This window comes from Intrasporangium oryzae NRRL B-24470, from assembly GCF_000576595.1.
Taxonomy (GTDB): Bacteria; Actinomycetota; Actinomycetes; order Actinomycetales; family Dermatophilaceae; genus Intrasporangium_C; species Intrasporangium_C oryzae.
Genome location: NZ_AWSA01000032.1, coordinates 1 through 54,573 on the forward strand (window position 1 = coordinate 1; position 54,573 = coordinate 54,573).

The window sequence follows — 54,573 nt, forward strand, 5'->3', positions numbered from 1 at the left end:
CCCGGCGCTCGGCGCCGCCGGCTGCCGCGACTGCGGCCCGCCGGGACCGGCCGCGCGGTGGGCGCCACCACGGTCGTCGAACACGGCTGACGCGGCATCGCCCCGGGAGCTGCGCTCCGTCCGTCCGCGCACGATCCCGACGAACACCTCGATCCGGGGGTCGTCGTCGTCGCGGCGCCACGCCAGGCCGATCTGGGACTCCGACACGCCGCGAACCGGACGGTGTACCACGTCCTTGCGGTGGTAGAGGCGGGCGACCGACAGGGGCACGATGACGATGCCGGGCCCGGCGGCGACCACCGCGATGGCCTCCTGGGTGGTCATGTCGGGGAGGGGTGGCAGGCTCACGTCGCGTGGGGGAGCGACGTCGCGCCACTCCGGCACCGTGTCGGGGTCCTGGAGGAGGGCCTCGTCGGCGAGCTCGGTGACGTCGACCTCGTCGAAGGCCGCGACGGGATGCTCCTTGGAAACGACGACGACGGGAACCTCGTGGTAGAGCGGGATGACGTGGAGACCCTCCCGGTCAACGGGGAGCCGGACGAAGCACATCGAGGCCGAGCCGTCGCGCAGCACCTCGAGCTGGGCCGGCTCCGCGACCTGGTGCGCGACGATCGGCTCGTCGGGCCGGCGCGCGGCCCAGGTCCGCAGCCACTTGTCGGGGGTCACGCCCGGGACGAACGCGATCCGGAACGGCTCCGTCGTCTCGGTCCCTCCGGTGCTCGTCGCCACAGGACGAGGCTAGTGCAGGTGTCCGGAGGGCACTCGCGGACGGCCTAGGCTGGTCGGCATGAGCTCGCCCAAGCCGCAGACGATGAAACCGCAGACCGCCGCGAAGAAGCTCGGCGTGCTGCTGGCTGCGACACCGGCCGAGTTCCGCGACCACCCCGTCAGCCGGACCGAGCTCAACGACCTCCAGGCCGACCCGCCGGAGTGGCTCACCGAGCTGCGACGCAACGGTCCGCACCCGCGCCAGGAGGTCGCCCGCCGCCTGGGCGTCTCCAACTCGGGTCTCGTGCGGGGCGGCGTCGAGGGCCCGCTCACCACGGCCCAGATCAAGGCCCTCCTCGACGAGATGCCGTCGTGGCTCGTCGCCGAGCGGGCCAGCCTGGAGCAGGTCCGCGCGGAGAACGCCCGGCTCAGGGCCGCGCGGGCAGCGGACGGCCCCGAGGGCCTCTGATCCATCCTTCACACCCCGGTCGTATGCCGCTCAGCGGTGCTGGGCGGTCCAGGATCCCGTTCGTGCGGCCTCCGCGATCCGGTCGGCGATCTCGACGTGGTCGGTGCGGATGAGCCCGGTCGTCACCCGGATGTGCCCCTCGGGGCTGGGCACCCCGCCGACGGCGAAGGGGGCGCCGGGCGTGACGGCGATGCCCTGGCTCGCGAGGCGGAGCACGGCGGCGGCCTCGTCCCGGACCGGGACCCAGATGTTGAGCCCGTCGGTGCCGGGCACGGCGATGCCCTGCTCGGTCAGGCGTGCGACCACGAGCCCGCGCCGTCGGGCGTACTCCGCGCGGGCCCGCTCCACCTGAGCGCGAGCGCGCGGATCGGTGAGCAGCCCGGCCAGCGCCCGTTGGAGCAGTCGGCTCGACCAGCCCTGCCCGAGTGCCCGCGCGTGCCGGACCGGGGAGAGCAGCTCGGAGGGACCGCTGACCGCGGCGAGACGCAGGTCGGGGCCGTGGGACTTGCTGAAGCTGCGCACGTGGATGACCTGGTCGGGTATCCAGGCGCCGAGGCTGATCGGCGCAGAGGCGGCGATGTCGCCACCCGAGTCGTCCTCGACGACGAAGCACGGTTGGCCGCGCACCAGGCCGGCGAGCCGGCGGGCCCGGGTCGGGGACATGGAGATGCCGGTCGGGTTGTGACCGCGCGGCTGGATGAAGATGGCCGCAGGGCGACGCTCGAGGACGTCCTGCACGTGCTCGAGGCTGACCCCGGTCTCGTCGAGGGGGACGCCGACGACCTCCACGCCGCGGTCCTCGAGAAGGTCGAGCATCGGCGGGAAGCCGGGGGTCTCGACGACGACGAGGTCTCCCGGCCGCAAGTGGTTCCGGGTGATGAGGTCGAGCGCGTCCATGGCGCCGTCGACCACGAGGACGTCGTCGACGGCATACGGCCACTGCTCGAGCATGAGGGTCCGCAGCTCGTCGAGGACGGGGTCGTCGAGGTAGCTGCCGGGCGTGGGGCTGCCCGTGAAGCCCGCGAGCACGGGGCCGAGATCGGGCAGCAGGGTCGCGTCGGGGATGCCGGTCGAGAGGTCGAGGGTCACCTCGGACTGGTGGCGCAACGCCCGGTTGTAGCGCTCGCCGCCCGCGCGCCCGATGGGGGCGATCGTCGTGCCGCGGCGCCCGTCGGAGCGGATCGTCCCGGACCGTGAGAGCAGCTGCCAGGCGGCGCTCACGGTCGTGGGCGAGACCATGAGCTCCTCGGCGACCCGTCGGATCGGGGGCAGCCGGTCGCCGGGAGCGAGGCTGCCGTCGCGGATGGCACGCGACACGGCCTGGGCCAGCCCCTTGGCGGTGGGGGAGTCGAGACGCTCCTCGAGGGCGGAGATGATGGCGCGCACGTTTGTAATGTAGCGAAGAATCCTTTGTATGGTATATACCTGTCACGTAATCTGGGATGCATGACGACGCCTTCTGTGACCGTGCTCGACCACTGGATCTCCGGGACCCGTGTCCCGGGCACCTCCGGTCGCACCGCCCCTGTCCACGACCCGGCCACCGGCCGCCAGACCGCCGAGGTGCCCCTCGCCTCCGCAGGCGAGATCGACGCCGCGGTCAAGACCGCGGTCTCCGCGGCGAAGGAGTGGCGCACGAGCTCCCTCTCGAAGCGTGCAGCGGTGCTCTTCGCCTTCCGCGAGCTGCTCAACAGCCGCTCCGACGAGCTGGCCGCGATCGTCACCGCCGAGCACGGCAAGGTCCTGTCCGACGCCGCGGGCGAGATCGCCCGCGGCCTCGAGAACGTCGAGTTCGCGACCGGCGTCCCCCAGCTGCTCAAGGGCGGCTTCTCCGAGCAGGCAGCGACGGGGGTCGACGTCTACAGCATCCGCCAGCCCCTCGGCGTCGTCGCCGGCATCACCCCGTTCAACTTCCCGGTCATGGTGCCACTGTGGATGTGCGCCAACGCCATCGCCTGCGGCAACGCCTTCGTCCTCAAGCCGAGCGAGAAGGACCCCTCCGCCTCCCTCTTCCTCGCGGAGCTGTGGAAGGAGGCCGGTCTGCCCGACGGCGTCTTCACCGTCATCCACGGTGACAAGGAGGCGGTCGACGCCCTCCTCGACCACGACGACATCGCCGCGGTCAGCTTCGTCGGCTCGACGCCGATCGCCCGGTACATCTACGAGCGAGGCACCGCCAACGGCAAGCGCGTCCAGGCCCTCGGCGGCGCCAAGAACCACGCCCTCGTCCTGCCCGACGCCGACATCGACATGGCCGCCGACGCGATCGTCTCCGCCGCCTACGGAGCCGCAGGGGAGCGCTGCATGGCGCTCTCGGTCGCGGTCGCCGTCGGGGGAGTCGGCGACGACCTCGTCGAGGCGATCTCGGCGCGCCTGCCCGCCCTCACGGTGGGACCCGGCAGCGAGCCCGGCACCGACATGGGCCCGCTCATCACCCGTGAGCACCGTGACCGCGTGGCGGGCTACGTGTCGGCCGGGGCGGAGGCGGGCGCGACCGTCGTCGTCGACGGACGCGAGCAGGACGTCCCCGCCGACGGCTTCTTCCTCGGCATGACGCTCCTCGACGACGTCACGCCCGACATGACGGTCTACCGCGACGAGATCTTCGGTCCTGTCCTGTCGGTCGTCCGCGTCGACACGTTCGAGGAGGGCCTCGCGCTCATCAACGCCAACCAGTACGCCAACGGCACGGCGATCTTCACGCGCGACGGCGGGGCCGCGCGCCGCTTCCAGAACGAGGTCGAGGTCGGCATGGTCGGCATCAACGTCCCGATCCCGGTCCCCGTCGCCTACTACTCGTTCGGTGGCTGGAAGGACTCGCTCTTCGGCGACACGCACATGTACGGCCCGGAGGGGATCAACTTCTTCACCCGTGGCAAGGTCGTGACGCAGCGGTGGCCCGACCCGGCCACGTCGCGGGTCGACCTCGGCTTCCCGCGCACCCGCTGACCAAGACCACCCCAGCCGGCCCCGCAGCGTCCCCGCGGGGCCGGCCCCCGAACCGAGAGGACACCCTCCGATGACCACCACCCACGGGCTCGACAGCGGCAGCGCCGTCGGCGCCCGCCTCGACGCCCTCAGCGAGCAGGAGGTGCGCGCGCTCGACCGCAGCCACGTCTTCCACTCCTGGTCCGCGCAGGGCGCGATCGACCCGCTGCCCATCGCACGCGCCCAGGGGTCGCACTTCTGGGACTACAGCGGCAAGCGCTACCTCGACTTCAGCTCGCAGCTCGTCAACATCAACATCGGCTACCAGCACCCGAAGATCATCGCCGCGATCCAGGAGCAGGCGGCCCGCCTGGCGACGATCCAGCCGGCGTTCGCCAACGACGCGCGAGGCGAGGCGGCCCGGCTCATCACCGCGGTCGCGCCCGACGGCCTCAACTACGTCTTCTTCACCAACGGCGGCGCCGAGGCCAACGAGAACGCGATCCGGATGGCGCGCCTGCACACCGGGCGCCACAAGGTCCTCGCGACGTACCGGAGCTACCACGGCGCCACGGCGGGGGCGATCACGCTCACGGGCGACCCGCGCCGCTGGCCGTCCGAGCCGGGGCAGCCGGGGATCGTGCACTTCTGGGGTCCCTACACCTACCGCTCGGCCTTCCACTCCGAGACCGACGAGCAGGAGCGCGACCGGGCCCTGGCGCACCTGCGCGACACGCTCATGGTCGAGGGCGCCCACACGGTCGCCGCGATCATCCTCGAGACGGTCGTCGGCACGAACGGCATCCTCGTGCCGCCGGACGGCTACCTCGAGGGCGTGCGCCGGCTCTGCGACGAGCACGGGATCATGCTCATCGCCGACGAGGTCATGGCCGGCTTCGGCCGGTGCGGCGAATGGTTCGCCGTCGACCACTGGGGCGTGACCCCCGACCTCATCACCTTCGCCAAGGGCGTCAACTCGGGGTACGTCCCGCTCGGCGGCGTCATCCTCTCCGACACGATCCGCGCCACCTTCGACCAGCGGCCCTTCCCCGGCGGCCTCACCTACTCCGGCCACCCGCTCGCCTGCGCGTCGGCCGTGGCGTCCATCACGGCCTTCCACGAGGAGGGGATCGTCGACAACGCCCGACGCCTCGGTGAGGACGTCATCGGGCCACGCCTGCGCGAGCTCCAGGAGAAGCACCCCAGCATCGGCGACGTCCGCGGCCTCGGCGTCTTCTGGGCGGTCGAGCTCGTCCGCAACCGCGAGACCCGTGAGCCGCTCGTTCCGTACAACGCCGCCGGGGAGGCGGTGAAGCCGATGCTGGCCTTCGCGGCCGCGTGCAAGGAGCGCGGGCTGTGGCCGTTCGTCCACTTCAACCGCACGCACGTCGTGCCACCGTGCACGACGACCCCGGACGAGGCGGAGGAGGGGCTGGCCATCCTCGACGAGGCCCTCACGGTGGCCGACCAGTTCGTCGACTGACGTCAGCGTCACCGCACGGTATGCCGCTGGGCCGGCCCAGCGGCATACCGTCGTCTCGTCGGCGTCAGTCGTCGGCGACCTCGACCATCCCCGTCACCGCGGGGTCGACGGCCCGCTGCGCCGCGTCGGCGGGCAGCTCCGGCGGCGTGCCGCCCCAGGCGGGGCAGAGCGAGCGGTGCTCGCACCAGTCGCACAGCCGGCTCGGGCTCGGCCGCCAGTCGCCGGTCTCGGCGGCCCGCTCGATGGCGGCCCAGAGGGCCTTGACCTTGCGCTCGACCCCGAGGAGGTCCTGCTCGTCGGGGGCGTAGCGGACGATCTCGCCGTTGCCCAGGTAGACGAGCTGGAGCAGCCGCGGGATCTCGCCGCGCAGCCGCCAGAGGACGAGGGCGTAGAACTTCATCTGGAACAGGGCCTTGCCCTCGAACCGCTCCGAGGGGGACCGACCGGTCTTGTAGTCGACGACGCGCATGGCCCCGTCGGGTGCAACGTCGAGCCGGTCGACATAGCCGCGCAGGACGAGCCCGTCGACCTCCGTCTCGACGTAGAGCTCCCGCTCGGCGGGCTGGAGGCGGGTGGGGTCCTCCAGCCCGAACCACGTCTCGATCAGGGCACCTGCGCCGGCGAACCACTCGTCGGTGCGGCCATCGTGCTCGGCCAGGAGCTCGAGCATCGCCGGCTCCTCCGCCGCGATGCGCTCCCACTCGGCCGGCACGAGCGCGACCGCGGCCTCGAGCGTGCGCTCGTGTCCGGGCAGGTCGAAGAGCCGCTCGAGGACGGCGTGGACGAGGGTGCCGCGCGCAGTGGCCGGCGTCGGAGGCGACACGAGCTTGTCGACGACCCGGAAGCGGTAGAGCAGCGGGCACGTCATGAAGTCGGAGGCCCGACTCGGGGACAGCGCTGAGACCATGCGCAGACTGTATGCCGCCACGCCGACACTGCAGCCCAGACGCCGGTGAGGCCGCCGGTGCCGGACCGGCCGCCTCGTCGGGCACAGGCGCAGGGCATAGGGTCGCGTCATGAGCTCTTCCGCGCGCGCCGAGCCCAGCCCCGGATGGCGCATCGGCAGTCTCGGAGGCACTCCGGTCTACCTCGGGCGGTCCTGGCCCGTCATCGCCGTCTTCATCGTCGTCGCCTTCGGGCCGGCCCTGGGCCGCGCCGACCGTGGGCCGGCGTACGGCTTCCTGCTCGCCGGCGCATACGCGCTGCTCCTGCTCGTCTCGGTCCTCGTCCACGAGGCGGCGCACGCCCTCGCCGCCCGGCGGCAGGGTCACCGCGTCGACCGCATCGTCGCCGACGTCTGGGGCGGGCACACCGTCTACGACTCGACCGGAGCCACGCCGGGCGCCACGGCGCTCATCGCCTTCGTCGGGCCGCTCTCCAACCTGCTGCTGGCTGGGCTCGGCTGGGTCGTCTACGCGTTCGTGACCAACGAGACGGCCAGCACGCTGCTCGGCGTCGTCACGACGGCCAACCTGCTCGTCGGCCTGTTCAACCTGCTCCCCGGTCTGCCCATGGACGGCGGCCAGATCGTGAGCTCCCTGGTCTGGAAGGCGACCGGGCGCCGGGGCACCGGGCTGGTCGTCGCCGGGTGGCTCGGCCGCGTCGTCGCCATCGGGACCGTGGCCTGGTTCGTCGCCCGACCGCTGGTCGAGGGGCGCACCGACGACCTGTTCGGCTATGCCTTTCCCTTCATCATCGGCTTCTTCCTCTGGCGCGGTGCCTCCGGCGCCATCCGGGCGGGCCAGATCACCGAGGCGACGGCGAGCCCGGCCGTCGACGTGCTCGAACCTCTCCTGCTCGTCCGGGCCTCCGAACCCGTCTCACAGGTCGACCGGGCGCTCGCCGACCATCTCGCCGGCGCCGCTGCCGGCGGTGGCGCGGGCGGTGGCGCGACCTGGGTCGCCGGGACCGACGCCGCGGGCTGGCCGTATGCCGTCCTCGACGCCGACGCAGCCGCGGCGGTCCCGCGCGAGACGCGAGCGTCCACACCGGTCTCCGCCGTCGTCGTCTCCCAGCCGCAGAGCTGGGTCGTCCCGCTCACGAAGAGCGCCGTGCTCACCGACCTCGTCCGCGTCATGAGCGAGCGTTCCCTGTCCCTCGCCGTCGTCGTCGACGAGTCCACGCGAGAGGTGCTCGGGATGGCGACGGCCGAGCGCATCAACGCCGTCGTCGGCGCGGAGCTCGCCCGGCGCGGGCGCCGCTGAGGACGCCGCCCCCTGTCTGGCCCGCTTCGTCCACATCCCCGAGGCGACGGACGGCCGTCCACAGTGCCCGCGCACGGGACCGGCTCGGCGCCCGGGATCGGACCAGGGTGGGACCCGACGGCGCGTGACGGACGCCCCGGGACGGAAAGGCCAACGATGAGCGAGACGACGGACACTGCCGCGCGGACGGCGAGAGAGACCGGGCGGCCAGCCCGGGGGCCCGGTCCGACGGCGGACCCTGCAACGGCGCGCAACGAGGTGCTCATCGCGGGGCGACTCGGAGCGGCCGCCGAGGAGCGGCTGCTGCCGAGCGGCGACCCGATCGTCACCCTGCGCGTCATCGTGCCGCGGTCTCCACGCGCGCGGCACGCGCGCGACGCGCCGAGCCGGGTCACGGTCGACACCATCGACGTCGTCTGCTGGACGACGTCGACCCGACGTGCGGCCCTGCGCCTCCCGGCGGGCGGGCTCGTCGAGGTGAGCGGGGCCCTGCGCAGACGCTTCTTCGGCGGCCCGGGCGGGCGGCAGAGCCGCTACGAGGTCGAGGCCTCGGCGATCCGCCGCGTGCGCGGGGGCCCCGTGCCGGGCACCTAGACTGTGCTCCCATGACCGACGCCTCGACGACCGCCCCCGTGACTGCCGCCCACGCCCGTCGTGGGGTCTTCGAGGTCGGCGAGCGGGTGCAGCTCACCGACCCGAAGGGCCGGCTCCACACGATCACGCTCGAGCCGGGGCGGGAGTTCCACACCCACCGCGGGTTCCTGCGTCACGACGACCTCATCGGGGCACCCGACGGCTCCGTCGTCACCAACACCGCCGACGTCGAGTACCTCGCCCTGCGTCCCCTCCTCAGCGACTACGTCATGTCGATGCCGCGCGGGGCCGCCGTCGTCTACCCCAAGGACGCCGGGCAGATCGTCCAGATGGCCGACATCTTCCCGGGCGCGACGGTCGTCGAGGCCGGTGTCGGCTCGGGCGCGCTGTCGATGTCCCTGCTGCGGGCCATCGGAGAGGGCGGGCGGCTGCTCTCCTTCGAGCGACGCGACGACTTCGCAGAGATCGCCAAGGCGAACGGCAGGGCCTTCTTCGGTGGTGACCACCCGGCGTGGACGGTCCACGTCGGCGACCTCGTCGAGACCCTGCCGACGGTCGTCGAGCCCGGCAGCGTCGACCGCGTCGTCCTCGACATGCTCGCTCCGTGGGAGTGTCTCGATGCCATCGGCGAGGCGCTCATCCCCGGCGGGGTGCTGATCTGCTACGTCGCGACCACGACGCAGCTGAGCCGGGTCGCCGAGGGCATCCGCGCGCACGGCGGCTTCACCGAGCCCTCGGCGTGGGAGTCGCTCGTTCGTGGGTGGCACCTCGAGGGCCTCGCGGTCCGCCCGGAGCACCGCATGCACGGTCACACCGGCTTCCTCATCACGACGCGCAGGCTCGCGCCGGGCGTCGTCGCCCCGGAGCGCAAGCGCCGCCCGGCCAAGGGGGCCTACTCGGACGTCGACCCGGCCACGGCCGGTGCGGACGTCCCGGCCGACGCCAGCGCCTCGGTGCGCGGCTCGACGGCCGCCACCGAGATCCCGGCGGAGGCCTGGACGTCGGAGGCGCTGGGCGAGCGCGTGAAGAGCGACAAGACGATCCGACGGGTCCGACGATCACTGACTGGAACGTCCGACACCAACTGAGGCCGCCGGGTTAGGGTCGAATCGTCACGTGGTTCGAGTGACGGATGAGGAGGCCGAGATGTCCGACGAGGTCCGCAACCCCGAAGACCGTACGCCCGCCGAGCCGGGTCCCAACCCCGATGCCGGCCGGACACCGGAGGGCATCCCCGCCTGGGGCGTTCACGATCCGGCGACATCCGGCGAGCGCGACCTCAACGCCCTGCGCGAGGAGGTCAACGCCCTGCGCGAGACCGCTCGGACCTCGCCGCAGCGCACGAGGGAGCTCGAGGCGCGACTCGTGCACCTCCAGACCTCCCTGTCGACCCTGTCGACGCAGAACGAGCGCCTCGTCCGGACGCTCAAGGACGCCCGCGAGCAGATCATCAACCTCAAGAAGGAGGTCGACCGGCTCGCGCAGCCGCCGAGCACCTACGGTCTCGTCGTCGACGCACCCGAGGACGGCGCAGTCGACATCATCACGGGCGGCCGCAAGATGCGGGTCGCCGTGAGCCCGTCGGTCGAGGTCGGCGACCTCGGGCTGGGGCGCGAGGTCATGCTCAACGAGGCGCTCAACGTGGTCTCCGCCCACGGCTACGAGCGCGTGGGCGAGGTGGTCACGGTCAAGGAGAGGCTCGGCACCGACCGGGTCGTGGTCGTGACCCATGGCGACGAGGAACGGGTCTGCCGGATCGCGTCGCCCCTCACGGAGGCCACCATCCGCGTCGGCGACTCGCTCACGCTCGACCCCCGGTCCAACTTCGTCCACGAGGTGATCCCCAAGCTCGAGGTCGAGGAGCTCGTCCTCGAAGAGGTGCCCGACGTCGCCTACGAGGACATCGGCGGCCTCTCCGGCCAGATCGAGCAGATCCGCGACGCCGTCGAGCTGCCCTTCTTGCACCCGGATCTCTTCAAGGAACACGCCCTCAAGCCGCCGAAGGGCGTCCTGCTCTACGGCCCGCCCGGGTGCGGCAAGACGCTCATCGCCAAGGCGGTCGCGGCCTCGCTCGCCCGCCAGGTCGCGGAGCGGTCCGGTGAGACGAGCGAGAAGAAGAGCTACTTCCTCAACATCAAGGGGCCGGAGCTGCTCAACAAGTACGTCGGGGAGACGGAGCGTCACATCCGGCTCATCTTCCAAAGGGCCCGCGAGAAAGCCTCCGACGGCACCCCGGTCGTGGTGTTCTTCGACGAGATGGACTCGCTCTTCCGGACCCGTGGCTCGGGTGTGTCGAGCGACGTCGAGACGACGATCGTGCCGCAGCTGCTCGCCGAGATCGACGGGGTCGAGCGGCTCGAGAACGTCATCGTCATCGGTGCGTCCAACCGCGAGGACATGATCGACCCCGCGATCCTGCGCCCCGGTCGTCTCGACGCGAAGATCAAGATCGAGCGTCCCGATGCCGAGAGCGCCCGAGACATCTTCAGCAAGTACCTCGTGCCGACGCTTCCGCTCCACGAGCACGACCTCGCGGTGCACGGCGGTGACCGCGACTCGACCGTCGAGGCGATGATCACCGCGGCCGTCGAGCGGATGTACTCCGAGGTCGAGGAGAACCGCTTCCTCGAGGTGACATACCAGGGTGGCGACAAGGAGATCCTCTACTTCAAGGACTTCAACTCCGGGGCCATGATCCAGAACATCGTCGACCGGGCCAAGAAGCTCGCGATCAAGGACTTCCTCACGACCGGCCAGAAGGGCATCCGGGTCGAGCACGTCCTCGCCAGCTGCGTCGACGAGTTCAAGGAGAACGAGGACCTGCCCAACACGACGAACCCGGACGACTGGGCGCGGATCTCGGGCAAGAAGGGCGAGCGGATCGTCTACATCCGCACCCTCATCAAGGGCAAGGACGGCACCGTCCCCGGCCGCTCGATCGCGACGGCCAACACCGGGCAGTACCTCTGAACGGTCGCTGAGCCCCCCGGAACAGCGCGAGAGCCCGCCACGCCGTATGCCGCGTGGCGGGCTCTCTCGCGCCCGTGCGGCGCCCGCTCTGGCGCCGCACGGGGCTCCGGGAGGACGCTGGAGCCACCGCCGCGCGAGAGGACCTGCCATGACCGACCCCGCCACGACCGCCTCGACCACCACGCCGGCCCTCAGCATCGTCCCGGTCGAGGTGCCGGAGGGGGCCAACGTCATCCTCGGCCAGTCGCACTTCATCAAGACCGTCGAGGACCTGCACGAGTCCCTGGTCGGCACCTCACCTCACCTGCGCTTCGGGATCGCGTTCTGCGAGGCCTCCGGCCCCAGGCTCGTCCGGAAGTCGGGGAACGACGACGAGCTGGTCGAGCTCGCCGTCCGGGCCGCTCAGGCCATCGGGGCCGGCCACACCTTCGCGATCTACCTGCGCGAGGGCTTCCCGGTCAACGTCCTGAACCAGGTCAAGGCCGTCCCCGAGGTGTGCCACGTCTTCTGCGCCACGGCGAACCCGGTGCAGGTCATCGTCGCCGAGACCGCTCAGGGTCGGGGAGTTCTGGGGGTCGTCGACGGCGGGTCACCGCTCGGCGTCGAGACCGAGGCGGACGTGCGCGACCGGAAGCAGCTCCTGCGCGACATCGGCTACAAGCTCTGACACGGTCCGCACCGGGCGGCAGGTTCAGCGCTCGCGCACTCAGGGAGTCCGGACTGGCTCAGGCGTCCCGCCGAGCGGCATACGCGACGAGGGCCCGCCAGCCGAGGAGGAACACCGCGAGGACCACGGACGCGACGAGGACGAAGGTCCAGGCCGTCCCCTCGCCGACGGCGCGGCGCAGCACCATCCCGATGAGGACGGTCGAGAACCACACGGTGATGCCGGGGCCGAAGTCCGTCGGCCACCCCTTGCGGAGACTCCGGACGACCAGCCAGCCGGCGACGAGGCCCACGAGGAACGGCCACGCGGTCGACAGGACGCCGAGGACGGGGTTGGCCTCGGCGTGGCTGGCCCGACCCACGGCCGCGAAGACGAGGACGAGGAGGACGTCGAGCAGGAAGGCCACGACCGGGTGGCGAAGGAGGGCGGCGACCCTGCTCATGCCCGTGCGTCGAAGGGCAGCTTGGCCTGGGGCGGGGCGTGGGTCGGGTCGACCCCCTCGAAGAGGGAGGAGACCGAGCGACCGTGGTGGATGCGGCTGATCGCCTCGCCGAAGAGTGCCGACACCGAGCGGACCCTGAGCTCCGGCCAGTCGGGCGGAGCGGGCACCGTGTCGGTGGTCACCACCTCGGTGACGAAGGGATGGAAGCGGAGCCGCTCGACGGCCGGGCCCGCGAAGAGCCCGTGCGTGCAGACGACGGCCGCCTCGGTCGCCCCGGCCTCCTTGAGCCTCTCGATCAGCTCGACCATGGAGCCGCCGGTCGCGATCTCGTCGTCGAGGATGATCGCGCGCCTGCCGGAGACGTCGCCGACGATCGAGTCGATGATGACGCGGTCGTCAGAGACGCGCTGCTTCGACCCGGCAGCCACCGGGAGGCCGAGCAGTCGCGCGAAGAGCGTCGCCACCTTGGCGTTGCCGAGGTCGGGGCTGACGACGATCGAGTCGGTCAGGTCGCGCAGACGGAAGTGGTCGGCCAGCACCCCGATCGCCGTCAGGTGGTCGACCGGGGTCGAGAAGAACCCGTGGACCTGCGGCGCGTGCAGCGCCATCGTCAGGACCCGGTGGGCGCCCGCCGTGGCGATCATGTCGGCGACGAGCCGACCGCCGAGCGAGATGCGCGAGGCGTCCTTCTTGTCGGAGCGGGCGTAGGCGTAGTGCGGCATCACCGCGGTGATCTGCGCGGCGCTCGCACCCCGGGCCGCGTCGATCATGAGGAGCAGCTCCATGAGGTGCTCCTGCGTCGGCGGCACGAGCGGCTGGACGATGTAGACGTCCCGCTGGCGGCAGTTGGCGAGCAGCTGCGCTTGGAGGCAGTCGTTGCTGAACCGCTTGATGTCGACGGGGGAGCGGGCGACGCCGAGATAGGCGCAGATGCGGTCGGCCAGGGCGGGGTGGGCCGATCCGCTGAAGACGACGACATCGTTCACCTCGGGTCATCCCCTCTCGTGGTGCGCGTCCGCTTCGACCTTAGTCGACGGTGCCCGGCCATGTCCGCGCGCGGACCCAGTGGGTCAGGTCACGGCGCGCTGCCCGGCCCGCCGGGGTGGCGCCGGGGAAGCTGAGGAAACCGTGCGGGGCCCGCAGGTAGTTGGTGTGGACCACCTCGACCCCGGCCGCACGCAGTGCCCGGGCATACATCGCCCCCTCGTCACGCAGCGGGTCGAGGTCGGCCGTCTGCACGAGGGCAGGGGGCAGACCCCCGAGCTCAGCGGCATACAGCGGCGACACGAGCGGGTGGAGCGGGTCGAGCGCGTCGGGGCCCTCGCCGAGGTAGTGCTCGAGGAAGGCGACCATGTCGCTGTGGGTCAGGACCGGCGCCTCCGCGTGCTCCGTCACCGACGGCGAGCTCATCGTCGCGTCGACGCCGGGGTAGACGAGGCACTGGTAGGAGATCTCGGCGCCGCCCTCGTCGCGCAGGACCTGGGACACGACGGCGGCGAGGTTGCCACCGGCCGAGTCCCCCGCCACGCCGATGCCGGTGGGCCGCACCCCCAGCGAGACCGCCTCCCGCGCCACCCACCGGGTCGCGTCGACGCAGTCGAGCGCCGCCTTCGGCGCTCGGTGCTCGGGAGCGAGACGGTAGTCGACGCTGACGACGACGACCCCCGTGTCGTGGGCGATGGCGCTGCAGATCGGGTCGTAGCCGCGGGGGCTGCCGAGGACCCAGCCGCCCCCGTGGAACCACATCAGCGCGGGTCGCGGGCTGGCCGCCGCCCGCCTCGGCCGGTAGATGCGAACGGGAACGTGATGGCCGTCGCGGGCGGCGAACCCGCTCGACTCGATCGCCACGTCACGGTGGACCGGTCCGGTCACCCACGTGTAGGGCGGGCGGGCCGGCGCGACCCAGGCACGCACCCGGGTGAGGTCATCGGGTCCCAGCGTCCGGATCGCCGGCCGCTCGCGGGCGAGCGCCTTGACGAAGACCCTGGTGCGGAGCGGCATGTCCCACGACGGCGAGCGGTGCACGGTCACGCGAGCCAGTCTGCCAGCAGCGTCGGCACGTCGCCTGCTCGTCGGCGGAACGCGCCACCGCCCACCTCCGGCGCGCGGGGTGCGGTGGCACCCGGCCGCGCACGAGCCGTTATCGTCCTAGGTCATGACGGTGCGTCGGATCATGGGCCTCGAGACGGAGTACGGCATCTCGGTGCCGGGGGACCCCCTCGCCAACCCGATGTTCCTCTCCGGGCAGGTCGTCAGCGTGTATGCCGCGGCGCACGGGATCCGCTCCAACCAGTCGAGCTGGGACTACGCCTTCGAGGACCCGCTGCGCGACGCCCGGGGGTGGCAGATCGACCGGCAGAGCGCCGACCCGAGCCAGCTGACCGACCTCGACGACCCGAGCCTGGCCAACGTCGTGCTGCCCAACGGGGCCCGCTACTACGTCGACCACGCTCACCCGGAGTACAGCTCGCCCGAGGTCACCCTGCCCCGCGACGCGGTGCGCTGGGACCGCGCGGGCGACGCCATCGCCCTCGAGTCGGTGCGCCTGCTGGCCGAGCGACCCGGCCAGGCGCCCGTCAACCTCTACAAGAACAACGCCGACGGCAAGGGCCAGTCCTACGGCACCCACGAGAACTACCTCATGCCCCGCCGGACGCCCTTCCCCGACATCATCCGCCACCTCATTCCCTTCTTCGTGACCCGACAGGTCGTGTGCGGCGCGGGGCGTGTCGGTCTCGGCGTCGACTCCCGGGGCGCGGGCTTCCAGGTCTCCCAGCGCGCCGACTTCTTCGAGACCGAGGTCGGGCTCGAGACGACGCTCAAGCGGCCGATCATCAACACCCGCGACGAGCCGCACGCCGTCGCGGACCGATACCGGCGGCTCCACGTCATCATCGGCGACGCCAACCACCTCGACGTCGCGAGCTTGCTCAAGGTGGGCACGACGTCCCTCGTGCTCGGCATGATCGAGGACGGCCACCTGCGCGGGGACTGGTCGATCCGTCGTCCGGTGGCCGCCCTCCAGGCCGTCTCCCACGATCCCACCCTGTCGGCGCACGTCGAGCTCGCCGACGGGCGGACCATGACCGCCCTCGACGTCCAGTGGATGTACCTCGAGGCGGCTCGCTCCTGGCTCGACGCCCGCGGTGACGATCCCGAACCCGAGGCGACCGCCGAGGTGATGGAGCTCTGGGAGGACGTCCTCGGCCGGCTCGGGCGCGATGTCATGACGTGCTCAGGCCTGCTCGACTGGGTCACCAAGCTCGAGCTCCTCGAGGGGTACCGCTCGCGCGACGGGCTGGCGTGGGACGACCACCGGCTCGCCGCCATCGACATCCAGTGGGCCGACGTGCGCCCGGAGAAGGGCCTCGTCCACCGGCTGCGAGACCGCGGCCGCACCCGCGACCTCATCGACCCGGAAGCCATCCGTGAGGCCCGCGAGACGCCACCAGAGGACACCCGGGCGTGGTTCCGGGGGACGTGCGTGAAGCGCTTCTCCGGACAGGTCTTCTCGGCGAGCTGGGACTCCGTCGTGTTCGACGTGCCCGGCCGCACGAGCCTGCAGCGGGTCCCGATCCTGGAACCGGAGCGGGGCACCCGCGCCCAGGTCGGGAGCCTGCTCGAGGAGAGCGAGGACGTCGTCGCCCTGCTCCACGGGCTGGCAACCCCCGAGGACTGAGCCGGTCCTGCCGGGGCGCAGTCAGGGCGCCGCGTCGCGACGAGCGCGGCCGGTTCGCCCCACCGTCCGGCGCCGTGACGGCTCCACCGGTTAGGGTCGGGGGAAGAGCTGCAACACGTCTGGGAGGTAGCCATGCCGGGTCAGGAACACGCCAAGCCGCAACGTCGTGACGAGGAGCCGCCGGAGGCCCCCGAGGCCCCGCCCGCACCCCCCGCGGGCGCGGCCGTCAAGGAGGGTCTGAGCGACGACATCGACAGCGTCCTCGACGAGATCGACGGAGTCCTCGAGGCCAACGCCGAGGAGTTCGTCCGGGGCTTCGTGCAGAAGGGCGGCCAGTGACCAGTCCCTCCCACGGGCGGGCTCGTCGGCTCGATGACGCCTACCTCTACGCAGGGTCCTCGTCCTTCACCGAGTTCGTCTCCGGGTACCGCCCCGAGCTCCTGCCGTCCGGGCGGCCGCTTCCCACCGGGACGCACGTCGAGGCCCCGCACGGGACGACGATCGTCACCCTGCTCTACGACGGTGGCGTCGTCATGGCGGGCGACCGACGGGCGACGATGGGCAACCTCATCGCCAACCGCGACATGGAGAAGGTGTTCGCCGCCGACGACTACAGCGTCGTCGGCATCGCGGGCACCGCGGGCATCGCCATCGAGCTCGTCCGCCTCTACCAGGTCGAGCTCGAGCACTACGAGAAGATCGAGGGCGCGATCATGTCGCTCGAGGGCAAGGCCAACCGCCTCGCCTCCATGATCCGCGGCAACCTCGGCCTCGCGATGCAGGGCCTCACGGTCGTGCCGACGTATGCCGGCTACGACCTCGACGAGGCCGCGGGCCGGATCTACTCCTACGACGTCACGGGTGGCTGCTACGTCGAGCCGGGCCACCACTCGACCGGCTCCGGCTCGGTCTTCGCTCGCGGAGCCCTCAAGAAGCTCTGGCACCCGGGGATGAGCGAGGAGCAGGCCGTGTCGGTCGCGGTCGAGGCACTCTACGACGCAGCCGATGACGACTCGGCCACGGGCGGGCCCGACCTGGGCCGCCAGATCTGGCCGACCGTGGCCGTCGTCGACCGCGGCGGCGCGCGGTTCGTCGCCAACGACCTCCTGCAGGCCCACGTCGAGCGCGTCGTGGCCGCGCGCCGTGGCAACCCGGGAGGCGCCCGATGAGCATGCCGTTCTACGTCCCGCCCGAGCAGGTCATGAAGGACCGGGCCGACTTCGCCCGCAAGGGCATCGCGCGCGGTCGCTCCGTCATCGTGCTCGCGTACGACCACGGGATCGCCTTCGTGGCCGAGAACCCCTCGCGGGCGCTGCACAAGGTCTCCGAGATCTACGACCGCATCGCCTTCGCGGCGGTGGGCCGCTACAACGAGTTCGAGAGCCTCCGTGTGGCCGGCATCCGCTACGCCGACCTGCGCGGCTACTCCTACGACCGCACCGACGTGACGGCACGGGCCCTCGCCAACACGTATGCCCAGACCCTCGGTGCCGTCTTCACCCAGGAGAGCAAGCCGTTCGAGATCGAGATCGTCGTGGCCGAGGTCGGGGCCACGAGCGCGGGCGACCAGATCTTCCGGCTCACCTACGACGGCTCCGTCGCCGACGAGCAGGGATTCGTCGTCATGGGCGGCGCGAGCGAGCAGGCGGAGGAGCGGCTCTCGGCCGCGTGGCGCGAGGGCCTCAGCCTCGGCGAGGCGCTCCGCGTCGCCGTCGACGTCCTCGCCGCCTCCTCCGACAACGGCGAGCCGCGGGCCCTCGAGGCGACCCAGCTCGAGGTGGCCGTGCTCGACCGGGATCGTCCCCGACGCGCGTTCCGCCGGATCGTCGGTCCCCTTCTCGACCGCCTGCTCAGCACCGAGGACCCGACGGCCGACGCCCCGAGAAGCGACGAGACCCATCCCGGGCACCCCGACATCCTGAGCGGCAACGGCGAGTCCCCGACGTCCTGAGAGCGACCCGCGTCACCCTCCTCATCGGACGGAGTCGCGACACGGCTGAGGCCGCCCACCGCGAACGGTGGGCGGCCTCAGCCGTGTCTGGGTGTGGGATCCGGCGTCAGCCGGCGTTGACCGACTCCCGCTCGTCGGGGGCCTGCGACTGCTGCGGCTGCTGCGGCTGCTGCGGCTGCTGAGCGGGCTGCTGGGGCTCGGCGGCGGCAGGCTTGGGCTGCTCGGCCACGGGGGCGGCGAGGACCTCGCCGAGGTTGCCACCACCGAGGGTCGCGAGCATGGCGCGGACGTTGCCGAGCTGGGCCGTGATGCTGTCGCGCTGCGCCGTCGCGGCCGCGAGCTCGCGGTCGGACTCCTCGCGCAGACGAGCCGCGCGGTCACGGGCCTCGGCGACGATCTGGTCGGCCTGCTCCTGGGCGCTGTCGAGGACGGCCCGGGCGCGCGTACGCATCTCGGCGACGTCGCGCTCCGAGTGCTCGATGAGCTGACGGGTGCGCTGCTCCGCCTCGGCGAGCGCCGTCTCCTGGACGTGGCGGCGCGCCTCGAACTCGGCATCGGCCTGCTCGCGGCGGGCCGCGAGGGTCGTCTCGAGCTCGGTGGTCGCAGCGGCGGCCTTGGCCCGGTGGGCCTCGTACTCGGCGGTCGCCTCCTGACGCTGCGCGGCCATGATCGACTGGGCCTCGGCGACGATCGCCTGCGCCTCACGGTTGGCCTGGGCGATGACGCGGGCGGACTCCTCGTCGGCGCGGGCCTTGGCCTGGTCGGCGTAGGCGCCGGTCGTCGCCTTGAGCTCGGCTGCGGCCTGCGTCGCGCGCTCACGGATCGCGTCGGCCTCGTCGGCGGCCCGGGCGCGCATCTCGGCGGCCTCCGCGTCGGCGAGCGTGAGGATCTGGCCGATGCGCTCACCGATGTCGGCGAAGGTCTGGGCCGGCGTCGCCGTGGCGCTCTGCTTCTTGAGGTCGGCCATGACCCGCGCCTGCTGGCTCAGCTGGCCGCGCAGGTCGCTCAGGGCGGCGTTGAGCTTGGTCAGCTCGACGCTGCGCTCGGCAGCGTCCTTCTTGGCCGCCTGAAGGGTCCGGTTCTGCGACTCGATGAAGGCGTCGACCTCTTCGGTCTCGTATCCACGCCGGGAGAACTTGAAATTGGGTCTGTCGATCATGTGCAGGCTCCAGAGAGGGGGTGGAACGGGGGTGGGCGGTCGCGATCGGCTGGTCGCGCGTCGCGGACATTGTGGCAAACGACGCCACCGGCCGCGGGGCCTACCCTCGCATCTCGAGACTCCGGGTCAGTGTAGGCGTACGCGAGGGGCGAGGACGGCATAGACCATGTCGACGATGATGTTCGACACGACGACCGCGAGCGACGCGAAGAGGACGGGGCCGATGATGACCGGGAGGTCCTGCTGGTTGATCGCGTCGATGATGGTCTTGCCCAGCCCGGGCAGGCTGAAGACGGTCTCGGTGACGACGGCTCCGCCGAGCAGGGCGCCCACGTCGATGCCGAACTGGGTCACGACGGGCGTCAACGCCGAGTGGAGCGCGTGGCGGGTGATGACCCGCCCCTCCCGGATCCCTTTGGCGCGCGCCGTACGGACATAGTCCTCCGCGAGGACCTCGAGCATCGACGCGCGAGTGAGCCGCGTGTACGTGGCCGCCGAGACCAGGGCGAGGGTGAACCACGGAAGGACGAGGTGCTTGAACCAGGGCCCGAACCCGTCCGACGGCGGGGCGTAACCGCCGGCGGGGAAGATCGGGTACCCGGCGACCGTCAGCCGGAAGTAGAGGAAGTAGAGGAGGATCAGGCCGAGGAAGAACGTCGGCATCGAGTAGAAGAAGAGGGCGAACACCGTCAGGAGCGGTCGATGAAGGACCGGGGGCGGATCGCGGACACGACCCCGTTGAAGACGCCGAGGACGAGCCAGATGATCGCTGCGCCGACGACGAGGCTGAGCGTGATCGGGAGCGCCTGGGCCATGATCTCCGTGACGGGGACCTGGTGGTAGTAGTCGTAGCCGGGGTCGCGGCGCACGGCCTTGCCGATGAAGTCGAGGTACTGCTCCCAGATGGGTCGGTCGAGCCCGAGCCGCTGCGAGATGCGGGCGACGGTCTCCGGGGTGGCCTGCCGCCCCGCAAGGGTTCTGGCGACGTCGTTCGGGGCGATGAAGAACAGGCGAACACCGCCATGGTGATGAGCCACATGATCAGCAGGCCGAGTGCGATACGGCGAAGCGCAGCACGGCGTCACTCCGTTCATTCGAAGAGTCGGTCACTGCGCGGGTCGAAGGCGTCACGCACGCCGTCCCCGAACAGGTTGAACGCGAGGGTGGTCAGGAGCAGGGCCACGCCCAGGAAGAACATGAACCACCACGCGGTCGTGTAGTAGTTCTGCGCGTCGCTGATCATCCCGCCCCAGTCGGCGGTCGGAGGGGCCAGGCCGAGGCCGAGGTAGGACAGCGTCGCCACGACCACGATGACGACCGGGATGAGCAGGGACGCGTAGACGATCACCGGCGCGAGGATGTTCGGCATGATGTCGACGGGGCGGCGGTCGACCACCGACCGCGACGCGTGGTGGCCGACGACCTCATCATCGGCGTCGACGACGGCGTGGTCACCCGTGCCGGTGAGCCGATCTCCCTGTCGCGGACCGAGTTCCGCCTCCTCGTCGAGCTGGCGGTCTCCGAGGGCCGGATCTGCAGCCGCGAGCACCTTCTCGACCGGGTGTGGGGCTACGGGTACTTCGGCGACAGTCGCATCGTCGACGTGCACATCCGCAGGCTGCGCACGCGGGTCGAGGCCGACCCCGCCAACCCGCGGTACGTCGTCACGGCACGCGGGTTGGGTTATCGGCTGGCGATCTGAGTGCCGGGCCTCCGCGCGCGGGTGACCATCGCCTTCGGGCTGATGTCGCTCATGCTGTCGGCCCTCCTGTCGGTCATCGTCTGGGCCGTCGTCTCGCAGTACGTCGTGGGCCAGCGCGAGGCAGCCGCCGTCTCCGAGGGCGAGGTCGACCGGATTCTGGTCGAGGACGGTCTGGCGGGTGGGACGGGATCGGTCACCGCGGTGCTCAACGGCCTGCCGACGAACGACTCGACGACCTCGCTGCCTGGTGGACGGTCGGTGGTACGCCACGTCGTCGCGCGTCTCCCCGGCGAGCCTGCCGACCCTTCTCGTCTCGTCCGTCACGGAGGGGCAGGAGTCGACGCAACGGCTCGAGATCGACGGCCAGCTCTTCCTCGCGGTCGGGATGCCCCTGACCCCGGCCCGGGCGGGATTCTTCGAGGTCTTCTCCCTCAGGGAGCTCGACCAGACCCTGCGCACGGTGTCGACCTCCCTCGCGGTGGGCGCCGTCGCGACGGCAATCGTCGGCGCGGCCTTCGGTCGGAGGGCGACCCGCGTCGCGCTGCGGCCCCTGACCGAGCTCAACGCCGTCGCGTCCGCCGTGGCAGGGGGCCGGCTCGACGCTCGCCTGCCGGCGACCCGGGACCCCGACCTCGCACCGCTCGCCGCGTCCTTCAACCGGGCCGTCGGCGAGCTCGAGCACCGGGTCGAGGCCGACTCGCGCTTCGCCGTCGATGTCAGTCACGAGCTGCGCACCCCCCTGACGACGATGCTCAACTCGATGCAGGTCATCAAGAACCGCGAGGCGTCCCTGCCCGAGTCCGTCCGCGAGCCCGTCGCCCTGCTCGCTGACGAGCTCGAGCGGTTCCGCACCCTCGTCGTCGACCTGGTCGAGATGGCGAGCCACGATGCCGGCCAGGGCCTTGTCCTCGAGGAGGTCGACCTCGCGAACCTCGTGCGCCGGGCTGCGGACGAGGCAGCCGGACGTGCCGTCACCGAGATCGCGCCCGACGCGGCCACCATCACGATGCCGGCCGACAAGCGGCGCCCCGAGTCCGGGGGGGACGGCCGGACTCGGGCTGGGGCTCGCCATCGTCCAGCGGCACGTCGCGCTCCACGGGGGCACGGTCGCCGTCGAGGACCGGCCGGGCGGCGGGGCCCGGTTCGTCGTCGAGCTCCCGATCACCGATGGCTGAGCGACTGCCCGGGGCCCACCAGAGCACCCCGGGCACACGAGGCACACGAGGCACACGAGGCACACGAGGCACACCGGGCGCACCCCGAACGCCACGGCTGCGCCGTCACCTGCCGCGCGTCCTCCTGGCGCTCTCCCTCACCTGCCCGTGTCCGCCTGCACGGTCGGCCCGCAGGACCAGCCGGTCCCGGTCGAGGTGCCGCACGTGACGAGGCGCGCCACCGCGGCGATCGCGGCCAGCGGCGTCCCACTCACGATGCGGGCCCACCTGCTCCGCGGCGACCGGCTCGTCCGGGTCGAGCGGGTCGTCCCCGCCGGCAAGGGCATCGAGCCGGCCCTGTCCGCGCTCGCCCTCCCGCTCTCACGCGACGAGGTGGCCCAGGGACTGCGCACGGCGCTGCCGGACTCGACCACGACGATGCGGGGCGTCTGACGGAGTCGGGGGTGGCCCTCATCGGCGTGCCGCAGGGGTTCGACCGGCTCTCCGTGCGCGAACAGGCCGCGGCCCTCGGGCAGATCGTCTTCACCGTCACCGCAGACACGCTCGCCACCGGGATCCAGCTGGTCCAGGGCAACCGCGTCCTCGCGGTCCCCGACCCGAGCGGCGAGCTGCTCACGCGCCCGCTCACCCGCAACGACTACGTGTCGCTCACGCCCGGCGCGCGATGATCGCGAGCTCGTCGTCGCGGTCGAGGCCGGCGCGGGTCCGGGCGCGTGACAGGCCGAGCTGCCGCTCCCAGGCGAGGGCGTCGGCCATCGTCGACCCGAGCGCCCGTGGCGCGAGACCCGCGGCGAGCGCGGCCTCGGCGCTGCGGTCGAGGAAGGCCCGCCAGGCGGGGTCCCCGATCCAGAGCGGCAGGGACCGCGCACCCATGAACTCCTCGACGCCCGCCTCCGCGAGCGCCTCGTCGTCGAGGTAGACCCGCTCACCGTCGAAGCCGGCCGCCTCCGCAGCGGCATCGAGGACCGCGCCCAGCGTCGTCGGCCGCCCGGTCGCGTTGACCGTCCCGGTCGTGCCTGCGAGGCCGGCCCGGACGATCCATGCGGCGAGGTCCACGACGTCGACCCACTGGACGGGGGCGTCGACCCGTGCGGGCACGAGGACCGGACCGCCGTCCTTCGCCGCGAGCGCGAACCGGCCCGGCCAGTAGCCGAACCGTTCGCTCGGGTCGCCGCGACCCACGATGAGGCCGGAGCGGGCGACGAGGGCAGCGCCTCCGCGCGCGCTCGTCACCGCCTCCTCGCACGCGACCTTGCCCTCGCCGTACTCCTCGGGTGCGGCCACGTCGGCGGCGAGCGCGGGCAGCAGGGCTGCGCGCTCGTCGGCTCCCGGCTCGTCGTGGCGGGCGTAGACCGAGCACGAGCTGACGAGGACCCATCCCGTCGCGCGCTCCGCCAGCGCACGCACAGCGCCGCGCACGTGGCCGGGTTGGCGGGCCACGTCGACGACGAGGTCGTATGCCGCTCGGCCCGGGAGGGCGGCATACGCGTCGGGATCGTCACGGTCGGCCACGACGAGCCGCGCCCCCGCAGGGACCTCGCCCGACGTGCCGCGGGCGAGACAGGTGACGTCGTGCCCCTCCCGCAGCGCCGTCTCCGCGACGATGCCACCGAGCCAGGAGGTACCACCGAGGACGAGGATCGAGGACATGTGGCCCAGCACAACACGCGCGGGGCGCCGCTGGGAACGCTCGTTCGCCGGCGGCGAAAGGGAAGCCGCCTACAGTTGCTCCATGGAGCGGCGGATCTTCGGGATCGAGAACGAGTACGGCGTCACCTGCACCACGCAGGGGCAGCGACGGCTCACGCCCGACGAGGTGGCGCGCTACCTGTTCCGGCGGGTCGTCGCGTGGGGCCGGTCGAGCAACGTCTTCCTCGGCAACGGCGCCCGCCTCTACCTCGACGTCGGCTCGCACCCCGAGTACGCCACGGCCGAGTGCGACTCCGTGCGCGAGCTCGTGGTGCAGGACAAGGCGGGGGAGCGGATCCTCGAGGGCCTCGTCGAGGACGCTCAGGGCCGGCTGAGCGACGACGGCGTCGAGGGCGAGATCTTCGTCTTCAAGAACAACACCGACTCGGCAGGCAACTCCTACGGCTGCCACGAGAACTACCTCTACGGGCGCGGCGGGGACTTCCAGCGGGTCTCCGACATGTTCATCCCGTTCCTCATCAGCCGGCAGATCATGTGCGGCGCGGGCAAGGTCGTCGCCACGGCCCACGGGGCGACGTTCGCCGTGAGCCAACGCGCCGACCACATCTGGGAGGGGGTCTCCTCCGCCACGACGCGCTCGCGCCCGATCATCAACACCCGTGACGAGCCCCACGCCGACGCCGAGAAGTACCGCCGCCTGCACGTCATCGTCGGTGACTCCAACATGTCCGAGACGACCAACCTGCTCAAGGTCGGCAGCGCCGACCTCGTCCTGCGGATGATCGAGGCCGGGGTCGTCATGCGCGACCTCACCATGGAGAACCCCATCCGCGCGATCCGGACGATGAGCCACGACCTGACGGGGCGGGCAACCGTGCGCCTCGCCAACGGGCGCGAGGTCACCGCGATCGACATGCAGCGCGAGTACTTCGACAAGGCGCTCGAGTTCGTCGACCGCGAGGGCATGGGCAGCCCCGACACCAAGCACGTCCTCGACCTGTGGGGACGAACCCTCGACGCGATCGCCTCCGGCGACCTCGACGCGATCGACACCGAGATCGACTGGGTCATCAAGCATCGGCTCATCGAGCGCTACCGTGCCAAGCACGGGCTCGCGCTGTCCGACGCGCGGATCCTCCAGCTCGACCTCGCCTACCACGACATCAACCGCAGGCGCGGGCTTTTCTACCTGCTCCAGCGACACGGCAGGGCCGCGCGCGTGGCGAGCGACGTCGAGATCTTCGAGGCGAAGGTCCGGCCGCCCCAGACGACGCGCGCCAAGCTGCGCGGCGACTTCATCCGCGCGGCGCAGGCCCACAGCCGCGACTTCACGGTCGACTGGGTCCATCTCAAGCTCAACGACCAGGCCCAGCGCACCGTCCTCTGCAAGGACCCGTTCCGGGCCGTCGACGAACGGGTTGAACGGCTCATGGAGAGCATCGAGCGGACCCCGTCGGCCCATCGGCCGCTCTGACCACCTCTGGCGGCCGACGGGTCACGCACCTGTCACCAGCCTGTGGCTGGGCTGTGACGGCATCGGTCCCGGCACAGACAGGCGCGTTAGAGTGGCGGCGGCTCCAGACGGGGCCCTGCCCCGCAGGCGCCGCCTGCCCACCGACCGAAAGTCAACCCTGTGCGTCTCAACCGACCCGTCCTGGCCGGCGCCCTCGCGCTCGGCCTCACCGTCCTGACCGCCTGCGGCTCGGCCTCGAACCCGTCGGGTTCGGCGACCACGGCCGCGCCGTCCCCGGCATCCACGACCGCCACCGCGCAGCCCGCCGTGGCCGCCTCCGCGGCTCTCAAGGGCGTCACCGCGGCCGGTCCGGTCGACTTCACCACCGCGCCCAAGGTCACGTTCGCCACGAAGCCGGTGAGCACGGCCGCCGTGGAGCGCAACGTCCTCACCCCGGGCACGGGAGCTGCCGCCACGACGAAGGACACGGTCCGCATCCGGGCCCAGATCTTCAACGGCACGTCCGGCAAGATGCTCGACGACGGCTACGGCCAGGGCCGCACCGCCGAGGGCTACCGCCTCGGCCGCCCCGACCTCATCCCGGGCTTCGTCTCCGGTCTCGTCGGGGTCCAGAAGGGCTCGCGCGTCGTCTTCAGCATCCCCCCGAAGGACGCCTTCGGCGAGGCGGGCAACCAGCAGCTCGGCATCACCGGCAAGGACACGATCGTCGTCGTCGCCGACATCGCCGACGTCCACACGACGATGACCCAGATCGACGGCACGCAGAAGCCGGTCCCGGCCGACCTGCCGCAGGTCGAGTTCAAGGACGGGCCGACCAAGGCCCCGACGGTCACGGTTCCCAAGACCGCGGCGCCCACGGAGACCAAGCAGGTCACCCTCATCGAGGGCACCGGCCCGACGGTCAAGGCCGGCCAGACCATCACCGCGCAGTACCACGGTGTCCTCTGGAAGGACGGCAGCCTCTTCGACTCCTCCTGGCAGCGCGGTTCGGCCGCCGACTTCCCGATCGGGGTCAAGCAGGTCATCCCCGGCTGGGACAACACCCTCGTCGGCAAGAAGGTCGGCAGCCGGGTCCTGCTCGTCATCCCGCCCAAGGACGGCTACGGCGCCCAGGGCAGCCCGCCGAAGATCTCGGGCACCGACACGCTCGTCTTCGTCGTCGACATCCTCGACGCCAACTGACGGCGGCCACTGACGGACACCCATTGAGGGCCGTGAGCCGACGAACGTCGGCTCACGGCCCTCGGTCCCGGTCTGTCAGACGCGCAGTCCGGCGCGCCTGACAGACTGGGGCCGCCACACCGACCATCGACGAAGGGACCATGACCCATGGCACTCGACCCCAGCCGCACCAAGCCCGAGATCGACTTCCCCGAGGGTGAGGCGCCTGCGGACCTCGTCATCGAGGACATCATCGTCGGTGACGGCCGCGAGGCGGCCGCAGGCGACACGGTGAGCGCCCACTACGTCGGCGTGGCGCACTCGACCGGCGAGGAGTTCGACTCATCGTGGAACCGGGGCACCCCGCTCGACTTCCGCCTCGGCGTCGGCATGGTCATCCAGGGCTGGGACCGCGGCATCCAGGGCATGAAGGTCGGTGGCCGCCGCAAGCTGACCATCCCGTCGCACCTCGCCTACGGCGACCGGGGGGCCGGAGCGGCGATCGCTCCGGGCGAGACGCTCATCTTCGTCGTCGACCTCGACGACGTCCGCTGAGTACGGCGGCGCGCTGAGCCGCCGGGGAGGCCCGCGTCCGGTGACCCGGGCCGGGATCTGAGTTCGGTTCAGCGAGCAAGCAACCCGGCGGCATACCGTCCGGCGACGGCCGCGCCCAGGAAGCTGGCGCGGTCGTCGTCGTATCCCCGGCCCATTGTCGAGAGCCCGACCGGGGAGGCGCGCAGCGCCTCGTCGAGGCCGTCACAGGCGACCTCGTGGAGCGTGAGCCGGTCTCCGCCGGCCTCGCACAGGCGGCGGGCCTGCTCGCGGACCCGCTCACCGAACGGGCCGTCCAGCGTCGGCACGGGGACGTCAGCAGGGACCAGAGCCACCCGGCCGTATGCCGTCAGGCTGTGGTGGGAGACGCCGCGGTGCCTCTCGCGGGGGTCGGCCTCCGACACGCGCAGGGAGCACACCGGCCGGCCGCCGAGGGTCCAGGCCGCGTTGACGGCCTCACCCGCCGACGTGCCCGAGAAACCCCACCGGGTGCCGGTGCCGAGGTTGCCCGGTCCCTGGCTCACGACCACGAGGTCGGCGCCGACGACGTGGCGCGCCGCGAGCAGACCGGTGTGGACGTTGACCGCCTCGAGGTCTCCACCGAACGACTGGCCCACCGTGATCGATGCCTCGAGCCAGCCGGCGTCACGCAGCCCGGCGACCGTCCGCGAGAACTGGATCGGCAGGGCGCCCCCGTCCGTCATGACGTACGCGATCCGCGTCCCGGGACGGATCGCCCGCGCACCCGCGATCACCGCGGGTAGCGCCGAGTGGAGGTCGGCCACGACGACCGGCATCCCCGACAGGTCGTCGGCGTCGGCCAGCACGGCGTGGTGCTCGCTGTCCTGCTCGTCGACGCCGAGGACCATCGTCTGGCTCGGGGTGTAGCGCGCCTTGACGACGTGGCCGTGGAACGACGCGACGTCGCGCGCGGGCGGCAGGTGGTCGGGGGCCGCGACCACGATGGCGAGGCCACCGGTCCCGAGGCCCCGCTCGAGCGCCGTCGTGTTGAGCAGGACGCGCGTTCCCGGCGCCAGCTCGCCGACGATGTCGACGTAGCCGAGGGCACGGACCTGCTCACCGGTGGGGAGCCGAGCGGCGTACTCGACGACACCCGACCAGCGCCCGCGCACCTCGTCGACGACTCCCGTACGCCACTGGATCATGGCGTCGACCCTATCCAGCGGCGATCGTGTCCGGCGCTCCGTGGCACGATCCCGCCGCGCGAGGCGTCCGGGCGCCGACGTCGGGTAGCGTCGGACTGCCACCCCGCCCGGCAGATCGAGGAAGGTCGTCGATGAGCCCAGTGTCTCCGTCAGCGGAGAAGACCGAGCGGCTGCTCAACCTCATCCTCGCGCTGAAGTCGGCACGGCGACCCGTGTCCAAGCAGAAGCTGCGCGAGTCCCTGCCGGCCTACGCCGCCGCGAGCTCCGACGAGGCGTTCGACCGGATGTTCGAGCGCGACAAGGACGAGCTGCGCGAGATGGGCATCCCCATCACGACGACCGTCATCGACGTGCTTTTCGACGACGAGGTCGGCTACCGCATCGACGCCAGCGAGACCGCCCTCCCGGCCATCTCCTTCGAGCCGGACGAGGTCGCCGCGCTCGCCCTCGCCGCCCGCGCCTGGTCGACGGCGAGCATCTCCGGTGCCGCGTCGGCGGGGCTGCGCAAGCTGCGCATGTCCGGCGTCGAGATCGACGAGTCGATCGCCGCGGGCGTCGAGCCGCGGATCCGCACGCGCGAGCCGGCGTTCGAGGCCGTGCACGCCGCGGTCGCCGCCCTCCAGCCGATCACCTTCGACTACCGCCGCACCGACGGCGCACTGAGCACCCGACACATCCAGCCGTGGGCCCTGACGAACTGGCACGGACGCTGGTACGTCACCGGGTTCGACCTCGACCGCCAGGACGAGCGTGCCTTCCGCCTCAGCCGCTTCGAGGGTGCGGTGCGCAGGAAGGGCCGGGCCGGCAGCTACGCCGTGCCGACAGGCCACGTCCCGGAGGTCGCGCTCGAGGCCCAGGAGCCCGACCCCGAGGGCATCGCCGTCATCCGACTGCGGCACGGGCGGGGCCACACGCTGCGGGTCCACGCGACCGCGACGCGCGAGCTCGACGGCCGGTGGGCCGAGGTGCAGGTGCCCTACCGCCGCGGCATCACCGAACGTGACGTCGTGGCGCTCGGGACGCACGCCGTGGCCGTCTCGCCGCCCGAGCTCGTCGACGGTGTCGTCGCGGCGCTGCGGGGAGCGGCGGCCGCCAACGGGGGAGGGACGAGATGAGCACTCAGAGCAGTCGGGCCGGCCGGGCCAGGCGGCCGGCGGAGACCGCGACCCAGCGACTCGGGCGCCTGCTCGACCTCGTGCCGTGGCTCCTCCAGCACCGCGGCGTCCCGATCGCCGAGGCGGCCGACGAGTTCGGGGTGTCCGAGGCCCAGATCGTCGAGGACCTCGAGCTGCTCTTCGTGTGCGGTACCCCCGGCTACGGCCACGCCGAGCTGATCGACGCCCAGTGGGACAGCGGCCACATCTACCTCGACAACGCCGACGACATCGCGACGCCGATGCGCCTCACCCGCGACGAGGCCGTCACCCTGACCGCGGGGCTGCAGGCCCTCGGGTCGACGCTCGTCCGCTCGGAGATCGCCGAGCGGACCCTCGCCAAGATCCGGGCGGCCACGGCGTCGCTCGCCGCGCAGTCGACGGGACGGATCGCCCTCGACCTCGACGACGGCAGCCAGCATCCGGCGATGGCCACGCTCAAGGAGGCCTTCGGCCGGCGCCGCAGGGTCCACCTCACGTACTACGTCGCAACCCGCGACGAGACGACCGAGCGCGACGTCGACATCATGCGGATCCTCAACCTCGACGGCCAGTGGTACGTCGAGGGCTGGTGCCACCGTGCCAACGACGTCCGGCTCTTCCGGCTCGACCGGATCGAGTCGGCGACGATCCTCGACGTCGACGGGACCCCGCCACCGCAGGCGCGGCCCCGCGACCTCGATGACGTGTTCGTGCCGGGCGCCAACGACCTGACCGTCGTCATCGAGGCGAGCAGCGCGGCCGCGTGGATCGCCGACTACTACCCCAACGAAGGGGTGGTCCGGGGGAGCGACGGGTCGGTGCGGGTCACCCTCAAGGTCGCCGACCCCGCCCTCGTGCGCCGGCTCATGCTCCGGCTCGGTGGGCAGGCCCGGGTCGTCGAGCCGCCGGAGCTCGCGGAAGCCGTGGCCCGTGAGGCGACGGCCGCTCTCGCCGCCTACGGCCAGACCCCGCCGTGACCTCGGGGACCGGACCGGCGCCGGCTGGTGAGACGGCGCGTCTCGACCAGTGAGCACCTGACCGACCCATAGGTGACACTCACCGGGCCCACGTATGCTGTCCCTGCAGCACCGTCGCTGCACCGCACGGCCCGATGACCGGGTCGGCATTCCACGAGGAGAACACACATGCCCAGTCTGGGTGCCCCCGAGCTGCTCATCATCGCGATCGTCGTCATCGCCCTGTTCGGTTGGAAGAAGCTCCCCGACATGGCCCGCAGCCTCGGGCGCTCGGCACGCATCTTCAAGTCCGAGGTCGACGAGATGAAGAAGGACGGCAAGCCGGCGAGCAGCGCCTCGAAGGCCACGGTCCAGGGCGACGTCGTCGACAGCGAGCAGGCCCGGCTCGAGGCCGAGGCCCGTGCCGCCGAGGCCGAGGCCAAGGCTGCCGAGGCCCGCGCCGAGGCCGAGCGCCTTCGTCGCGACTCCGCGCTCTGAACGCCCGGCGTCACCGACCCTGACCCGACCCCAACCGAACTGACCGACGGCGGAACTCGATGCCATCCCTGCTGCGCAAACGCAACCCCGAGGGTCGCATGGCCCTGGCCGACCATCTTCGGGAGCTGCGCAACCGCATCACCATCAGCGCGGCGGCGATCCTCATCGCGGGCATCGTCGGCTGGGTCAACTACGACAAGGTCATCGGCGCCCTCACGAAGCCGCTCAAGGACCTCCAGGCGGTCCGCGACGGGGTCGTCAACATCAACTTCGCCGGGATGACCGACGCGTTCTCCCTCCAGCTGACCGTCTCGCTCTTCGTCGGGCTCATCCTCGCCTCACCCGTCTGGCTGTTCCAGATCTGGCGCTTCATCGTTCCCGGACTGACGAAGCGGGAGCGCACGGTCGCCCGCCTCTTCATCGTCGCGGCGGTGCCGCTGTTCGTGGCCGGCTGCGGGTTCGCCTTCGTCATGGTTCCCAAGGCCGTGACCGTGCTCCTCAGCTTCACCCCGCCGGGCGCCTACAACCTCCAGGACGGGTCCCAGTACCTCAACTTCGTCCTCAAGTTCATCCTCGCCTTCGGCTGCGCCTTCCTCCTGCCGGTGTTCCTCGTCGCCCTCAACCTGGTCGGGGTCATCCCGGCGCAGGCGATGCTCAAGGGCTGGCGACCGGCCGTCATGATCATCTTCGTCTTCGCGGCGGTCATGACGCCCACGCCGGACGCCTACACCATGCTCTTCCTCGCGACGCCGATGATCGCGCTCTACTTCGCGTCCGTCGGGCTCGCCTTCCTGTTCGACCGTCGCAAGCAGGAGCACCAGCCCGACTGGCTCGACATCCCGGACGACCGGCCGTCGTCTCTCTGACAGCGCGCTCCCTGTAGCGTTCGGGTGTGCCCCACCGCGTAGCCCTGGTCGTCAACCCCACCGCAGGCAAGGGCGCCGGGCGCGCTCGGGGAGCCGAGACCCTCCGGCTGCTCACCGAGGCGGGACACGAGGTGCTCGACGTCTCCGGCACGACGTATGCCCAGGCTCGGGCCCAGGCCGAGGCGGCCGTCGCGGACGGCGTCGACACGGTCGTCGTCGTGGGTGGCGACGGCCTTGTCCACCTCGGCGTCAACCTCTGCGCCGGCACCGACACGCACCTTGCCGTCGTCGCGGCAGGCACCGGCAACGACTTCGCGCGCAACCTCGGACTTCCCGTGGGCGACCCCGTCGCCGCGGTCCGGCTGGTGGGCCTCGACGCCACCCGGCGGATCGACCTGGGCCGGATGTGCACCCCTGCCGGTGACGGTGCCTGGTTCGGCGGGGTCCTCGGCGCCGGCTTCGACGCCATCGTCAACGACCGGGCGTCACGGATGAGATGGCCTCGCGGCCAGATGCGCTACAACCTCGCGCTCCTGAGAGAGCTGCCGGTCTTCCGACCGATCCCGTACGTCATCGAGCTCGACGGCGAGCGCATCGAGACCAAGGCGATGCTCGTCGCGGTCGCCAACACGACCTCCTTCGGCGGTGGGATGCGGGTGTGCCCCGACGCCGACGTGACCGACGGCCTCTTCGACGTCCTCATCTTGCGCGAGATCTCGATCCCGGCGTTCCTGCGCGTCTTCCCGTCGGTGTACTCCGGCACGCACGTGAACCATCCTGCGGTCGAGATCCGGCGTGCCCGGACGGTGCGTCTCGAGGCGACCGGTATTCGTTCCCAGGCCGACGGGGAGCCGTTCGGTGCCCTGCCGCTCGCCGTCGAGGTCGTCCCGAGGGCCTTGTCGGTCGTCGTCCCGGAGGTGACCCCGTGATCCCCACCTGGCCGCACCTGCAGGAGTTCGCGACGGCATACGACTTCCCGCTCGACGACTTCCAGGTGGAGGCGTGCCGAGCCGTCGAGGAGGGCCGCGGTGTCCTCGTCGCGGCTCCGACCGGAGCGGGCAAGACCGTCGTCGGCGAGTTCGCCGTCCACCTCGCCCTCGCCACCGGGCGCAAGGCCTTCTACACCACGCCGATCAAGGCGCTGTCCAACCAGAAGTACACCGACCTGGTGCGCCGGCACGGCGTCGAGCGCGTGGGCCTGCTGACGGGCGACGCGTCGATCAACGGGGAGGCGCCGATCGTCGTCATGACGACCGAGGTGCTGCGCAACATGATGTATGCCGGGTCGAGCACTCTGAGCGGCCTCGGCTGGGTCGTCATGGACGAGGTCCACTACCTCGCCGACCGCTTCCGCGGTGCCGTCTGGGAGGAGGTCATCATCCACCTTCCCCCCGACGTCAGCGTCGTCTCGCTGTCGGCGACCGTCAGCAACGCCGAGGAGTTCGGTGCCTGGCTGGGTGAGGTGCGTGGCGACACCGAGGTCATCGTCTCGGAGCACCGGCCGGTGCCGCTCTGGCAGCACATGATGGTGGGGCAGACCCTCTTCGACCTCTTCGTCGAGGAGAGCGGGGCCGCGGGTCCCGCAACCCATGAGGTCAGCGTCAACCCCGACCTGGTCCACGCGATCCGCGGGCAGGAAGGACGCGGCGCCTGGGACGCCCACTGGTCGAGCGGCTCCGGTCGTGGCGGACGGGGCCGTGGCTCCGGCAACCGGGGGCGCGGGCGCGACGACTGGGGCGGTCGGGGTCGCCGCGGCGGCTCGGGCGGCGCCAGCGGTCGCGGTCCGGGCGGCGGCGACGGGGGTCGAGCCTTCGCCGTCGGGGGCCGTCCCGGAGGCGGTGCGACCCGGGCCGAGGTCATCGAACGGCTCGAGCGGGAGGGGCTCCTGCCGGCCATCACCTTCATCTTCAGCCGAGCAGGCTGCGACGCCGCCGTCGGGCAGCTGCTCGCGAGCGGGATGCGCCTCGTCTCGGAGGCCGAGGGTGAGAGCAACCGCCGTCTCGTCGAAGAGCGCATCCAGGGGCTCGCCGACGAGGACCTCTCGGTACTCGGCTACTGGGACTTCGCCGACGGGATCGCCCGCGGGTTCGCCGCGCACCATGCGGGCATGCTGCCCACCTTCCGCGAGATCGTCGAGGAGCTCTTCACCGCGGGCCGGATCAGGGCCGTCTTCGCCACCGAGACCCTCGCGCTCGGGATCAACATGCCGGCGCGGACGGTCGTGCTCGAGAAGCTCGTCAAGTTCAACGGCGAGAGCCACGTCGACATCTCGCCGGCTGAGTACACGCAGCTGACCGGTCGCGCGGGGCGCCGCGGCATCGACATCGAGGGCCATGCCGTCGTGGTGTGGAAGCGTGGCCTCGATCCCGCAGCCGTGGCCGGCCTCGCCTCGACGCGCACCTACCCGCTCCGTTCGAGCTTCCGGCCGACCTACAACATGGCCGTCAACCTCGTGCGCCAGTTCGGCCGGGAGACCGCCCGGGAGATCCTCGAGACGTCGTTCGCGCAGTTCCAGGCCGACCGAGCCGTGGTCGGTTTCGTGCGCACCGTGCGGCGCAACGAGGAGGCCCTCGAGGGCTATGCGGAGTCGATGCACTGTCACCTGGGCGACTTCACCGAGTACTCCGCGCTGCGCAACGAGATCCAGACGATCGAGAAGGAGGGTGCCAAGGTGAGGTCGGCGTCGCTGCGCGCGGCCGCGGCGATCTCTCTCGAGAACCTCAAGATCGGCGACATCGTGCGGATCCCGAGCGGCCGCCACAGCGGTCTCGCCGTCGTGGTCATGCCCAACCGCGGCGGCAAGGGCGAGGCGGCCTCGCCCGCGGTCGTCACCGAGGACCACCACCTGCGCCGGCTCACCCTCCACGATGTCCCGACTCCGATCGAGCCGCTCGGGACGATGCGCGTCCCGAAGGCCTTCAACGTCAGGAACCCCAAGGCTCGTCGCGACCTCGCGGCGACCCTGCGCGCCTCTATGCCGCACGATCCGCCTCCGCGTCGGCGTCCGCTCGTCGAGGACGCGGCCAACGACCGCATCGACGAGCTCCGCCGGCGGATGCGGGCCCACCCATGCCACCAGTGCCCCGACCGCGAGCACCACGCCCGCTGGGCCGAGCGGTGGTGGCGCCTCCGACGCGAGACGGATGGGCTCCAGCGCAAGATCGAGGGCCGGACCAACTCGGTCGCCAAGACCTTCGACCGGATCTGCGAGCTGCTCGTCGAGATGGGCTACCTCGCCCACGCCGGCCAGACCGTCACGCACGAGGGGGACCGTCTGCGGCAGCTCTACACCGAGAAGGACCTGCTCGCGGCGGAGTGCCTCCGCGAGCAGGTGTGGCGCCGGCTCGACGCGCCGTCCCTCGCCGCCGTCGTCTCGACCCTCATCCACGAGCCACGTCGCGAGGAGGGCGGCCTCGCGCCGCGATGGCCCAACGACGACGTCCGCGAGGCCTACGACACGATGGTCCGGATCTGGAGCGACCTCGAGGATGCCGAAGGAGCGCTGGCCCTGCCCCGCACCGGTATGCCGGACCCGGGCCTCGCGTGGGCCGTCCACCGCTGGGCGAGCGGCCAGCGCCTCGAGGAAGTGCTCCGAGGAACCGACCTCGCCGCGGGGGACTTCGTGCGGCGGTGCAAGCAGGTCATCGACCTCCTCGGGCAGCTCACCGACGCGGCCGGACCGGAGCTCCAGCGCACGGCGCGAAAGGCGAGCGACCTGGTGCTCCGAGGTGTCGTCGCGGCCGACCGCCTCGACTGACGCCGTCCGGCTCCCCGGCGGCCCGTCGGGGAGCCGGACGGACACGGCCCCTCGATTGCGTGATTACGCCACGGTTCCGTTACGCTCGCATAACGGGTCGACGTCTTTGGTGTTGGTGTTTCCACGCTCGCACACGCAAACGACATGCGAGCGCAGCTGTTTCTTCAGGGTTCTGGAGTGGTCGCGTCTCAGTCGGCCCCGGACCCCCAGACGAGGGTCCTACCCACCCCATCGAAGGAGCAGAACATGGCACAGGGAACCGTCAAGTGGTTCAACGCGGAGAAGGGCTTCGGCTTCATTGCCCCGACCGAGGGTCCGGACGTCTTCGTCCACTACTCGGAGATCCAGGGCAACGGCTACCGCAGCCTCGACGAGAACCAGGCCGTCGAGTTCGACGTCGAGCAGGGTCCGAAGGGCCCGCAGGCGATGCGCGTCCGCGCGATCTGAACGCTCGCGGGTGAGCTCACCCGCGCCACGCACGAGGGCCGACACCCAGCGGGTGTCGGCCCTCGTCATATCCCGGCCCGGCAGGGGCGTGCCGTCAGAGCTTGGTCAGCTTGGTGAACGGGCTGGCGATGCGGACCCGCTCGGAGCCGAAGGACACCGTCACGGTCGCACCGCTGTCCTCGAGGACCGTGCCCACGCCGTAGCGGTCGTGTGTGACGCGGTCCCCGGCCGTGAAGTGCTCGATCTCCTGAGGAGTCGGCTCGGCGTTGAAGGGGCTGCTGGACAGGTGGCGGCGCTGGTGCGCGGATCGGGAAGACATCACCCTTAAGTATGCGCCCTTCGGCGAAGGCAGCGCGTCGGGCGCCCGGCTCACGCCTCCCAGCGCGCCTGCCAGAGCGGAACGGGTGAGGTCAGCCGATCCGGAGCGCCGTGAGGACCCGGTCGAAGGACGACGTCAGCCCGTGCTCCACAGCGAGCCGGGACATGAGGCTGGGGTCGGCCACCCGGGTCGGGAGGGTGAGGTCCAGGGTAGGCACGGGCGCGTCGGCTGCCACGGCCACGACCTGCGGTGCTGCGTCGAGGTAGTCCTTGGCGGCCTCGAGGCGAGCACGCTGGGCTCCCTTGAGGGCCGGGTCGCCCCCGTCGATCGCCGCCCGGAGGGCTTCGAGCGTGCCGTATGACGTGATGAGCTTGGCGGCCGTCTTCTCCCCGATCCCGGCCACCCCGGGCAGACCGTCGCTCGTGTCGCCGCGGAGTACGGCCATGTCGGCATACGCCCGACCGGTCGTCACGCCGTACTTGCCGGCAATGAACGCCTGGTCGACGACGTCGGGGGAGCGGACCCCGCCCCGGGCGGTGTAGAGGACCCGGATCGCGTGCTCGTCGTCGACGAGCTGGAACAGGTCGCGGTCGCCCGTCACGATGTCGACCGGCATCGCGCCACGGTGGGAGCCCGCCAGGGTCCCGATGACGTCGTCCGCCTCGTAGCCGTCGACCCCGACGCGCGCGAGTCCGAGCGCGGCGAGCGCCGCCTCGATGAGGGGGACCTGGACCGCGAGCGCCTCGGGCACCTCTTCACCGCCGTCGGCAGCCAGGCGGTGGGCCTTGTAGGAGGGGATCGCGGCGACGCGGAAGGCCGGCCGCCAGTCGTTGTCCCAGCAGGCCGCGAGATGCGTCGGCCGGCCCCGCTCGACGAGGGTGGCGATCATGTCGAGCAGGCCGCGCACGGCGTTGGTGGGGGTCCCGCTCGGGCCGACGACCTCGGGGACCCCGAAGTAGGCCCTGAAGTAGAGCGAGGCGGAGTCGAGCAGCAGCAGCTTCGAGGCCGGGGCGTCCATGCGGTCAGGGTAGCGGCGCACCCTCCATCGGTCAGGGAGGGGAGGGAGGGGCGAGGGATGGACGCGCAGGTGGCGCGGACGCGGCTGGACTACCCTTCCCGCATGGAAGATCTCGACCGCCGCCTCGTCGGGCTGCTGCTCGCCGACGGGCGCATGAGCTACACCGACCTCGGCCGGGCCACGGGGCTCTCGACATCGGCCGTGCACCAGCGCGTCCGACGGCTCGAGGAGCGGGGGGTCATCACCGGCTACAGCGCGACCGTGTCCCCGGACGCGCTCGGGCTGCCGCTCACTGCACTCATCTCCGTGACGCCGTTCGACCCGAGCGACCCCGACGACGTGCCCCATCGGCTCGCGCACATCCGGGAGATCGAGGACTGCCATTCCGTGGCGGGTGTCGAGAGCTACATCCTCAAGGTGCGCGTCTCGAAGCCGGCCGACCTCGAGGACCTGCTGGCCCGGATCCGTTCGGCCGCCAACGTCTCGACGCGCACGACGGTCGTCCTGTCGACACCGTGGGAGGGACGCAGCGCCTCGTCGCACCGCGCCGACGCCACGCCGGAGAGCAGTGACGAAGCCTGACCCGCCGCGGAGCGGGCGGGCGCACCGAGCGGCCCAGCGGCATACGACGCGACGTCAGAGCATCTCCGTCGGCTCCTCGACCAGTGTCTCGGCGGGAGCCTCGCAGGGTGCGTGGGTGCGGCGGTGCCACGCCCAGAGCGTGAGCGCCCCGAGGGTGAACACCCCCGCGACGAGGGCGAGCGTGGTCAGGGAACCGCTGACGAGGGGGGAGACGGCTCCGGCGATGACGGCGTTGAGGCACGTGCTCGTGAAGGACTGGAACGACGAGACCGCACCCCGCTCGCGCGGGCGCAGGTCGAGCAGGCTGATCGTGAGGATCGGGAAGACGAGCGCCACGCCGAGCGAGGCCGCAGCCGCAGGGAGCACCGTCCAGAGTGCGGCGGGAGCGTCCGAGGTCGACTGGTAGATGACCGCGAAGGTGGACCCGCCCAGCGAGACCAGGAACCCCGACAGGACGAAGACGCCCTGCCTGACATGGCCGACGAGCCGCCCCGTGAGGAAGGATCCGAGCATCATCGTGAGCACGAGGGGGACGAAGAGGACCCCGAAGTCCTGCGCCCCGAGCCCCAGGTGGTCGACGACGATCGCCGGCGCCGAGGAGATGTAGAGGAAGAGCGCGCCGAAGTTGAGCGCGATCGCCGCCGACAGGCGCAGGACCCCGCCGTCGATGGCGACCGACCCGAGCGAGCGGAGCAACGGCTTCGGATGGAACGGCAGCCGGTCCGCCGGGGGGTGGGTCTCCGGCAGGAGCCGGCCCACGAGGGCCAGGAGCAGCACGCCGTAGCCGGCGAGGACCGCGAAGATCGTCCGCCAGGAGCCCCAGCCGAGGATCCAGCCCCCGACGATCGGCGCGACCGCGGGCGCGACCGCGAAGACCATCGAGATGTGGCTCATGAACCGCTGCGCCGCCGGGCCGTCGTAGAGGTCACGTACGACCGTGCGGCCCACGATCATGCCGGCCCCGGCGACGAGTCCCTGCAGGGCCCGGGCGCCGAGCAGGAGCGGCATGCTCGGCGCTACGGCGCAGAGCACGCTCGTCACGGCATAGAGCCCGCAGCCGGCGAGGATGACGGGACGCCGGCCGACGGCGTCGGAGATCGGACCGTGGAAGAGGCTCGCCACGGCGAAGGTCACGAGGTAGACGCTGATCGACTGCTGCATGGCAACCTTGTCGACCGCGAGCTCGCGCGTCATCGCCGCGAACGCCGGGAAGATGGCGTCGATGGTGAAGGGACCGACCATCGTCAGGGACGCGAGGACGAGGACGAGCCGTAACCGGGTCGCCGTCGTGTCGCGAAGGGCGGGAGCCGTCACGACGGCCGACCGATGCGGGCGCGCGTCGCACGGGTCTGGGTCTCGAGGTCGACCGGCGACAGCTCGATGTCGAACCCGCGCCGGCCACCGGACACGTAGATCGTGGGGAAGCCGTATGCCGTGTCGTCGAGCACCGTGGGCAGCGAGCGGCGCTGCCCGACCGGGGAGATGCCACCGAGGACATAGCCGCTGCTGCGCTCGGCGTCGGCCCGCTGCGCCATTGTGACGCTCTTGACCGAGAGGGCGGCCGCCATGGCCTTGAGGTCGAGCTGCCCGTCGACCGCGACGATCCCGACGGCGAGGCCCCGACCGGTGTCGACGAGGAGCGTCTTGAACACGCGTGCGGGTTGGACACCGAGGGCCGCGGCCGCCTCGAGGCCGTAGCTCGACGCGGCCGGGTCGTGCGCGTAGGCGTGGCGGACGTAGGGGACTCCCGCACGGTCGAGGGCGACGGTGGCCGGGGTCGACGGACCGTCACCGGGTCGGCTGCGTCCCATCAGAGTCCGGCGGACGTGGTCGAGAGGCCGTCCCAGATGGTGCTGAGGACGAGCTCGGTGGCCTCCTCTGACGTCGTGCCCGGGTGCGTCGCCCGCCACACGGCGAGACGCTCGCACCCCCCGATGACGATCTCGGCCATGGCGTCGAGTCTCGCGGCCGGGAGCAGGTCGAAGGGCGTCAGGGTGCGCAGGCCCTCGGCGAACGCCTTGGCCGTCTGCTGCCGGATCCGCTCGACCGACTCGGAGGCCGCGCCGATGAGCGCTCCCTCGTTGCGCAGGAGGGCGAAGGCTCGTTCGTGGTCTTCCATGAACCGGAAGAACGCGAGGACGACCCCACCGACGCGGGCCCGCACCGGGGCCTCCGGGTCGAGGACCCACGCGTCGATGAGGACGCCGAGCAGCTGCCCGCGGGCTCGCTCGATCGTGGCGGCGAGCAGCCCCTCCTTCGACCCGAAGTAGTCGTAGATGAGCGGCTTGGTCACCCCGACGCGCTCGGCGACCTCGTCCATCGTCGTGGCCTGGAAGCCGCGCTCGGCGAAGACCCGCTCGGCCACCTCGAGCATCTGCGCCTCGCGCTCGGCACGCGGCACGCGCGCACGGGTGGTCGAGGTCCGGGGGGCCATCCGGGAAGTCTAGCGTCGGGGGCGGCGAGCCCTTCGGCCACCGCCCCCGACGCGACCCTCCCCGGGTCGGCCCCTGCTCGGGGCCGGGTCAGACGAGCTGCGACTCCGCAGCCAAGCGGCTCGCAGCCGCCTTCTCGGCGGCGATCTCGACGACCCTGTCGTGGTCGATGGCCGCACGCCACCACTGCTGTCCGGCTTCGGGCAGCGTGTAGATCGGGTCGTAGTAGACGTACTCCCGCGAGAGGGCTTCGGTGTCCTGTCCCTCGATCGAGGTGCGGTAGTTCTTGCGCCAGTAGGAGATGCCGCGCTCGGTGTCGTACTCGTCCTGCTGGTGCACCCACCGCTTCCCGACGAAGGGGACGTCACAGACGATGCGGGGCGTCGCGAAGCCGGGCAGGTAGCCCATGATCGAGTGCTGGAGGTGCTGGGCCTCGGCGAGGGAGAGCCGCCAGTGCTCGGCGAACGGGATCATGTCGCACATGTAGAAGTAGTACGGGGTGACGGAGGCGCCGTCGGCGAGCGCGAAGCAGAGGTCGAGCAGTGCTTCGGTGCTGTCGTTGACCCCGCGCATGAGCACGCCCTGGTTGCGCACATCGCGGACGCCGGCCTCGAGCATCACGCGAGCTGCCCGGGCGACGCCCGGCGTCACCGACTGGGCGCTGTTGACGTGGGTGTGGATCGCCAGGGAGACGCCCCGGGCGCGGGCCTTGGTGGCGATGCGCCCGACTCCCTCGACGACGTCGTCGGCATACCAGTGCTGGGGGAGCCCCATGAGGGCCTTGGTGGCGAGCCGGATGTCACGCACCGACTCGATCTCGAGGAGACGGTCGAGGAAGCCCTCGAGGTTCTTCCAGGGCATGTTGGCGACGTCTCCGCCGGAGACGACGACATCGCGCACGGTCGGGGTCGAGGCCAGGTAGTCGAGCATCGCCGCGTGCCGGTCGACCGGCTTGAGGCCGAACTTGAGCTTGGCGACCTGCGGGGTCGAGTTGCCGACGAGGTCCATGCGCGTGCAGTGGCCGCAGTACTGCGGGCACGTCGGGAGCAGCTCGGCGAGGACCTTCGTCGGGTAGCGGTGGGTGAGGCCCTCGGCGACCCACATGTCGTGCTCGTGGAGCGAGTCGCGGCTCGCGTGCGGGTGCGAGGGCCAGTCGGTGCGCCGGTCGGAGAAGACGGGCAGCATGTAGCGCCGGACCGGGTCGGCGTAGAAGGCCGCGGTGAACGCGGCGCCCGCCGCCGGCATGCGGGAGTCGGTCGAGGGGACCATCGTGTTGAGCATCTGCGGAGGCACGAGCATCGACATCGTCGCGCGCTCGGCCTGGTCGCGCTCGAGGTCGGCGTAGAACCGGTCGTCGAGGAGGTCGCCCATGAGGGCACGCAGCTGCGCGACGGACTTGATGCAGTGGGCGCGCTGCCACTGGGCGCTCTCCCAGTCGGTCTGGCTCACGTCTCGCCACCCGGGCAGGCGTGTCCAGTCGGGTTCGACGAGCTCGCGCTGACGGTAGACGTAGGGCTGCTCAACCGTGATCATGCTCGGAACAGTAGCCGCGCCAGACCGGCGATCCAAGGGTTATCCGCCCAGAATCCGCAAGGATGTCCCGGTGACACCCGTATGCTGACGGAGATTCTTCGGCTTGACCTGATGAGGACAGAAGGACTTGTGAACGTGTCGACCGCCGCCTCTCCCTCCCGGCACACCCCGCGCGACACGATGTCGTCCCCCGTCGGGCTGCACCGGGTGCTCGAGCCAGTGGGTGACGCGGTCACCCTCCCGCAGGCCGCCCGCCGGCTCGACCCGGACCCTGCCCTCTGGCCCGACGAGGTGCGGGTCGCGGTGGAGACACTCAACCTCGACGCCGCGAGCTACCGCCAGCTCGCCGACAAGCACACGGTCGACGGGGCGGTGGACGGCGAGGCCGTCCGCAGCGAGGTCCTCGCGATCGTCGCCGAGCGCGGCAAGATGCAGAACCCCGTGACCGGCTCGGGCGGGATGCTCATCGGGGTCGTCGAGGAGGTGGGGCCCGAGAGCCCCCTGGGCCTCGTCGTCGGCGACCACGTCGCGACGCTCGTCTCCCTCTCGCTCACGCCGCTCGCCATCACCGACGGGCTCTCCCACTGGGACGGCCTCTCCGAGCAGGTGCCGGCGCGAGGCCACGCGATTCTCTTCGGCCGGAGCATCGCGGCCCGCCTGCCCGACGACCTCGACCCGCGCCTCGCGCTCATGGTGATGGACGTCTGCGGCGCGCCCGCGCTCGTCGAGCGGGTCGTCAAGGAGTATGCCGCTCGAGGCGTCACGCCGACCGTGCTCGTCCTCGGCGGGGCCGGGAAGTCGGGGTCCCTCTCGCTGGCGGCGGCCCGTCGAGCGGGTGCGGGTCGCCTCATCGGGGTCGTCCCCACCGAGCGTGAGCGTGAGCTGCTGGAGCCGACCGGGCTCGCCGATGTGGTCGCGCTCGCCGACGCCCGCTCGCCGCTCGGCCTCAGCCGGGCGGTCGAGGCGGCCGGCGGACCTGCCGACGTGACCGTGGTCTGCGTCGACGTCCCGGGGTGTGAGCAGCCGGCGATCCTCTCGACGGCCCAGGGCGGCACCATCATCTTCTTCAGCATGGCGACCAACTTCGCCGCCGCGGCCCTCGGAGCCGAGGGCCTCGCGGCCGACGTCCGGATGCTCGTCGGCAACGGCTACGTCCCGGGCCACGCCGAGACCGCGCTGGGCCTGGTGCGGGACGTGCCGGCCGTCCGGTCGCTCTTCGAGGCGCGTCTGGCCCACGAAGCAGGCACCGAGACGGAAGGATCGCCGGCATGAGCCCGACCCGACCCGCGCCCGTCCTCGACCTCGACCCCGCCGTCGTCCGTCGCGCACGATCCCTGGCGCGCAAGGCGGCTGCGCCCGTCGTCACGATCGCGCAGAGCCACACGACGGTGTCCGTCGAGCGGGCGACGCTGCGCCTCGCGGGCCTCGCGGGGGCGGACCACGAGCGGATCCCGTGGGTGAACCACCTCGTCACCGCGGTGCGGGACGAGGTCGGACTCGAGCACGGGGTCACGACGCCCGTCTACGACGCCCTCCTTCGCGGTGAGGCGCCCGACCTCACCACGCTCGCCCAGATGGCGGCGAGCGGCAACGTCTCCTTCCGGCTCCCGGCGGGAAGGGAGGCCGCGGCGGCGCGCCGTGCGGCCGCGAAGGGAGTCGGCGCCGGCCTGGGCAGGATCGATGCAGCCCGGCGCACGCGTGAACGGCTCGTCAGACGGCACGGAGACCCGGCGAGCACGCCGTGGATCTACCTCATCGTCGCGACCGGAGACATCTACGAAGACATCCCGCAGGCCCAGGCCGCGGCCCGCGAGGGCGCCGACGTCATCGCCGTCATCCGCTCGACGGGCCAGTCGCTGCTCGACTACATCCCCGAGGGGGCGACGCGGGAGGGCTTCGCCGGCACCTATGCGACGCAGGAGAACTTCCGCCTCATGCGCGCGGCCCTCGACGACGTGAGCAAGGAGCTCGGGCGCTACGTGCGCCTGACGAACTACGCGTCGGGCCTGTGCATGCCGGAGATCGCAGCCCTCGCCGGCATGGAGCGCCTCGACATGATGCTCAACGACTCGATGTACGGCATCCTCTTTCGCGACATCAACCCGATCCGCACGTTCGTCGACCAGCGCTTCTCCCGGCAGATCCATGCCCGCGCCGGGATCATCATCAACACGGGCGAGGACAACTACCTGACCACGGCCGACGCCGTCGAGGCGGCGCACACGGTCACCGTGAGCCAGCTGCTCAACGAGCGGTTCGCCAAGGAGGCGGGCCTCGAGGACTGGCAGCTCGGGCTGGGCCACGCCTTCGAGATCAACCCCGAGATCCCCGACTCGTTCCGGCTCGAGCTCGCCCACGCCCTGCTCGCCCGACAGCTCTTCCCGGACGCGCCGCTCAAGTGGATGCCGCCCACGAAGCACATGACGGGAGACATCTTCCGTGGATACCTGCTCGACGGCTTCTTCAACCTCGCCGGCGCCATGACCGGCCAGGGGATCCTCCTCGTCGGGATGATGACCGAGGCCGTCGTCACGCCGTTCCTCTCCGACCGCGACCTCGCGCTCCAGAACGTCCGCTACGTCATGAACGCCGCCAGCGGCCTCACCGAGGACTTCCACCCGCCCCGCGACGGCTTCATCCAGAACCGCGCGCGGCAGGTCCTCTCCGAGGCGGTCGAGCTCCTCGAGCGGATCGTCGCCGACACCGACTCGGCCGGGGACGCGCCGCTGCTCGCGGCGATCGCCGACGGCACGTTCGGCCTGATGAAACGGCCCGCAGACCGGGGGAAGGGGCTTGACGGCGTCGTCCGACGGGCCGACGGCTACGACAACCCGGCCATCACCGCCCTCGACGCGGGCGTCCCGGCGAAGGCGGCGAGGCGATGAGCGGCTCGATCATCCGGCCCTACGGCGACACGACCGGTGACGGCATGGTCCAGCTGTCCTTCACCCTGCCGATCCCGCACGACAAGAAGGCGGAGGGTGCGGCCCTCCAGCTCGCCCGCAAGATGGGCCTCGACCCCGCCCTGCTCGTCCACGCGAAGGCGATGGGTCCCGACTTCACCTTCTTCGTCGTCTACGGCAGCTCGACCCACCTGGTCAACCTCGACGAGGTGCGGGTCGTCGAGCGGGAGTACCCACTCCTCAGCGCCAAGGACGCCAACCTCGCGATCCGACGCACCCTGCGCCGCAAGCTCGTCGTCGTCGGCGCCTGCATCGGCACCGACGCCCACACCGTGGGCATCGACGCGATCCTCAACATCAAGGGCTTCGCCGGCGAGAAGGGCCTCGAGTACTACCGCGAGATCAAGGTGGTCAACCTCGGCGCCCAGGTCCTCGTCCCCGAGCTCGTCGCCCGGGCCCGGGCCGAGAAGGCCGACGCCGTCCTCGTGAGCCAGGTCGTGACCCAGAAGGACGCCCACATCCACAACACGACCCAGATGTCGGCCGCCTTCCGCGAGGCCTACCCGGCGGGCCACGTCCCGATCCTCATCGTGGGTGGCCCGCGGTTCGAGGAGGACTCGGCAGCGCAGCTCGGCGTCGACCGGATCTTCGGGCGTGGAACGACCCCCGGCGAGGTCGCGAGCTACCTCGTGCACGAGATCACCGTGAGGAAGGGCAGGAAGGCATGACCGACTCGACGACCGGAGGTGCGACCCGGGCCGCGGTGGGGCTGCGCGTCACCCACCGCCGCTACGTGCCCTACAGCCACGCGCACTACGCCGGCAACCTCGTCGACGGCGCCTACTCCCTCGCGGCCTTCGGCGACGTGGCGACCGAGATGTGCATCGCGACCGATGGCGACGAAGGCCTCTTCGCCTCCTACTCCGACGTCCAGTTCCGGGCGCCGGTCCGAGCGGGCGACGTCATCGAGATCTCCGCAGAGCTCGTCCGAGTGGGCCGGCGCAGCCGCGAGATGGACTTCGAGGTCCGCGTCGTCGCCCGCGGCAACCCGAGCCGGGGCGAGTCGGCGGCCGACGTGCTCGACCCGCCGGTTGTCGCGACGACGGCACGCGGCGTCGTCGTCGTCCCCTGACCACCTCCCGCACCGACTCCGCTCCCCGGGCACGAGCCGCAACCCGCCCGGGACGTGGGCGGCTGCAGGCGCGCCCAGCCCGGCGGCATACGGTGATCCCCGTGCGTCGACTCCTCGTGGCCCTCCTCGGTGGCGGACTGCTCTGCCTCGCCTTCCCCACGTTCGACATCTGGGCCGCCGCGCCTGTCGCGCTCGCCCTGCTCGCCTGGGCGCTCACCGGGGCCGGAGGGCGGCGGGGCTTCGGGCTTGGGCTCGTCGCGGGACTCGCCTTCTTCGTCCCGAGCCTGCACTGGTCCGGCATCTACGTGGGCGCGCTCCCGTGGCTCGCCCTCGCGACGCTCGAGGCCCTCTTCATCGGCCTCCTCGGGGCGGTCTACGGCTGGCTCAGCCGCGAGGGCCGGGTGCGCCCGTTCGCGTTCGCGATCGTCTGGGTCGTCACCGAGGGCTTTCGCGCCCGGGCGCCGTACGGCGGCTTCCCCTGGCTCAAGCTCGCCTTCGGGCAGGCCGATGCGCCCTTCGGCCGGCTGGCCTCCCTCGGCGGCGCTCCCTTCGTCGGCTTCGTCATCGCGCTCACGGGCGGGCTCGTCGCGCTCGCGGCGAGCCGCCTCCTCGCCGGTCGTGCCAGCGCCGCCCGTATGCCGCTGCGCCCGGTGGTCGTGCCCGCTGGGCTCGCGCTCGGGCTGGCGGTTGCCGGACTCGCCGTGCCGGTCCCGACCGACGGCCCGACCGCGCAGTTCCTCGGTGTCCAGGGCAACGTCCCGCGGGCCGGCCTCGAGTTCAACGCCCAGCGTCGGGCCGTCCTCGACAACCACGTCGCGGCGACGCTCAAGGCCGACGAGGACATCACCGCGGGACGGTCGCCGCGGCCCGACCTCGTCGTCTGGCCCGAGAACGCCAGCGACATCGACCCGCTGCGCAACGCCGACGCGAAGTCGCTCATCCTCGAGACCGTCGACGCACTCGACCGGCCGCTCATCGTCGGCGGCCTGCTCGAGGAGCCTCCCGGTCAGCTCTCCAACGTCGCCCTGCTCTTCGAGCCCGGGAAGGGCAACACCGACCGCTACGTCAAGCAGCACCCCGTGCCGTTCGCCGAGTACATCCCCAACCGCGCCTTCTGGCGCCGGCTGAGCAGCCAGGTCGACCTCGTCCGACGCGACTTCGCGGCCGGGACCGGCCCTGGCGTCTTCGAGGTCAAGGCCGCCGACGGCCGCACGATCCGCGCGGGGATCGCCATCTGCTTCGAGGTCGCCTACGACGACATCATGCGCGAGACGGTCCGCGCCGGCGCCAACGTCCTCGTCGTGCAGACCAACAACGCGACCTTCGGGTTCACCGCCGAGTCTCCGCAGCAGCTCGCCATCAGCCGCCTGCGCGCGATCGAGCTCGGGCGCTCCGTCGTCCACGTCTCGACCGTCGGCCAGAGCGCGCTCATCACCCCGGACGGAACCGCCCACGACGTCACGTCGTTGTTCACGCAGGCGGTGGTCCGCGGGGCTCTACCATTGCGGGACGCCACCACCGTGGCGACCCGACTTGGGGAGGCCCCCGAATGGGCCGCCGCCATGGCCCTGCTGGTGCTCTGGGGCACGACGTTCGTCTCGCGTCGCCACCCCGAGGTCGCCGAGACGAAGGACGAGGATGACGACGACGAAGCGTGAGCCGGTCACCCGGGTGGCCGTGCTCATCCCGACGTACAACGAGCGCGACAACCTGCCCGGCATCGTCGCGCGGGTCCGTGCGAGCGTTCCGGATGCCGATGTCATCGTGCTCGACGACAACTCTCCCGACGGCACCGGCGAGGTCGCCGGCGCGCTCGCCGCCGACGACGCCCACGTCCACGTCCTCCACCGACGCGGCAAGGAGGGGCTCGGCAAGGCCTACCTCGCCGGGTTCGAGTTCGCGCTCGGCGAGGGCTACGACGCGGCGGTCGAGATGGACGCCGACGGCTCCCACCAGCCCGAGCAGCTGCCCGACCTGCTCCGGGCCCTCGCCGGCGCCGACGTCGCGATCGGCGCCCGATGGGTGCGTGGGGGCCAGGTCCGCAACTGGCCACTGCGGCGCAAGGTCCTCTCGGTCGGCGCCAACGTCTACACCAAGGTCCTGCTCGGCATGAAGGTCAACGACGCGACGGCCGGCTTCCGCGCCTACCGGGCGTCGGCCCTCCGAGCGATGGATCTCGAGGGCGTCGAGTCCCAGGGCTACTGCTTCCAGATCGACCTGACCCTGCGCGCCGTGCGGGGAGGCCTGACCGTCGTCGAGGTCCCGATCACCTTCGTCGAGCGTGAGGTGGGCGTCTCCAAGATGGGCGGCAGCATCGTCCGCGAGGCCCTGACCAACGTCACGAAGTGGGGGATCGAGCACCGCACCAACCAGGTGAAGCAGGCCGCGCGCCGACTGCGTGGGCGGCCCGCACCGGTGGAGGAGCGGCCGTGACCGTTCCCGCGCGCCCTCGTCGTTTCAGGCCGACCCGACTGGCCGGGGCGGGCGTCGTCCTGCTCGTGCTGCTCGAGATCCTGGTCATCGGCCTGGTGAGCTCGTGGATCGGCGGCTGGTGGACGTTCGGGCTCCTCGTCGCGACGTCCGCCCTCGGCGCCTGGCTCATCGCCCGCGAGGGCAGGCGGGCCTGGCGGGCGCTCGGGCAGGCGCTGGCGGAGGGACGTATGCCGGCCCGCGAGCTCGCCGACGGCATCATCGTCCTCGTCGGCGGCCTGTTGCTCCTCCTGCCGGGGTTCATCACCGACGTCGCCGGGCTTGTCCTCGTACTGCCCTTCACCCGTCCCGTCGCGCGGACACTCCTCGCCGGCGCCATCAGCAGCCACGTCGTGGCGCGGGTCGACTACTACGCCGAGGGCCTGAGCGTCACCGGTGGCCCGGAGCTCCCGCCGGAGGGACCCCGCAGGTCCGCTGCGAGCAGCGAGGTCGTCGAGGGCGAGGTCATCGAGGGGCATGTCGTCGATGGGGTCGATGGGCAGGACGACGAGGACCGTTGACCACGACGGCCGGGGACCACGACGGCCGCGGACCGAGGTCGGCACGACGGGACGCCGGAGGGCCGCGAGTGGCGCGTTCGCGCCCGGGTGGTGAGCGGGGCATACGTCTCGACGTGACGAAGAGCCCGCCCCCACGAACGGGACGGGCTCTTCGGTGTTCTTCGGTGTTCTTCGCTGCTCTCAGGGTGTCCCTGGCCGGGACGCGAGGGGTCAGGCTGACTTGCGGGGCCGCGGCTTCTCGCCGCGGGACTCACGCAGCAGCGTCAGCCGCTCCTCGAGAAGCTCCTCCAGCTCGGGGATGGAGCGACGCTCGAGGAGCATGTCCCAGTGCGTGCGCTGGTGCTTGACCGGCTTCGCCTCGGGCTCGGGACCGTCGCCCTGAAGCTTGGCGTCCAGTCCGCAGCGGCACTCCCACGTCGGAGGAATGTCCGCCTCGACGGAGAAGGGCAGCTCGGTACGGTGCCCGTTGGCGCAGACGTAGACGGTGATCTGACGCTCGCTCGGGACGACGTTCTCATCCGACTCCATGCTCCGGGAGCCGAGGTTGGAACCGCGCAGTGCTCGATCGGCCATGGTGAACCCCTCCAAGAATCGTGGTTCTGGTCGGCACCACCCGGCGCCTCACCCTCACAGACGCTTGAACGAGCGAGATCGTTGCCTTGTTCCCGTCCCCATATCATTCCAGCCCGATTCGCCTGCAGGCGCCCCCAGGTGTGACGAAGGCCACTCAGACGACGAGCGGGACGGGGTTGCCCGCCTGTTCGATGCCCTCGCGCATCCGGACCCGCGAGAGGAGGACACCGCCGACGAGGAAGAAGATCATCAGCGCGATGATGGCCCACCGGTAGCTGTGGCTGAACTGGTAGACGAGCCCGAAGATCAACGTCCCGAACCAGCTCGTCCCACGCTCCATCGCCTGGTAGAGGCTGAAGTACTCGGCCTCGCGGCCGCGGGGGATGAGCTGGCTGTAGAGCGACCGCGACAGGGCCTGGGTGCCGCCCAGGACGAGGCCGATGAGCAGGGCGAGACCGAGGAAGATCGCGAGGGACTTCGACGGGACAACGAACGCGATGACCACCACGAGTGTCCAGAGCCCGATGCCGTAGAGCACGGTGCGCCACGCGCCGATGACTCCGGCCACCCTCCCGAACAGCCGGGCCCCGAAGTAGGCGACGAACTGGACGAAGAGGAAGACGCCGAGGACGGTCGTCTCGGGGAAGCCGAGCTCCTTGTTGCCGTAGACGCTCGAGCTGCCGATCACGGTCTGGATGCCGTCGTTGAAGAAGAGGTAGGCCAGCAGGAACAGGCGCGTCTGCGGGTAGCGGGCGAGGTCCCGCAGGGTGCTCACGAGCTGTTCGATGCTGCCGCCGACGACGCCGGCCTGGCGGTCCACGGGTGTCCCCACGGTGCCGGTCAGGTGGCGCAGGCCGAGATACGGGATGAGCGTGAACCCGGCCCACCACAGACCCGCCGAGAGGATGCTGATCCGGGTGGACATGGCCCGGTCGAGCCCCAGGTCCTCATGGAAGATGTCGAGGACGAAGTTGAGCGCGAGCAGGATGCCGCCGCCGAGGTAGCCGAACGCCCAGCCCTTCGAGGACACCCGGTCGCGTTCGTTCTCGTTGGCGATCCGGCACAGGATCGAGTCGTAGACGACGAGCGACGCGCCGAGGCAGAGGCCCGCGACGACTACGAGGGACGCACCGAGCTGCCAGTTCGTGCCCGCGACGAGGAACATGAGGCTCGCGGCCAGCGCGCCCGCCCAGGCGAAGCCGGCCAGCATCCGCGTCGGGTGCGGGCTCCGGTCGGCGACAGCTCCGACGAAGATGAGGACGACAGCCGACAGGACGGTCGCGAAGGTCACGGTGTAGAACCACAGGGACCCCGGCGCGACGGGGATGCCGAAGACGGAGAGGTTCGTCGTGCAGTCCGCCCCGTCGGCGAGATTCGGGCAGGCGGCCTTCTCGGCGACCGACGTGAGGTAGGGGCTCATGAGCACCGTCGCTGTGGTCGTCACGTAGGCGGAGTTGGCCCAGTCGTACCAGTACCAGGCGCGCTGCTCCTTGGTCTCCGGGCGGGCTTGGTGCACAGCGACATCGGCCATGGGGCGAACTGTTGCACACGAGTGGCGTGAGGGGAACGGAACCGGGCGGAATGAGTCCCGCGCGTGTCCGTTCTCTGACGCGGGCCGGTGCAGGTCCCGGCTCCACGCCCTAGGCCGGCGCCCTCTCGGAAAGGAACGGTGCATGGTGGCTGACCCCGACCTCGGCCTGCTGGGGCCAGGAGACCTCGTCGACGCGGCGAGCCTCGTCCTGCGGCACGAGCGCGTGCCCGGCGAGCAGGTCGTCGCGGGGGAGCCGTCGACCGGGCTCGTCGAGCTCGGCCGGGTCGGTGAGCTCGCCGTGGGGGTCTGGGAGATGACGCCGGGCGCAATGTCGGACACCGAGGCGGACGAGGTCTTCGTCGTCATCACCGGACACGGGCGTATCGACTTCGTGGAGACGCCGGGGGAGGGGAGTGGCCACGCTCCGATCGACCTGGCGACAGGAGCGGTCGTCCGGCTCACCGCTGGCATGCGCACCGTCTGGACCGTCGAGAAGACCGTGCGCAAGATCTGGGTCGCCTGAGCATCCGACGGCCCTGCGTCCGTGCACTGCGTCACCCGGGGACCGGCGGCTCGGTGCGGTGACGATGGCGGGCGAGGTCAACCAGGCATTTGAGCGCTAAAGCGTTGGCCCTTCGGAGCCGCCGGCAGGGGAGGGGAGGGGTTGGTCGCGCGGCTCGACCGTCGTGAGCAACTCCCAGGCGAGCCCATGGCCGAGCGCAACGAGACACACGATAGAGATGCCGGCGGCGCGCAAGGCCGTGAGACCCAGCGACTCGACAAGCCCGGGCGCGGCACCGACGACGAAGATGACGGCATACAGCACGGCCACCAGCCAGCGGTTGCGCTGGAACGGCCCCCGGGCAACGGAGCTGCGGTCGATCTGGATCACGCGCAGGGTCGACCAGACGCCGAGGACGGCTGCGATGGCGAACGTTGTTCGCCAGACCCCGGCGCTGCCGGGGTCGATCTGGGCGAACAGGCCCATCAGGCCGGGCACGAAGAAGGTCAGGTAGACCCCACCGACGGCCCGGCGGTCGCCGGTGGCCACGAGCAGGTCTCGGCGGCGGTCGATCGCACTCCACCACAGCCCCACCAGGGTGAAGCAGGTCGCCGACACGACGGCATAGAAGGTCGAGAGATCCACGCGGACTCCTTCCGATGTGCGAAATCCTCCCACCGGGACCTCTGGGAGCGGGCCTGCTTTAGCGCTAAAGTGTTGGTATGGCGGAGCGCGTGGGGGACGAGGTCGGGCAGATCATCGAGGCCTGGGCTCGCGAGCGCCCTGACGTCGACGTGTCGTCGATCGGGATCATCACTCCCGTGTGGCGGCTCGGGGCGATCGTCGTCGACAACCGGGCACGGGTCCTTGCGGCCCACGGGCTCGAGCAGAGTCATCTCGACGTGCTCGGCACGCTGCGCCGCAGCGGCCCGCCATACCGCCTGACGGCCGGCGAGCTGTCGCGTCGCTGCCGTGTGACGCCCGGCGCGACGACCCAGCGCGTCCAGGCGATGGAGACGCTCGGGTTCGTCGAACGCGTCCGCGAGGAGCCGGACCGCCGGACGGTCCATGTGCAGCTGACGCCCGAAGGGCTGGCGCGACTCGACGGCATCTTCGCCGACGTCATGGCCGGCGACGAGCAGCTGCTCGTCGGCCTGACACCGACCCAGCGGAGCGCCCTCGAAGAACTGCTGCGGACCTGGCTTGCCGGTCTCGATCACGGACCGACACCGACGGTCGACCCAGAGGCCTCGTGAGGGCGGCCACTCGATGATCATTAACGCCGATAATCGACATTATGTCACTTAGCCGTGAATCGTCCCGAGAGACGCTCCCCGTCCGAGACGAGGACGTACTACTCCCCGACGACCGGGCCCAACGATGACGACCCACGGCGACGATGTCACCGGCCGGGCTGCGCGCACCGCGCATTCCGGCCGCGCGCTCGATCGACCTCGGTCGTGCGCCTGCGCATGTCCCGTTCGCCTCGTGACCCGCGCGTGCCCAGATGGTCGTGGGAGCACGCGTCCCCCGCTCCCCCGCCAAGCGGCCTCCGTCCCGCGCAGCTGGGCCTGTAGCGGAAACTCACCGCGAGCTGTCAACCCACGGAAGCTCTCGGGCGTCCTTCTGTCATGACCACACTGCCGGCCGAGGCGGACCAGGTGATCGCGACGCTCTACGCGGCCCACTGGGACCGCCTCGTCCGCCTCGCCTGGCTCCTCCTTCACGACCAGCTCGCCGCCGAGGACGTCGTCCAGGACGCCTACGTCGCGACCCACCGCAACTGGGCCTCCATCCGCGAGTCCGGTCGCGTCCTGGGCTACCTCCAGACGGCGGTCGTCAACGGATGCCGGTCGGTCCTACGCCACAGGGTCGTCGTCGATCGTCACCACACACACGAAGCCGCCTCGGCCCGGGCCCTCGGGCGCGCCAGTCACGAGAGCGCCGAGGCCCCGGCGCTGCGGTCGGTGGAACGGCGGATGATGATCGGGGCCCTCGACGCCCTCCCCGGCCGGCAGCGCGAGGTTCTCGTCCTCCGCTACTACGGGGACCTCTCGGAGGCCCAGATCGCCCATGCGCTCGGCATCTCGCCGGGCTCGGTCAAGTCCCACGTCCACCGTGGGCTGAACACGCTCCGCGCCGCCATGGCAGCGCCCGACGGCGGTCCTGACGGGCACCCGGCTGGGCAGACCGGTCAGCGTCCTGACGACGCCAGGGCCCGGTCGCGACCACGGCCCGGAACGACTCCAGCCGCCACCACCAGTCCGGAGCAGCCATGAACAACGACGACCGCCACCAGTCCGGCGCGCACGACGCGCACGTGGACCTCTTCCCGACGGGCCCCGTCGAGACGCAGCTGCGAGCCGCACTCCTCGCCGAGGCCCAGTCCATCGACCCCACGGACCGTCTCGACGCCATCCTTGGGGTGGCCCGTGCCGATGCCCCGCCGGCGGCGACGGTGACGAAGGTGGCGCCCTTGGTTCGCCGCTGGCTCGCGCCCTCGGCTGCTGCTGCGGCGGCGGCCCTCGTCGCCGGCGGGCTCTGGGCCGCGAACCGACCGGCCGACGGGAGCTCGGTCTCCGGAAGCACCACGGCGTCACCCGCAGTGACGACACCGGCCGCCGGCGAGGCGTCGAACGTTCCCACCCTCTCCTCGTCCGCCACCCCTTCGCCGACGACTCAGGGCCAGTCGTCGGCGCCCCCGAGCCGTCCGGTGGCGGCGCGGGCCGCCCTGCCGGTCTACCGCGTCGGGGTGCTGGACGGCACGGGGTCGAGGCTCGGCCTCGTCCGGGAGCTCGTTCCCTCGACCACCGCTTCGGCCGATCCCGCCCAGCGGGCCCTCGCCGCGGCCAAGTTGTCGCTCGAGAACTCCGCCGCCACGCTCGACGCCGGATATCGCGCGCTGTGGGAAGGAGCGGCGGTCGTGGACGTCGCCGTCCGACCTGACCTGATCCTCGTCACCCTCACGCACGGCGCCACGGCACTCAGCACGCCGGACGCGACCCTGGCCGTCCAGCAGCTCGTCTGGACCGTCCAGGCAGCCGCCGGGGCGAGCGGCCTGCCGCCGGTGCGGTTCGTCCTCGCCGACGGGTCCACTGCGCTCGCCGGCACCCTGACCACGGCGGGGTCGTACAACCGCGCAACCGATCCAATACAGGCGGCCACGATCCTCGCGCCGCTCTGGATCGACCAGCCCTACCCGAGGCAGGTGCTGAACGCCGGTGCGCCCGTCACCGTCTCCGGACAGGCCAGCACCTTCGAGGC

The 54,573-nt window shown here is 71.6% G+C and carries 56 protein-coding genes and 1 pseudogene; 36 read left to right on the forward strand and 21 right to left on the reverse strand.

Going from position 1 to position 54,573, the window contains the following annotated elements:
- Positions 1 to 729: LysR family substrate-binding domain-containing protein (locus N865_RS14285; RefSeq protein WP_084328256.1), on the reverse strand; the 729-nt coding region annotated here is incomplete at its 3' end.
- 58 nt (positions 730 to 787) lie between these two features.
- On the opposite strand from N865_RS14285, the gene N865_RS14290 reads away from it, so the two are divergent.
- Positions 788 to 1,177, forward strand: a complete 390-nt coding sequence (locus tag N865_RS14290) for a DUF5997 family protein (protein ID WP_034807258.1) — start codon at positions 788 to 790, stop codon at positions 1,175 to 1,177.
- Between the two features lie 30 nt (positions 1,178 to 1,207).
- Here the strand turns inward: N865_RS14290 and N865_RS14295 are convergent, their stop codons facing one another.
- Positions 1,208 to 2,563, reverse strand: a complete 1,356-nt coding sequence (locus N865_RS14295; RefSeq protein WP_034807259.1) for an aminotransferase-like domain-containing protein — start codon at positions 2,561 to 2,563, stop codon at positions 1,208 to 1,210.
- 60 nt (positions 2,564 to 2,623) lie between these two features.
- Here N865_RS14295 and N865_RS14300 point away from each other — a divergent pair, with 60 nt between their 5' ends.
- Together N865_RS14300 and N865_RS14305 are read left to right on the forward strand one after the other, a co-directional pair.
- A complete protein-coding gene (locus tag N865_RS14300; RefSeq protein ID WP_034807261.1) occupies positions 2,624 to 4,126 on the forward strand; it encodes a CoA-acylating methylmalonate-semialdehyde dehydrogenase in 1,503 nt (500 codons plus the stop codon).
- Between the two features lie 70 nt (positions 4,127 to 4,196).
- The gene (locus N865_RS14305) at positions 4,197 to 5,588 is read left to right on the forward strand and encodes an aspartate aminotransferase family protein (RefSeq protein ID WP_034807264.1); all 1,392 of its coding nucleotides are present in this window, start codon (positions 4,197 to 4,199) and stop codon (positions 5,586 to 5,588) included.
- Between the two features lie 64 nt (positions 5,589 to 5,652).
- Here N865_RS14305 and N865_RS14310 read toward each other — a convergent pair whose 3' ends face one another.
- A complete protein-coding gene (locus tag N865_RS14310; RefSeq protein ID WP_034807266.1) occupies positions 5,653 to 6,495 on the reverse strand; it encodes a RecB family exonuclease in 843 nt (280 codons plus the stop codon).
- Positions 6,496 to 6,604: 109 nt separating this feature from the next.
- On the opposite strand from N865_RS14310, the gene N865_RS14315 reads away from it, so the two are divergent.
- The 5 genes from N865_RS14315 to N865_RS14335 all read left to right on the forward strand — a co-directional run bounded on the left by N865_RS14315 (position 6,605) and on the right by N865_RS14335 (position 12,023).
- On the forward strand, positions 6,605 to 7,792 hold the full coding sequence (locus N865_RS14315; protein WP_034807268.1) for a site-2 protease family protein: 1,188 nt from the start codon (positions 6,605 to 6,607) through the stop codon (positions 7,790 to 7,792).
- A 156-nt stretch (positions 7,793 to 7,948) separates the two neighbouring features.
- Positions 7,949 to 8,386 (forward strand): single-stranded DNA-binding protein, encoded by a 438-nt coding sequence (locus N865_RS14320; protein ID WP_084328253.1) that lies wholly within the window; start codon positions 7,949 to 7,951, stop codon positions 8,384 to 8,386.
- A gap of 11 nt (positions 8,387 to 8,397) precedes the next feature.
- Positions 8,398 to 9,474 (forward strand): tRNA (adenine-N1)-methyltransferase, encoded by a 1,077-nt coding sequence (locus N865_RS14325; RefSeq protein WP_034807274.1) that lies wholly within the window; start codon positions 8,398 to 8,400, stop codon positions 9,472 to 9,474.
- 58 nt (positions 9,475 to 9,532) lie between these two features.
- Positions 9,533 to 11,356 carry a proteasome ATPase gene (gene arc / locus N865_RS14330; protein ID WP_034807357.1) on the forward strand — a complete coding sequence of 608 codons (1,824 nt, stop codon included), beginning with the start codon at positions 9,533 to 9,535 and terminating at the stop codon, positions 11,354 to 11,356.
- A 148-nt stretch (positions 11,357 to 11,504) separates the two neighbouring features.
- A complete protein-coding gene (locus N865_RS14335; RefSeq protein WP_051510598.1) occupies positions 11,505 to 12,023 on the forward strand; it encodes an adenosine-specific kinase in 519 nt (172 codons plus the stop codon).
- A 58-nt stretch (positions 12,024 to 12,081) separates the two neighbouring features.
- On the opposite strand, the gene N865_RS14340 is transcribed toward N865_RS14335, so the two are convergent.
- Genes N865_RS14340 through N865_RS14350 form a run of 3 tightly spaced genes read right to left on the reverse strand, consistent with a single transcriptional unit; the run spans position 12,082 to position 14,496 of the window.
- The gene (locus N865_RS14340) at positions 12,082 to 12,465 is read right to left on the reverse strand and encodes a DUF3054 domain-containing protein (RefSeq protein WP_034807276.1); all 384 of its coding nucleotides are present in this window, start codon (positions 12,463 to 12,465) and stop codon (positions 12,082 to 12,084) included.
- Positions 12,462 to 13,451, reverse strand: a complete 990-nt coding sequence (locus N865_RS14345; RefSeq protein WP_034807279.1) for a ribose-phosphate diphosphokinase — start codon at positions 13,449 to 13,451, stop codon at positions 12,462 to 12,464. The genes N865_RS14340 and N865_RS14345 overlap by 4 nt, the downstream gene beginning before the upstream one ends.
- Before the next feature lie 40 nt (positions 13,452 to 13,491).
- Entirely contained in the window at positions 13,492 to 14,496 is a 1,005-nt protein-coding gene (locus N865_RS14350; protein WP_051510601.1) for an alpha/beta hydrolase, read from the reverse strand.
- Between the two features lie 124 nt (positions 14,497 to 14,620).
- Here N865_RS14350 and dop point away from each other — a divergent pair, with 124 nt between their 5' ends.
- The 4 genes from dop (at position 14,621) to prcA (ending at position 18,095) form a co-directional block, all read left to right on the forward strand.
- On the forward strand, positions 14,621 to 16,144 hold the full coding sequence (dop, locus tag N865_RS14355) for a depupylase/deamidase Dop (protein ID WP_034807283.1): 1,524 nt from the start codon (positions 14,621 to 14,623) through the stop codon (positions 16,142 to 16,144).
- A 132-nt stretch (positions 16,145 to 16,276) separates the two neighbouring features.
- Entirely contained in the window at positions 16,277 to 16,483 is a 207-nt protein-coding gene (locus N865_RS14360) for a ubiquitin-like protein Pup (RefSeq protein ID WP_034807285.1), read from the forward strand.
- Entirely contained in the window at positions 16,480 to 17,313 is an 834-nt protein-coding gene (prcB, locus tag N865_RS14365) for a proteasome subunit beta (RefSeq protein ID WP_034807288.1), read from the forward strand. The genes N865_RS14360 and prcB overlap by 4 nt, the downstream gene beginning before the upstream one ends.
- Entirely contained in the window at positions 17,310 to 18,095 is a 786-nt protein-coding gene (gene prcA / locus N865_RS14370) for a proteasome subunit alpha (protein ID WP_051510603.1), read from the forward strand. The genes prcB and prcA overlap by 4 nt, the downstream gene beginning before the upstream one ends.
- 106 nt (positions 18,096 to 18,201) lie before the next feature.
- Here prcA and N865_RS14375 read toward each other — a convergent pair whose 3' ends face one another.
- The 4 genes from N865_RS14375 to N865_RS21880 form a co-directional block, all read right to left on the reverse strand.
- Positions 18,202 to 19,254: a coiled-coil domain-containing protein gene (locus N865_RS14375; RefSeq protein WP_245603771.1), complete on the reverse strand. Its 1,053-nt coding sequence runs from the start codon at positions 19,252 to 19,254 to the stop codon at positions 18,202 to 18,204.
- 126 nt (positions 19,255 to 19,380) lie between these two features.
- Positions 19,381 to 19,941, reverse strand: coding sequence for an ABC transporter permease (locus N865_RS23315; protein ID WP_211244905.1), 561 nt, complete (start codon positions 19,939 to 19,941; stop codon positions 19,381 to 19,383).
- A gap of 2 nt (positions 19,942 to 19,943) precedes the next feature.
- A complete protein-coding gene (locus tag N865_RS23320; RefSeq protein ID WP_211244906.1) occupies positions 19,944 to 20,291 on the reverse strand; it encodes an ABC transporter permease family protein in 348 nt (115 codons plus the stop codon).
- A 53-nt stretch (positions 20,292 to 20,344) separates the two neighbouring features.
- The gene (locus N865_RS21880; protein WP_157557710.1) at positions 20,345 to 20,623 is read right to left on the reverse strand and encodes an ABC transporter permease; all 279 of its coding nucleotides are present in this window, start codon (positions 20,621 to 20,623) and stop codon (positions 20,345 to 20,347) included.
- 39 nt (positions 20,624 to 20,662) lie between these two features.
- Here N865_RS21880 and N865_RS14385 point away from each other — a divergent pair, with 39 nt between their 5' ends.
- Together N865_RS14385 and N865_RS23985 are read left to right on the forward strand one after the other, a co-directional pair.
- On the forward strand, positions 20,663 to 20,956 hold the full coding sequence (locus N865_RS14385; RefSeq protein ID WP_084328254.1) for a winged helix-turn-helix domain-containing protein: 294 nt from the start codon (positions 20,663 to 20,665) through the stop codon (positions 20,954 to 20,956).
- A gap of 247 nt (positions 20,957 to 21,203) precedes the next feature.
- The gene (locus tag N865_RS23985) at positions 21,204 to 22,799 is read left to right on the forward strand and encodes a histidine kinase dimerization/phospho-acceptor domain-containing protein (RefSeq protein WP_034807293.1); all 1,596 of its coding nucleotides are present in this window, start codon (positions 21,204 to 21,206) and stop codon (positions 22,797 to 22,799) included.
- Here N865_RS23985 and N865_RS14400 read toward each other — a convergent pair.
- Positions 22,780 to 23,781 (reverse strand): NAD-dependent epimerase/dehydratase family protein, encoded by a 1,002-nt coding sequence (locus N865_RS14400; protein ID WP_034807370.1) that lies wholly within the window; start codon positions 23,779 to 23,781, stop codon positions 22,780 to 22,782. The genes N865_RS23985 and N865_RS14400 overlap by 20 nt on opposite strands.
- An 82-nt stretch (positions 23,782 to 23,863) precedes the next feature.
- On the opposite strand from N865_RS14400, the gene pafA reads away from it, so the two are divergent.
- The 3 genes from pafA (at position 23,864) to N865_RS14415 (ending at position 26,971) form a co-directional block, all read left to right on the forward strand.
- On the forward strand, positions 23,864 to 25,255 hold the full coding sequence (pafA, locus tag N865_RS14405; protein ID WP_034807296.1) for a Pup--protein ligase: 1,392 nt from the start codon (positions 23,864 to 23,866) through the stop codon (positions 25,253 to 25,255).
- A gap of 159 nt (positions 25,256 to 25,414) precedes the next feature.
- Positions 25,415 to 26,437, forward strand: coding sequence for an FKBP-type peptidyl-prolyl cis-trans isomerase (locus N865_RS14410; protein WP_034807299.1), 1,023 nt, complete (start codon positions 25,415 to 25,417; stop codon positions 26,435 to 26,437).
- A gap of 147 nt (positions 26,438 to 26,584) precedes the next feature.
- On the forward strand, positions 26,585 to 26,971 hold the full coding sequence (locus tag N865_RS14415; protein WP_034807301.1) for an FKBP-type peptidyl-prolyl cis-trans isomerase: 387 nt from the start codon (positions 26,585 to 26,587) through the stop codon (positions 26,969 to 26,971).
- A gap of 68 nt (positions 26,972 to 27,039) precedes the next feature.
- On the opposite strand, the gene N865_RS14420 is transcribed toward N865_RS14415, so the two are convergent.
- Positions 27,040 to 28,134 (reverse strand): DUF3866 family protein, encoded by a 1,095-nt coding sequence (locus N865_RS14420; RefSeq protein ID WP_034807303.1) that lies wholly within the window; start codon positions 28,132 to 28,134, stop codon positions 27,040 to 27,042.
- A 131-nt stretch (positions 28,135 to 28,265) separates the two neighbouring features.
- On the opposite strand from N865_RS14420, the gene N865_RS14425 reads away from it, so the two are divergent.
- The 7 genes from N865_RS14425 to N865_RS14455 all read left to right on the forward strand — a co-directional run bounded on the left by N865_RS14425 (position 28,266) and on the right by N865_RS14455 (position 35,794).
- Positions 28,266 to 29,249, forward strand: coding sequence for a helix-turn-helix transcriptional regulator (locus N865_RS14425; RefSeq protein ID WP_034807305.1), 984 nt, complete (start codon positions 28,266 to 28,268; stop codon positions 29,247 to 29,249).
- Complete coding sequence (locus N865_RS14430) at positions 29,246 to 30,247, forward strand: helix-turn-helix transcriptional regulator (protein ID WP_034807308.1); 1,002 nt, start codon at positions 29,246 to 29,248, stop codon at positions 30,245 to 30,247. The genes N865_RS14425 and N865_RS14430 overlap by 4 nt, the downstream gene beginning before the upstream one ends.
- Positions 30,248 to 30,415: 168 nt before the next feature.
- A complete protein-coding gene (gene tatA / locus N865_RS14435; protein ID WP_034807310.1) occupies positions 30,416 to 30,724 on the forward strand; it encodes a Sec-independent protein translocase subunit TatA in 309 nt (102 codons plus the stop codon).
- A 59-nt stretch (positions 30,725 to 30,783) separates the two neighbouring features.
- The gene (tatC, locus tag N865_RS14440; RefSeq protein WP_245603772.1) at positions 30,784 to 31,590 is read left to right on the forward strand and encodes a twin-arginine translocase subunit TatC; all 807 of its coding nucleotides are present in this window, start codon (positions 30,784 to 30,786) and stop codon (positions 31,588 to 31,590) included.
- A 26-nt stretch (positions 31,591 to 31,616) separates the two neighbouring features.
- On the forward strand, positions 31,617 to 32,519 hold the full coding sequence (locus tag N865_RS14445) for a diacylglycerol kinase (protein WP_034807314.1): 903 nt from the start codon (positions 31,617 to 31,619) through the stop codon (positions 32,517 to 32,519).
- Positions 32,516 to 35,347 carry a DEAD/DEAH box helicase gene (locus N865_RS14450; protein ID WP_034807316.1) on the forward strand — a complete coding sequence of 944 codons (2,832 nt, stop codon included), beginning with the start codon at positions 32,516 to 32,518 and terminating at the stop codon, positions 35,345 to 35,347. Before N865_RS14445 ends, N865_RS14450 begins: the two co-directional genes overlap by 4 nt.
- Positions 35,348 to 35,593: 246 nt before the next feature.
- Positions 35,594 to 35,794, forward strand: coding sequence for a cold-shock protein (locus N865_RS14455; RefSeq protein WP_034807318.1), 201 nt, complete (start codon positions 35,594 to 35,596; stop codon positions 35,792 to 35,794).
- A gap of 94 nt (positions 35,795 to 35,888) precedes the next feature.
- Here the strand turns inward: N865_RS14455 and N865_RS14460 are convergent, their stop codons facing one another.
- Both N865_RS14460 and N865_RS14465 read right to left on the reverse strand, forming a co-directional pair.
- Entirely contained in the window at positions 35,889 to 36,113 is a 225-nt protein-coding gene (locus tag N865_RS14460; RefSeq protein ID WP_034807373.1) for a hypothetical protein, read from the reverse strand.
- A gap of 91 nt (positions 36,114 to 36,204) precedes the next feature.
- Positions 36,205 to 37,131 (reverse strand): 5'-3' exonuclease, encoded by a 927-nt coding sequence (locus N865_RS14465; protein ID WP_034807320.1) that lies wholly within the window; start codon positions 37,129 to 37,131, stop codon positions 36,205 to 36,207.
- Positions 37,132 to 37,233: 102 nt separating this feature from the next.
- On the opposite strand from N865_RS14465, the gene N865_RS14470 reads away from it, so the two are divergent.
- Complete coding sequence (locus tag N865_RS14470; RefSeq protein WP_034807376.1) at positions 37,234 to 37,713, forward strand: Lrp/AsnC family transcriptional regulator; 480 nt, start codon at positions 37,234 to 37,236, stop codon at positions 37,711 to 37,713.
- Between the two features lie 54 nt (positions 37,714 to 37,767).
- Here N865_RS14470 and N865_RS14475 read toward each other — a convergent pair whose 3' ends face one another.
- The 4 genes from N865_RS14475 to N865_RS14490 form a co-directional block, all read right to left on the reverse strand.
- The gene (locus N865_RS14475) at positions 37,768 to 39,027 is read right to left on the reverse strand and encodes a multidrug effflux MFS transporter (protein WP_051510607.1); all 1,260 of its coding nucleotides are present in this window, start codon (positions 39,025 to 39,027) and stop codon (positions 37,768 to 37,770) included.
- Positions 39,024 to 39,524 carry a Cys-tRNA(Pro) deacylase gene (gene ybaK / locus N865_RS14480; RefSeq protein WP_034807321.1) on the reverse strand — a complete coding sequence of 167 codons (501 nt, stop codon included), beginning with the start codon at positions 39,522 to 39,524 and terminating at the stop codon, positions 39,024 to 39,026. The genes N865_RS14475 and ybaK overlap by 4 nt, the downstream gene beginning before the upstream one ends.
- Positions 39,524 to 40,147: a TetR/AcrR family transcriptional regulator gene (locus N865_RS14485; RefSeq protein ID WP_034807323.1), complete on the reverse strand. Its 624-nt coding sequence runs from the start codon at positions 40,145 to 40,147 to the stop codon at positions 39,524 to 39,526. Before N865_RS14485 ends, ybaK begins: the two co-directional genes overlap by 1 nt.
- 88 nt (positions 40,148 to 40,235) lie before the next feature.
- Positions 40,236 to 41,678: a KamA family radical SAM protein gene (locus tag N865_RS14490; RefSeq protein WP_034807326.1), complete on the reverse strand. Its 1,443-nt coding sequence runs from the start codon at positions 41,676 to 41,678 to the stop codon at positions 40,236 to 40,238.
- A gap of 135 nt (positions 41,679 to 41,813) precedes the next feature.
- Here N865_RS14490 and kdd point away from each other — a divergent pair, with 135 nt between their 5' ends.
- The 7 genes from kdd (at position 41,814) to N865_RS14525 (ending at position 48,703) form a co-directional block, all read left to right on the forward strand.
- On the forward strand, positions 41,814 to 42,950 hold the full coding sequence (gene kdd / locus N865_RS14495) for an L-erythro-3,5-diaminohexanoate dehydrogenase (protein ID WP_245603773.1): 1,137 nt from the start codon (positions 41,814 to 41,816) through the stop codon (positions 42,948 to 42,950).
- Positions 42,947 to 44,563, forward strand: coding sequence for a lysine 5,6-aminomutase subunit alpha (kamD, locus tag N865_RS14500; protein WP_034807328.1), 1,617 nt, complete (start codon positions 42,947 to 42,949; stop codon positions 44,561 to 44,563). The genes kdd and kamD overlap by 4 nt, the downstream gene beginning before the upstream one ends.
- On the forward strand, positions 44,560 to 45,309 hold the full coding sequence (gene kamE, locus N865_RS14505; protein WP_034807331.1) for a lysine 5,6-aminomutase subunit beta: 750 nt from the start codon (positions 44,560 to 44,562) through the stop codon (positions 45,307 to 45,309). The genes kamD and kamE overlap by 4 nt, the downstream gene beginning before the upstream one ends.
- Positions 45,306 to 45,713 (forward strand): 3-aminobutyryl-CoA ammonia lyase, encoded by a 408-nt coding sequence (gene kal / locus N865_RS14510; protein ID WP_051510610.1) that lies wholly within the window; start codon positions 45,306 to 45,308, stop codon positions 45,711 to 45,713. The genes kamE and kal overlap by 4 nt, the downstream gene beginning before the upstream one ends.
- A 101-nt stretch (positions 45,714 to 45,814) precedes the next feature.
- Positions 45,815 to 47,371 carry an apolipoprotein N-acyltransferase gene (gene lnt / locus N865_RS14515; RefSeq protein WP_245603774.1) on the forward strand — a complete coding sequence of 519 codons (1,557 nt, stop codon included), beginning with the start codon at positions 45,815 to 45,817 and terminating at the stop codon, positions 47,369 to 47,371.
- Entirely contained in the window at positions 47,352 to 48,146 is a 795-nt protein-coding gene (locus N865_RS14520; RefSeq protein ID WP_034807335.1) for a polyprenol monophosphomannose synthase, read from the forward strand. Before lnt ends, N865_RS14520 begins: the two co-directional genes overlap by 20 nt.
- Entirely contained in the window at positions 48,143 to 48,703 is a 561-nt protein-coding gene (locus N865_RS14525) for an FxsA family protein (protein WP_034807338.1), read from the forward strand. Before N865_RS14520 ends, N865_RS14525 begins: the two co-directional genes overlap by 4 nt.
- A 210-nt stretch (positions 48,704 to 48,913) precedes the next feature.
- Here N865_RS14525 and N865_RS14530 read toward each other — a convergent pair whose 3' ends face one another.
- Both N865_RS14530 and N865_RS14535 read right to left on the reverse strand, forming a co-directional pair.
- Entirely contained in the window at positions 48,914 to 49,276 is a 363-nt protein-coding gene (locus tag N865_RS14530; RefSeq protein ID WP_034807341.1) for an RNA polymerase-binding protein RbpA, read from the reverse strand.
- A 154-nt stretch (positions 49,277 to 49,430) separates the two neighbouring features.
- A complete protein-coding gene (locus N865_RS14535) occupies positions 49,431 to 50,807 on the reverse strand; it encodes an MFS transporter (RefSeq protein ID WP_034807344.1) in 1,377 nt (458 codons plus the stop codon).
- A 142-nt stretch (positions 50,808 to 50,949) separates the two neighbouring features.
- Between N865_RS14535 and N865_RS14540 the strand changes: the two genes are divergently transcribed.
- The gene (locus N865_RS14540) at positions 50,950 to 51,330 is read left to right on the forward strand and encodes a cupin domain-containing protein (protein ID WP_051510611.1); all 381 of its coding nucleotides are present in this window, start codon (positions 50,950 to 50,952) and stop codon (positions 51,328 to 51,330) included.
- 96 nt (positions 51,331 to 51,426) lie between these two features.
- Here the strand turns inward: N865_RS14540 and N865_RS14545 are convergent, their stop codons facing one another.
- Positions 51,427 to 51,954 (reverse strand): hypothetical protein, encoded by a 528-nt coding sequence (locus N865_RS14545; protein WP_034807346.1) that lies wholly within the window; start codon positions 51,952 to 51,954, stop codon positions 51,427 to 51,429.
- A gap of 77 nt (positions 51,955 to 52,031) precedes the next feature.
- Between N865_RS14545 and N865_RS14550 the strand changes: the two genes are divergently transcribed.
- From N865_RS14550 to N865_RS14560, 3 genes and pseudogenes are all read left to right on the forward strand, one after another.
- Positions 52,032 to 52,565, forward strand: a complete 534-nt coding sequence (locus N865_RS14550; RefSeq protein ID WP_034807349.1) for a MarR family winged helix-turn-helix transcriptional regulator — start codon at positions 52,032 to 52,034, stop codon at positions 52,563 to 52,565.
- A 375-nt stretch (positions 52,566 to 52,940) separates the two neighbouring features.
- Positions 52,941 to 53,588 carry an RNA polymerase sigma factor gene (locus N865_RS14555; protein WP_084328255.1) on the forward strand — a complete coding sequence of 216 codons (648 nt, stop codon included), beginning with the start codon at positions 52,941 to 52,943 and terminating at the stop codon, positions 53,586 to 53,588.
- Positions 53,585 to 54,573, forward strand: a pseudogene (locus tag N865_RS14560) (hypothetical protein); the annotation flags it as partial. The gene N865_RS14555 and the pseudogene N865_RS14560, both read left to right, overlap by 4 nt.

Excerpts from the sequence above, each read along its gene's own strand:
- N865_RS14290 (WP_034807258.1), top strand. The coding sequence starts at position 788 with ATGAGCTCGCCCAAGCCGCAGACGATGAAACCGCAGACCGCCGCGAAG.
- N865_RS14300 (WP_034807261.1), top strand. The coding sequence starts at position 2,624 with ATGACGACGCCTTCTGTGACCGTGCTCGACCACTGGATCTCCGGGACC.
- N865_RS14305 (WP_034807264.1), top strand. The coding sequence starts at position 4,197 with ATGACCACCACCCACGGGCTCGACAGCGGCAGCGCCGTCGGCGCCCGC.
- N865_RS14310 (WP_034807266.1), bottom strand. The coding sequence starts at position 6,495 with ATGGTCTCAGCGCTGTCCCCGAGTCGGGCCTCCGACTTCATGACGTGC.
- N865_RS14315 (WP_034807268.1), top strand. The coding sequence starts at position 6,605 with ATGAGCTCTTCCGCGCGCGCCGAGCCCAGCCCCGGATGGCGCATCGGC.
- N865_RS14320 (WP_084328253.1), top strand. The coding sequence starts at position 7,949 with ATGAGCGAGACGACGGACACTGCCGCGCGGACGGCGAGAGAGACCGGG.
- N865_RS14325 (WP_034807274.1), top strand. The coding sequence starts at position 8,398 with ATGACCGACGCCTCGACGACCGCCCCCGTGACTGCCGCCCACGCCCGT.
- arc (WP_034807357.1), top strand. The coding sequence starts at position 9,533 with ATGTCCGACGAGGTCCGCAACCCCGAAGACCGTACGCCCGCCGAGCCG.
- N865_RS14335 (WP_051510598.1), top strand. The coding sequence starts at position 11,505 with ATGACCGACCCCGCCACGACCGCCTCGACCACCACGCCGGCCCTCAGC.
- N865_RS14340 (WP_034807276.1), bottom strand. The coding sequence starts at position 12,465 with ATGAGCAGGGTCGCCGCCCTCCTTCGCCACCCGGTCGTGGCCTTCCTG.
- dop (WP_034807283.1), top strand. The coding sequence starts at position 14,621 with ATGACGGTGCGTCGGATCATGGGCCTCGAGACGGAGTACGGCATCTCG.
- N865_RS14360 (WP_034807285.1), top strand. The coding sequence starts at position 16,277 with ATGCCGGGTCAGGAACACGCCAAGCCGCAACGTCGTGACGAGGAGCCG.
- prcA (WP_051510603.1), top strand. The coding sequence starts at position 17,310 with ATGAGCATGCCGTTCTACGTCCCGCCCGAGCAGGTCATGAAGGACCGG.
- N865_RS14375 (WP_245603771.1), bottom strand. The coding sequence starts at position 19,254 with ATGATCGACAGACCCAATTTCAAGTTCTCCCGGCGTGGATACGAGACC.
- N865_RS21880 (WP_157557710.1), bottom strand. The coding sequence starts at position 20,623 with ATGCCGAACATCCTCGCGCCGGTGATCGTCTACGCGTCCCTGCTCATC.
- N865_RS14400 (WP_034807370.1), bottom strand. The coding sequence starts at position 23,781 with ATGTCCTCGATCCTCGTCCTCGGTGGTACCTCCTGGCTCGGTGGCATC.
- pafA (WP_034807296.1), top strand. The coding sequence starts at position 23,864 with ATGGAGCGGCGGATCTTCGGGATCGAGAACGAGTACGGCGTCACCTGC.
- N865_RS14415 (WP_034807301.1), top strand. The coding sequence starts at position 26,585 with ATGGCACTCGACCCCAGCCGCACCAAGCCCGAGATCGACTTCCCCGAG.
- N865_RS14420 (WP_034807303.1), bottom strand. The coding sequence starts at position 28,134 with ATGATCCAGTGGCGTACGGGAGTCGTCGACGAGGTGCGCGGGCGCTGG.
- N865_RS14425 (WP_034807305.1), top strand. The coding sequence starts at position 28,266 with ATGAGCCCAGTGTCTCCGTCAGCGGAGAAGACCGAGCGGCTGCTCAAC.
- N865_RS14430 (WP_034807308.1), top strand. The coding sequence starts at position 29,246 with ATGAGCACTCAGAGCAGTCGGGCCGGCCGGGCCAGGCGGCCGGCGGAG.
- tatA (WP_034807310.1), top strand. The coding sequence starts at position 30,416 with ATGCCCAGTCTGGGTGCCCCCGAGCTGCTCATCATCGCGATCGTCGTC.
- tatC (WP_245603772.1), top strand. The coding sequence starts at position 30,784 with ATGCCATCCCTGCTGCGCAAACGCAACCCCGAGGGTCGCATGGCCCTG.
- N865_RS14455 (WP_034807318.1), top strand. The coding sequence starts at position 35,594 with ATGGCACAGGGAACCGTCAAGTGGTTCAACGCGGAGAAGGGCTTCGGC.
- N865_RS14460 (WP_034807373.1), bottom strand. The coding sequence starts at position 36,113 with ATGTCTTCCCGATCCGCGCACCAGCGCCGCCACCTGTCCAGCAGCCCC.
- N865_RS14465 (WP_034807320.1), bottom strand. The coding sequence starts at position 37,131 with ATGGACGCCCCGGCCTCGAAGCTGCTGCTGCTCGACTCCGCCTCGCTC.
- N865_RS14470 (WP_034807376.1), top strand. The coding sequence starts at position 37,234 with ATGGAAGATCTCGACCGCCGCCTCGTCGGGCTGCTGCTCGCCGACGGG.
- ybaK (WP_034807321.1), bottom strand. The coding sequence starts at position 39,524 with ATGGGACGCAGCCGACCCGGTGACGGTCCGTCGACCCCGGCCACCGTC.
- N865_RS14485 (WP_034807323.1), bottom strand. The coding sequence starts at position 40,147 with ATGGCCCCCCGGACCTCGACCACCCGTGCGCGCGTGCCGCGTGCCGAG.
- N865_RS14490 (WP_034807326.1), bottom strand. The coding sequence starts at position 41,678 with ATGATCACGGTTGAGCAGCCCTACGTCTACCGTCAGCGCGAGCTCGTC.
- kamD (WP_034807328.1), top strand. The coding sequence starts at position 42,947 with ATGAGCCCGACCCGACCCGCGCCCGTCCTCGACCTCGACCCCGCCGTC.
- kamE (WP_034807331.1), top strand. The coding sequence starts at position 44,560 with ATGAGCGGCTCGATCATCCGGCCCTACGGCGACACGACCGGTGACGGC.
- kal (WP_051510610.1), top strand. The coding sequence starts at position 45,306 with ATGACCGACTCGACGACCGGAGGTGCGACCCGGGCCGCGGTGGGGCTG.
- N865_RS14520 (WP_034807335.1), top strand. The coding sequence starts at position 47,352 with ATGACGACGACGAAGCGTGAGCCGGTCACCCGGGTGGCCGTGCTCATC.
- N865_RS14530 (WP_034807341.1), bottom strand. The coding sequence starts at position 49,276 with ATGGCCGATCGAGCACTGCGCGGTTCCAACCTCGGCTCCCGGAGCATG.
- N865_RS14535 (WP_034807344.1), bottom strand. The coding sequence starts at position 50,807 with ATGGCCGATGTCGCTGTGCACCAAGCCCGCCCGGAGACCAAGGAGCAG.
- N865_RS14540 (WP_051510611.1), top strand. The coding sequence starts at position 50,950 with ATGGTGGCTGACCCCGACCTCGGCCTGCTGGGGCCAGGAGACCTCGTC.
- N865_RS14550 (WP_034807349.1), top strand. The coding sequence starts at position 52,032 with ATGGCGGAGCGCGTGGGGGACGAGGTCGGGCAGATCATCGAGGCCTGG.
- N865_RS14555 (WP_084328255.1), top strand. The coding sequence starts at position 52,941 with ATGACCACACTGCCGGCCGAGGCGGACCAGGTGATCGCGACGCTCTAC.